Source organism: Azospirillum lipoferum (genome assembly GCF_024170005.1).
Classification (GTDB): domain Bacteria; phylum Pseudomonadota; class Alphaproteobacteria; order Azospirillales; family Azospirillaceae; genus Azospirillum; species Azospirillum lipoferum.
This window is the reverse complement of sequence record NZ_JALJXJ010000024.1, coordinates 1-57,671: the sequence shown is the minus strand read 5'-3', so window position 1 is coordinate 57,671 and position 57,671 is coordinate 1. Positions and strand designations below refer to the sequence as shown.

At 67.7% G+C, this 57,671-nt stretch carries 36 protein-coding genes (1 of these 36 running past the window's edge); 17 read left to right on the top strand and 19 right to left on the bottom strand.

Going from position 1 to position 57,671, the window contains the following annotated elements:
- From J2848_RS33595 to J2848_RS33585, 3 genes are all read right to left on the bottom strand, one after another.
- On the bottom strand, positions 1-343 hold the start of the coding sequence (locus J2848_RS33595) for a glycosyltransferase (protein ID WP_149233363.1). The gene continues 2,060 nt to the left of window position 1, outside the view; 343 of the gene's 2,403 nt are visible here — the first part of the coding sequence; it begins with the start codon at positions 341-343; its stop codon lies off the left edge, out of view.
- Entirely contained in the window at positions 340-2,205 is a 1,866-nt protein-coding gene (asnB, locus tag J2848_RS33590) for an asparagine synthase (glutamine-hydrolyzing) (protein ID WP_149233364.1), read from the bottom strand. Before asnB ends, J2848_RS33595 begins: the two co-directional genes overlap by 4 nt.
- Before the next feature lie 79 nt (positions 2,206-2,284).
- Complete coding sequence (locus tag J2848_RS33585) at positions 2,285-3,097, bottom strand: tetratricopeptide repeat protein (RefSeq protein WP_149233365.1); 813 nt, start codon at positions 3,095-3,097, stop codon at positions 2,285-2,287.
- 556 nt (positions 3,098-3,653) lie between these two features.
- On the opposite strand from J2848_RS33585, the gene J2848_RS33580 reads away from it, so the two are divergent.
- Positions 3,654-5,267: a radical SAM protein gene (locus J2848_RS33580; protein WP_149233366.1), complete on the top strand. Its 1,614-nt coding sequence runs from the start codon at positions 3,654-3,656 to the stop codon at positions 5,265-5,267.
- 60 nt (positions 5,268-5,327) lie between these two features.
- Here the strand turns inward: J2848_RS33580 and J2848_RS33575 are convergent, their stop codons facing one another.
- Entirely contained in the window at positions 5,328-7,091 is a 1,764-nt protein-coding gene (locus J2848_RS33575) for a transglutaminase-like domain-containing protein (protein WP_149233367.1), read from the bottom strand.
- Positions 7,092-7,907: 816 nt separating this feature from the next.
- Between J2848_RS33575 and J2848_RS33570 the strand changes: the two genes are divergently transcribed.
- The 5 genes from J2848_RS33570 to J2848_RS33550 all read left to right on the top strand — a co-directional run bounded on the left by J2848_RS33570 (position 7,908) and on the right by J2848_RS33550 (position 13,352).
- Entirely contained in the window at positions 7,908-9,521 is a 1,614-nt protein-coding gene (locus tag J2848_RS33570) for a glycosyltransferase family 61 protein (protein WP_149233368.1), read from the top strand.
- A gap of 114 nt (positions 9,522-9,635) precedes the next feature.
- The gene (gene rfbH, locus J2848_RS33565) at positions 9,636-10,943 is read left to right on the top strand and encodes a lipopolysaccharide biosynthesis protein RfbH (protein ID WP_149233369.1); all 1,308 of its coding nucleotides are present in this window, start codon (positions 9,636-9,638) and stop codon (positions 10,941-10,943) included.
- Complete coding sequence (rfbF, locus tag J2848_RS33560; protein ID WP_149233370.1) at positions 10,940-11,710, top strand: glucose-1-phosphate cytidylyltransferase; 771 nt, start codon at positions 10,940-10,942, stop codon at positions 11,708-11,710. Before rfbH ends, rfbF begins: the two co-directional genes overlap by 4 nt.
- Entirely contained in the window at positions 11,707-12,807 is a 1,101-nt protein-coding gene (gene rfbG, locus J2848_RS33555; RefSeq protein WP_246194074.1) for a CDP-glucose 4,6-dehydratase, read from the top strand. The genes rfbF and rfbG overlap by 4 nt, the downstream gene beginning before the upstream one ends.
- A complete protein-coding gene (locus tag J2848_RS33550) occupies positions 12,804-13,352 on the top strand; it encodes a dTDP-4-dehydrorhamnose 3,5-epimerase family protein (RefSeq protein ID WP_149233372.1) in 549 nt (182 codons plus the stop codon). The genes rfbG and J2848_RS33550 overlap by 4 nt, the downstream gene beginning before the upstream one ends.
- A gap of 176 nt (positions 13,353-13,528) precedes the next feature.
- On the opposite strand, the gene J2848_RS33545 is transcribed toward J2848_RS33550, so the two are convergent.
- Positions 13,529-14,473, bottom strand: coding sequence for an NAD-dependent epimerase/dehydratase family protein (locus J2848_RS33545; protein WP_149233373.1), 945 nt, complete (start codon positions 14,471-14,473; stop codon positions 13,529-13,531).
- Positions 14,466-15,842 carry a protoporphyrinogen/coproporphyrinogen oxidase gene (locus J2848_RS33540; protein WP_149233374.1) on the bottom strand — a complete coding sequence of 459 codons (1,377 nt, stop codon included), beginning with the start codon at positions 15,840-15,842 and terminating at the stop codon, positions 14,466-14,468. Before J2848_RS33540 ends, J2848_RS33545 begins: the two co-directional genes overlap by 8 nt.
- Positions 15,843-16,097: 255 nt before the next feature.
- Between J2848_RS33540 and J2848_RS33535 the strand changes: the two genes are divergently transcribed.
- Genes J2848_RS33535 through J2848_RS33525 form a run of 3 tightly spaced genes read left to right on the top strand, consistent with a single transcriptional unit; the run spans position 16,098 to position 17,580 of the window.
- Positions 16,098-16,418, top strand: coding sequence for a hypothetical protein (locus J2848_RS33535; RefSeq protein ID WP_149233375.1), 321 nt, complete (start codon positions 16,098-16,100; stop codon positions 16,416-16,418).
- 4 nt (positions 16,419-16,422) lie between these two features.
- On the top strand, positions 16,423-17,295 hold the full coding sequence (locus J2848_RS33530) for a hypothetical protein (protein WP_149233376.1): 873 nt from the start codon (positions 16,423-16,425) through the stop codon (positions 17,293-17,295).
- 24 nt (positions 17,296-17,319) lie between these two features.
- On the top strand, positions 17,320-17,580 hold the full coding sequence (locus J2848_RS33525; protein WP_149233377.1) for a hypothetical protein: 261 nt from the start codon (positions 17,320-17,322) through the stop codon (positions 17,578-17,580).
- 12 nt (positions 17,581-17,592) lie between these two features.
- On the opposite strand, the gene J2848_RS33520 is transcribed toward J2848_RS33525, so the two are convergent.
- Positions 17,593-18,714 (bottom strand): class I SAM-dependent methyltransferase, encoded by a 1,122-nt coding sequence (locus J2848_RS33520; protein ID WP_149233378.1) that lies wholly within the window; start codon positions 18,712-18,714, stop codon positions 17,593-17,595.
- Positions 18,715-19,129: 415 nt separating this feature from the next.
- On the opposite strand from J2848_RS33520, the gene J2848_RS33515 reads away from it, so the two are divergent.
- Positions 19,130-20,689, top strand: a complete 1,560-nt coding sequence (locus J2848_RS33515; protein ID WP_149233379.1) for an asparagine synthetase B family protein — start codon at positions 19,130-19,132, stop codon at positions 20,687-20,689.
- Between the two features lie 140 nt (positions 20,690-20,829).
- On the opposite strand, the gene J2848_RS33510 is transcribed toward J2848_RS33515, so the two are convergent.
- The 5 genes from J2848_RS33510 to J2848_RS33490 form a co-directional block, all read right to left on the bottom strand.
- Entirely contained in the window at positions 20,830-23,472 is a 2,643-nt protein-coding gene (locus J2848_RS33510; RefSeq protein WP_149233380.1) for a glycosyltransferase family 2 protein, read from the bottom strand.
- A 272-nt stretch (positions 23,473-23,744) separates the two neighbouring features.
- Positions 23,745-26,048: a glycosyltransferase family 4 protein gene (locus J2848_RS33505; RefSeq protein ID WP_149233381.1), complete on the bottom strand. Its 2,304-nt coding sequence runs from the start codon at positions 26,046-26,048 to the stop codon at positions 23,745-23,747.
- A 310-nt stretch (positions 26,049-26,358) separates the two neighbouring features.
- Complete coding sequence (locus tag J2848_RS33500; RefSeq protein ID WP_149233382.1) at positions 26,359-28,371, bottom strand: O-linked N-acetylglucosamine transferase, SPINDLY family protein; 2,013 nt, start codon at positions 28,369-28,371, stop codon at positions 26,359-26,361.
- Positions 28,368-29,948, bottom strand: a complete 1,581-nt coding sequence (locus tag J2848_RS33495; protein ID WP_246194075.1) for a tetratricopeptide repeat protein — start codon at positions 29,946-29,948, stop codon at positions 28,368-28,370. The genes J2848_RS33500 and J2848_RS33495 overlap by 4 nt, the downstream gene beginning before the upstream one ends.
- Before the next feature lie 71 nt (positions 29,949-30,019).
- Positions 30,020-30,844, bottom strand: a complete 825-nt coding sequence (locus tag J2848_RS33490) for a class I SAM-dependent methyltransferase (RefSeq protein ID WP_149233383.1) — start codon at positions 30,842-30,844, stop codon at positions 30,020-30,022.
- 200 nt (positions 30,845-31,044) lie between these two features.
- On the opposite strand from J2848_RS33490, the gene J2848_RS33485 reads away from it, so the two are divergent.
- Complete coding sequence (locus J2848_RS33485) at positions 31,045-31,851, top strand: hypothetical protein (RefSeq protein WP_149233384.1); 807 nt, start codon at positions 31,045-31,047, stop codon at positions 31,849-31,851.
- 55 nt (positions 31,852-31,906) lie between these two features.
- Here the strand turns inward: J2848_RS33485 and J2848_RS33480 are convergent, their stop codons facing one another.
- Together J2848_RS33480 and J2848_RS33475 are read right to left on the bottom strand one after the other, a co-directional pair.
- Positions 31,907-33,622 (bottom strand): O-linked N-acetylglucosamine transferase, SPINDLY family protein, encoded by a 1,716-nt coding sequence (locus J2848_RS33480; RefSeq protein WP_149233385.1) that lies wholly within the window; start codon positions 33,620-33,622, stop codon positions 31,907-31,909.
- Positions 33,623-33,630: 8 nt separating this feature from the next.
- The gene (locus J2848_RS33475) at positions 33,631-34,218 is read right to left on the bottom strand and encodes a D-sedoheptulose-7-phosphate isomerase (RefSeq protein ID WP_149233386.1); all 588 of its coding nucleotides are present in this window, start codon (positions 34,216-34,218) and stop codon (positions 33,631-33,633) included.
- Between the two features lie 217 nt (positions 34,219-34,435).
- On the opposite strand from J2848_RS33475, the gene J2848_RS33470 reads away from it, so the two are divergent.
- From J2848_RS33470 to J2848_RS33445, 6 genes are all read left to right on the top strand, one after another.
- A complete protein-coding gene (locus J2848_RS33470; RefSeq protein WP_246194076.1) occupies positions 34,436-34,996 on the top strand; it encodes a hypothetical protein in 561 nt (186 codons plus the stop codon).
- 55 nt (positions 34,997-35,051) lie between these two features.
- Positions 35,052-36,653: a tetratricopeptide repeat-containing glycosyltransferase family protein gene (locus J2848_RS33465; RefSeq protein WP_149233387.1), complete on the top strand. Its 1,602-nt coding sequence runs from the start codon at positions 35,052-35,054 to the stop codon at positions 36,651-36,653.
- Positions 36,654-36,776: 123 nt separating this feature from the next.
- A complete protein-coding gene (locus tag J2848_RS33460; protein WP_149233388.1) occupies positions 36,777-38,117 on the top strand; it encodes a tetratricopeptide repeat protein in 1,341 nt (446 codons plus the stop codon).
- A 150-nt stretch (positions 38,118-38,267) separates the two neighbouring features.
- Entirely contained in the window at positions 38,268-39,506 is a 1,239-nt protein-coding gene (locus J2848_RS33455; RefSeq protein ID WP_149233389.1) for a glycosyltransferase family 2 protein, read from the top strand.
- Between the two features lie 21 nt (positions 39,507-39,527).
- A complete protein-coding gene (locus J2848_RS33450; RefSeq protein ID WP_149233390.1) occupies positions 39,528-42,602 on the top strand; it encodes a glycosyltransferase family protein in 3,075 nt (1,024 codons plus the stop codon).
- A 122-nt stretch (positions 42,603-42,724) separates the two neighbouring features.
- Entirely contained in the window at positions 42,725-45,859 is a 3,135-nt protein-coding gene (locus tag J2848_RS33445) for a M10 family metallopeptidase C-terminal domain-containing protein (protein ID WP_149233391.1), read from the top strand.
- A 32-nt stretch (positions 45,860-45,891) separates the two neighbouring features.
- Here J2848_RS33445 and J2848_RS33440 read toward each other — a convergent pair whose 3' ends face one another.
- The 5 genes from J2848_RS33440 to J2848_RS33420 form a co-directional block, all read right to left on the bottom strand.
- Positions 45,892-48,123 carry a site-2 protease family protein gene (locus J2848_RS33440; protein ID WP_149233392.1) on the bottom strand — a complete coding sequence of 744 codons (2,232 nt, stop codon included), beginning with the start codon at positions 48,121-48,123 and terminating at the stop codon, positions 45,892-45,894.
- A 57-nt stretch (positions 48,124-48,180) separates the two neighbouring features.
- A complete protein-coding gene (locus tag J2848_RS33435; RefSeq protein ID WP_149233393.1) occupies positions 48,181-49,668 on the bottom strand; it encodes an efflux RND transporter periplasmic adaptor subunit in 1,488 nt (495 codons plus the stop codon).
- A complete protein-coding gene (locus J2848_RS33430; RefSeq protein ID WP_246194077.1) occupies positions 49,665-50,525 on the bottom strand; it encodes an efflux RND transporter periplasmic adaptor subunit in 861 nt (286 codons plus the stop codon). The genes J2848_RS33435 and J2848_RS33430 overlap by 4 nt, the downstream gene beginning before the upstream one ends.
- On the bottom strand, positions 50,522-52,615 hold the full coding sequence (locus J2848_RS33425; protein ID WP_246194078.1) for a TolC family protein: 2,094 nt from the start codon (positions 52,613-52,615) through the stop codon (positions 50,522-50,524). Before J2848_RS33425 ends, J2848_RS33430 begins: the two co-directional genes overlap by 4 nt.
- An 86-nt stretch (positions 52,616-52,701) precedes the next feature.
- Positions 52,702-57,671, bottom strand: a 4,970-nt coding sequence (locus J2848_RS33420; protein WP_253568819.1) for a beta strand repeat-containing protein, incomplete at its 5' end; no start/stop codon positions are given.

Here is a 57,671-nt window from a genome sequence, read left to right as displayed (position 1 = left end):
TTGCCGCCGACGGGATGGCGCTCTGCCGGCAGAGGAAAAGCAGTTCGATCCGCTCTCCTTCGGCCAGAAGCGGCGGGAGAGTGTTGCGGTCGGCCCCGTCCCCCCCGGTTGCTTCGGCCCACGGCCCGTCGCCCCAGGCTTCGTCCGTGAGCCAGGGAAAGGAGATGGCGTCGCCGGTTGCCGGATGGGGCGCCGGATGTCCGCCCGGCACGACGCAGGCGCGCAGGTTGGGCAGCCCGCGAAGCTGAGACAGATCCTCGGGATGGCAGAAGGCCACGACGCCGCCCGGTGCGCGGCAACCTGCGGCCTCCACATACAGCAGAAGGCTGATGGACAGGGTCACTGAAGCACCATGGAGGCTTGGGGCCGAATGGAGGCGGCTGTGCCCAACGCGTGCGCGGGATAGCCCGGACGGGCGCGCAGCCAGCTTTCCAGGATGAAGAGCAGCCAGAGCTGGTAGGCGCTGTAGGACTGTTCCTGATGGTCGAGGAAGGCGGCGATCCGCTCCACCGGGATCCAGTCCTGCAGGCGGCTTCCGGCATCCAGCGTGAGCGCCCGGGTGCGGGGCAGCAGCTGGTCCTTCCCCCACAGCGCCATGGGCAGGCCGAAGCCGCGCTTGGGCCGTTCGAGCCAGTCGCGGGGAACGTAGCGGGCGGCGATCTGCTTCAGGACGCGCTTGCCCTGTCCGGCGGCATAGCACTCCTCAGGGCGAAGGCCGCTGGCGAAGCGGGCGACCTCCAGGCCGAGCAGCGGTGCGCGCACCTCCAGGCTGTTCTGCATGCTCATCCGGTCGACCTTCGGCAGGACGGCGCCCGGCATGTAGTGGGCCGCGTCGAGTTCGCGCAGTCGGTGGATCAGCGGCTTCGCGCTGCGGCTGATGGTGGAGCGCAGATGGCGCAGGAGGCTGGCGTTCTCCGGCGGCATCCGGCCCAGCAGGCGCGTCACGTCGCTGTCGGCGTAAACCAGGATCCGGTACGAGTAATAGGCGCTGCCGGGGTCCCAACCCGCCATGCCGGCGGGATCGCGCTCCAGGCGGGCGGCGTCCTCCAGGGTGGAGAAATAGCGGCCGTAACCGCCGAACAGCTCGTCCCCGCCGTCGCCCGACAGGGCGACCGTGACATGTTCGCGGGCGAACTGGGTCAGCAGGAAGGTCGGCAGGCAGGACGTGTCGCCGTTGGGTTCGTCCAGCACCGATCCGACATGTTCGCCGAGCGCCAGCATGTCGGGCGAGATGATGCGGTCGCGATGGTCCGTCCCCAGATGGCGGGCCATGGCCCGCGCGTCCTCATGCTCGGATTCCGGCGTGTCCGCGAAACCGATCGAGAAGGTCATCAGGTTGCGGTTCAGCCGCTTGGTGGCGATGGCCGCCACCAGGGTGGAATCGACGCCGCCCGATAGGAAGGCTCCCAGCGGCACGTCGCTGATCAGCTTGCGCTTGACCGAGCGGACGAGGATCTCCTCCAGTTCGTCGGCCAGCTCGTCGATGCTGCGGACCTTCCCCTGGTAGGGCTCCGCTTCGAAGGCGAAATGGCGGCATACGGTCGCATGCCCGTCCTCGCTCAGACGCAGATAGCAGCCGGGCGGCAGGCGGCGGACGTCGCGGTAGATGGTGCGGGTGCCCGGCACATACTGGAAGCTGAGATAGCCGGCGATGCTTTCCAGATCGATCGCCGCGTCGAACCCCGGCAGCACGGTCAGCGCCTGAAGCTCCGATGCGAAGGCGAACAGACCGTTTCCCTGCCAGTAATAGAGCGGCTTCTCCCCGAACGGGTCGCGGGCGAGCAGCATCGACCGGTTGTCATGGTCGAACAGGGCGAAGGCGTACATCGCATCCATGCGCGACAGCAGCGCCGTGCCGTATTCGCGCAGGCCGTACAGCAGCACCTCGGTGTCGGAGCGGGTCCGGAACCGGTAGCCGCGGGCCTCCAGATCCTCCTTCAGCTCCAGGAAGCTGTAAAGCTCCCCGTTGAAGCAGATGGAATGGCGGCCGTCGGGGGTCTGCATCGGCTGATGCCCGCCCGAAGACGTGTCGATGATGCTGAGGCGGCGGTGCGAGAAGGCGCAGAAATTGGTGTCGTCAACCCAGACGCCGCCGTCGTCCGGGCCGCGATGGATCATGGTGTCTGCCATCGCCTCGGCGATGTTCGCCAATTCCTGTCTGCTGAACCGGCCGCCGAAATTCACCAATCCTGCAATGCCGCACATGATCGACGTTATGCCTCCTAATGACTTGGCCAATGTCCTGGCCGATACCCCGGGACAGTCGGAATCGGGCTTTGCAGGGTCACCGGTGCGGGCGGGCGGCTTGCCGGAGCCGCTCGGACAGAAAGCCGACCAGCCCCTTCAGGCTCTCGATCATCGCCGACTGGGTCCGGAGTTGGATCAGCATCGCCGCGCGTTCCCGCAATCCATTCTCCTCCCCCTCCTTCAGCCGGCCGATCGCCTGCCGGATGTCCCAGCCGGAGGCGGGGGCGTCGGTCGCTGACGATCCTGCGGACAGGGCCGTCTGCTCACTCATACGTTGAATCATGGTGTGACAAGCACTTCCAAGACGCGCCGCCAGCGTGTTTCCGCTTTGGTCAAGCGCAACTTTGAGCCTGCCGAGCCGTTGTGACGCTTCGTCGCGGTTGTTTAAAGCAATGGCCACCTCCACGAGTCCAACCTCGGCCGATAAATCGTTCGGATTAACTCGCAGGACTTCATCGAATGCAAAACCTGCCGCAACGATGTTGCCGCGCGCCATCTCTGCATGAGCCAGCTTTTTTAAAACTTCAGGTCGCCGCTTCGATTCTTTCTCTGCCTTTGAATAAAATTCTATAGCTTTGTCAAAGCGACCACCAGCGACAAAGAAATCACCTGTTTCTTCACAATCTTCGCTGTATGATATTTGTAATATTACCGGGGGGATTTGCTCATCTTTTTTAATTGATGATGAGTGGTCAGAGGATTTTTCTGAATATACGCTCATCACTTCATCCAAAAAAATTGAAACATCGTTCCGGCCAAAGAACATATCCAATTGACGTGAAAGCTTTCTTAATGTTTCTTGATGTGTATCTATTTCAAAGAAGCCTGTTAATCGTACTCCAGAGATCATGTGGGATACAATGCCAAAAGGGCATAGCACCGCGGAACGCGCGTCCTCCCAGGCCCAGCCGTACCTCCTTGAGGGGCCGTTCAAGGATGATGGGGGTTACGGCTGGCATATTTCGCTGCCGGAGTTGAGCGCTTACGGGGCTACGCCGGAAATGCCCCGTTCGTCCGCGTCACTGTTGGAAAACGGCCGTCCCCTGGGGCCGGCGGACCAGCTTCACGACGATATCCGTCAGCAGGGCGGTGGCCGCTACAGCCATTGGGGCGACGGATTGTGGTTCTCCGCCTCCGACAACAGCGACCCCAACACCAACGGCCGGCACTACACGATTATTATCAATCAAGACATCAATTCTGGCGCAGGCAAAGTCGAGGAGCCTGAGGGCGGGCGCCCTTCTTCGGTCGTGCCGTCGCCGGTCGGGTCTGGGGCCCAACCGCAGGTAGGGATACCCTATCCGCTGCCGAAGCCCTTCGCTTCCGACAACGGCTTTGCCTGGCTCGTGAAGCTGCCCCAATTCGAAGCCTGGGGGAAAGGCGGGACAGGATTCAAACTGCAGTTCATGGAGGACGGCCTTCCCCTGGGGCCGGCGGACCAGCTTCACGACGATGTCCGGCAGAAGGGTGGCGGCCGTTACAGCCATTGGGGCGACGGGCTGTGGTTCTCCACCTCCGACAACAGCGATCCCAACAGCAACGGCCGGGACTACACGATTTCCATCGTGGCGGCCGAACAGGCCGTGCCGGCGGCCCCCGTCAAGGAAGGCTACGCCCGCCTGTCGTTCGAGGAGGGGGTTTATACCGTCGACCTGCCGGGGCGGTACGGCAATGCCGGCGGCTTCGCCTGGACCGCCTACATTCCGGATCTCGCCCCCCTGGCATCGGATGGGAAAAGCCGCTACTCGGAGCTTTTCCTGATCGAGGACGGCGTGTACCTGCCGCGGGCGGACATGCTCCACGACGACATCCGCCAGAAAGGCGAGGGCCGCTACAGCCATTGGGGGAACGAGCTGTGGTTCGCCACCAGCGACAACAGCGATCCCAACACCAACGGACGCCACTATCAGATCGGATACAAGATTCACAAAACCCTGGACGACGGGTCGATCATCTACCACGCCGCCCGGGGAGCCTATGTCCTGTATCGCAACGGCAGCCGCTTCGCTTTGCCGCAGTACTGCAACATCGGCCTGACCAACAAATGCAACCTGCGTTGCGAGATCTGCGGCAGCCAGAAGTTCCTCGACAACGAGAAGATTCCCCGCCGGTTCATGGATATCGGGATGTTCCGCAAGGTGGCGGACACCATCCTGCCCTTCATGACCGAGGTGGAGTTGAGCAGCTACGGCGAGCCGTCTCTGCATCCGGACTTCGAGGAGGTGCTGAGGGCGATCCGCGACCACGGCTGCGTGTTCAAGCTTCAGACCAACGCCACCCTGCTGACCGACCGGCTGGTCAATCTTCTGGCCGGCATGGTGGGCACCGTCTGGATGTCCATCGATGCGACCGGCCCGCTGTTCAACGATGTCCGCCGGAACGGGAAATGGGAGAATGTCGAGCGGGGGGTCCGTCGACTGAACGAACTGCGTGATCCTGAAAAACTGAAGCTGTGCGTCAACCCGACGGTCACCCGCCGCACTCTGCCGGCGATGATGGACGTCATGGAGTGGGCCCATGCGAACCAGATCGATTCGGTGAATTTCCGCCAGTACGATCCGATCTCGGATTCATTCGAGGAGCAGCCGAGCCCCGAGGAGTTGGCTCCCCAGATTGCCGCATTGGGTGAATGGGCGGCGGCGCATCCGGACGGCCCCGACATACGGTTCGAGCCGAACTGGATCCGCTTCACCAACAAGGAGGTCGTGGACACCGTCCATTACAAGGCGCGATCCGGCCATGCCAACTATCCGATCCTGTCGGGCAGTTCCGGCGCCCATCCCGTCTATGCCTGCATGGCGCCGCTGCAGTATGTGGACATCGGGCTGGACGGCGAGATCTACGCCTGCTGCCGCACCCAGCGGACGGTTCTCGGCTTTGCCACAAGCCTGGATGCGTTCCTGAACACCTGGTGCGGCAAGCGCTATGAAAGCCTGCGCCGCTCCCTGCGGCATGACAGCCTGAATCCCGTCGTGCTGCCGGAATGTGCAGGCTGCGTCAAAAGCTATGGCGGAAGCTGATACCGGACGTTCCCCGCCGACAGGACTGTCCCCGCTCCGGGCCGTGAAGGCCGGGGCGGGTCAGTCTGGAAGCCTGAATTCCTCGCGGATGCCGCAGACGAATTGTTGCTCGGGAACCGGCGGCGCCGGCGCAACGACGAGATCCGTGGGAAGATCGAGGCGCATTGACGCGGGCGGCCCATAGGCATATGGCCCTGTCACCGCCCGGACTCGCCAGAAGATGTCGGGAACCCCAGACAGGTGTCGCAGCGGCACCGTCAGGCTGGCCTTGTCGACGATGCGCATGTATTGGGGCAGGATCGGCTCGATGAAATGCTCGTCACAGCAGAGCATGACTTCATAGGCGAAGAGCGGATCGCCCTCCCAGCTCAGTTCAACGCTGCCGTCCTGTCCGGGCTCGTCGCCGGGCTGCCGGATCACCGGCGGATGCAGGGTCGGTGCCGGCACCGGCTCGCAGTCGATGGCCCTTTCCGAGCCTTCGACCGTCAGCTCCAGCGTCTCGAATTCGCCGAGAACCTCGATCGTGCTGTCCCCATGGCAAAGCTGGGGAAGCGCCGCGGCCAGGACGGAGCCGATGACCGTCAGCTTTGCCTCGACGGCGAGCGGGCCCAGGAACTGCGGCAGGACGACCTGCAAATCCATGAAGGGTTCGCGCGCGCGGCCTGGAGCGACGGCTTCTCCAAGCGGGACCTCAAAGTGATTGCGGCCGATGAAGTGGCGCTCTTCGATGACCAGCGAGCCGATCTCCTGCCCGGACGCGGACAGCCCGATCCTGAAGGTCTCGGGCCATTCGGAATCCGAGAAGGCGGAGACTTCCAGCATGGCGTCCAGGATCGGGAACGGCACCGCCACCGTCAGGTCGAGCGGGGCGCCCGCCTCCTTCGCCATCCGCCGGATCAGCCGGTAACTGGCCTGCGACGGCGCGTTCAGGGTTTCGCCATTGCAGAAGAAGGGAGGCGCCATGCCGTCCAGATCGGCATGGAAGCTGAGATCGTCGCCGGGCGCCAGGGACAGGGACAGCTCGTGCCACGCCGCTTCCTCGGGAGGCGCCAGGGAGAAGCTCCGGGTCGCGAAGATGGCGTTGTAGTGCTTCCACTGGTGGGACAGCAGCGGGGTGTCGGCATTGTCCAAGGTGGCGACGGGATAGCCATAGCGGCTTTCCTCCAGCCGTTCCCTAGTGATGCTGTTGGCGCCGTCCAGCAGGCCGGTACGCTGATCGCGCGTGAAGGTTACCAGATTCGGATCGAGGATGACCCACCGGCCGTCGATCCGGACCTCCGGCGCGCCATGCCCGTCATAGACGGCGACCCGCGCCTCCAGCCCGCAGGCGTGGGCGATGGTGCAATAGACCGTTGCGAAGTCGTTGCAGTCCCCGCCATAAAGGCACAGGAACGGGATCGGGTCCCGCCGGTGCTTCTGTCCGATGCTCGGCGATCCGCGTACGCCCGAACGGGCGATATACTGCCAGACCGCGAAGGCGGCCTGACGTTGGGACAGCCCGGTCGCGCCGATGCTTTCCAGCAGCTGGCTGCGCGTCCAGGGAGTGGTCCAGCCGCCGGAGCGGAAGCCGGTGATCGTCGCCGTGTGCATAGACGGGTTGCGCAACCGGATAGTGCGCAGGCGGGGTTCCGGCTCGGCGATGGCGATGGGCAGGCCCGGCTCTTCCGCCGTCACCATCCCCATCCAACTGCGGTGGTCGGGAGAAGACGGGGATGACCGCTGTCGGGTTCGCCGCTGATCCCCGCGCAGCAGATGCTGGCGGGCCGGGAGGGTGAGCAGGAAGGCAATCGCCTGGATGATCTGCTGATCGTCCGGGTTGTGCATTCCCCCAGGCTGGAATTCCGCGAAATTATGCTGGATTGCAAGACCTCGCCGGACGACGCCAAGCACGAACGAAGCCGAGGTCTCGTCATTTTCCAGAACCAGATACTGGTAGGTGCGGCCGTTCTGCCTCGGGTCGGAGCCGTCGCTGCTGCTGAACAGCAGGCGCCCGCTCCAATGGGAGTAGCGTCCGCCCCCTTGCTCCCGGATCTCCTGGTGAAGGCAGTGGCGCGGTCCGAGAATCGTTTGGTTTTCAAGCAGTATCAGACGGCTGCGGCGTGGAAAGAGGCTGTCGTCCGAAATCAGGTCAGAGTTCAGTTGAACTTCATATGCCAATCCGGACTCGTGCGAGATGGAAGACGGAATGATGATAGAATTTAACATAATATATTCCTGACAATCTTCCTCCAGGTTTGCTGATCCATTGAAAGGCTTGTCCTTCTTTCAAATAGAAGTTGAATTTTATTGGTCCTCTACGGTGCAGCCGCCTGCGATATTCCATTTGGGCGCCCGCGCGACCTCCTGGAAGTTACAACTCTAATCAAAGCGGTGGTGCCCGTCATCCGACATTGTGCCGTCAGGGGGAGGAAGCTTCGGTTCGTGATGCAAGCGAATCGGTGCCCGAGGCAACGTGTCGCTTTCCTCAATTCCAACTTGGGACAATCTTGAGAGAAGGCATATGAGTTTGGAATTAATCTTGATGATTTAACGCAAAATCGCTATGGTCTTCCTGCCGAAGGCGAAAGTCAGTCTAAGCCATCGATTTTCACATTAATTGAAAAACGAAGGCAGGAATATTTTTTATCGGAGTCATTAGAAATGAGTAAAACCCTTCCGGTTCATGCGACGCCGCTCAATGAACTTGGACTGGAAAATGTGTCAGTAGATGGTTTTTTTTCAAAGTCCGATGAAAATAGACGTTTTGACTTCCTGAAGCCGGAGCCGGTCAGCTTCAAGAACGGTTATTTTCTGGAAGATTACTTTCCGGATAGGGATGCCCCGGCGGCCCAATGGGCCAGAAACGGAAAATCCTATCTCAGTTCAGAGTTGTTTTTCATCCGGCTGAAGAATGTTTTCGTTTTCCCGAACCGCAGCGCGATCATGCTGGCGCCGGGTGTCTTTTTGAAAGAATCTTTGAACAGTGTCTGTTACGGTGACCAGGATAAGAACTTTGATTATCTGGCCCGTTTTCTACCGAATATTACGAAGACTGACGAAGGGTTGGTCTTCGATCCGGAAATCTGCGATCGCGCGGAAGTGATCGAAGATACGGTCATGCTCGTCAACACCGTTCAGGACAATTACGGCCACTGGCATCTCGACAGCCTGCTGTCCGCCTACGGGATCCGCGACTGGATTCTGGAGAAGGACGTCAAGTTCCTGATGCCTACCACCAAGAACGAACCCCGTCGGTACCGCAACCGGGGCTGGATCCATGACAGTCTGGCGGTGCTGGGGATGGGCGGCCGACTGCGTGGTACGCTCGAACCGATCGTCTTCTGCCGCGACCTGATCTATTCGAGCCGGATGTTCACACTCGGCACCAACCAGCCGCCGCCGCTCTTCAACACGATGACGTCGGAGATCGCGCAGCGGGTAGCCCGCGATAACTCAGTTCAAATCCGCCAGCCCGAATACATTTTCCTGATGCGCAAGGGTGGCGGCGCCGGACGTTACATGCTTAACGAAGAAGCTCTCGCCGCCGGTCTGCAGAGTTACGGCTTCGAGTGCCTCGTACCCGATAATTTTGGTTTCGCCGATGAAGTGAAGTTCTTCGGTCAAGCCAAGATCCTGATTTGCCAGACCGGTGCTGCAATCCTGAACGCTGCCTATGCGCCGGAAGGCTGCATCATCTGCGAGATTGGGACGGGTAATGTGCTTTTCTCCGCCTTCGTCCATGTCGCGGGGGTCACGGGGAAGCGCTATGTCATGCACCATGTGCCCGAATTAATCCGAAAGGACCCGACTCGGGAGGTGGAGGCGGCCAATCGCGACCAGTGTTCCTTCGAGGTCCCGCTGGAAAGCTTCCTGCCCTTCGTCGCGCGATTGATGGAACTGACGGGCGTCACTGTCAATCCGGAGACCGCCCTGATCCGTGCCGTAGCCGAGACGAGGCCGGAGATCGAGCAAGGGGTCTGCTATCAGGTTCTCGACGCACCCTTCTCGCCTGATCAGGTCGAGACACTCGCCTACGCCTGCTACATTCCGGAACTCGCGCGTTATGCGGACGGCATCGGAACGGGGCCCCGGTCGCCGCTCCGCCTGCTGGAGAACGGCCGGCCGATCGGCCAGCCGCACAGCTCGCATCATGATATCCGGACCATCGGTGGCGGGCGGTATTCCCACTGGAACAACCACCTCCTCTTCTCGGCCAGCGACAACTCGGATCCGAACATCAACGGCCGGACCTATTCAATTTATTTCGAGCGCTGATCGCTCGTTCCATTCCCAGTCCCCGCCCGGACAGGCGCCTTCTGCCTGCACTGGCGGGGCAGCGCACAAATCACAGCCGCTGTTCGGCTCATTTTTTCAGGCAAGGAATGCCGCATGGATAGACAGGACCTCCTCGACGCTGCGGGACGCTGGTGGGAAGACCAGGCGAAGCCCGCCTTCGTTCCGGGGGAAAGCTATGTGCCCGTCACCGGCAAGGTGGTGGACGCTGACGACCTGCGGCATCTGATCGATGCGTCCCTGGACATGTGGCTGACCGAGGGTCGCTTCGCCGACGGCTTCCGCAAGCGGCTGGCCGAACGTTTCGGGGTGAAGTACGCCAGCCTCACCTGTTCCGGCTCCGCCTCCAACCTGGTGGCGGTGAGCGCCCTCACCTCCCCGTCGCTGGGAGAGCGGCGGCTGGCGCCGGGCAGCGAGGTCATCACCGTGGCGGCCGGTTTCCCCACCACCGTCGCCCCGATCGTCCAGAACGGCTGCGTGCCGGTGTTCGTCGACGTCGATCTGGCCACCGCCAACATCACGCCCGACCGGGTCGAGGCGGCGCTGACCGACAAGACGCGGGCCATCGTCGTCGCCCACACGCTGGGCAACCCGTTTGACGCCGCGGCGCTCGCCGACATCGCCGAACGCCACAACCTGTTCCTGGTGGAGGACTGCTGCGACGCCTTCGGCGCCACCCTGAACGGCAAGGGGGTCGGCACCTTCGGAACGCTGGCCACCCTCAGCTTCTATCCGGCCCACCACATCACCACGGGCGAAGGCGGCGCCGTCTTCAGCAACCGCAAGGCCTACGAGCGGCTGGTGAACTCCTTCCGCGACTGGGGGCGCGACTGCTGGTGCCCACCGGGCCGCGACAACACCTGCGGCCGCCGGTTCGACTGGTCCTTCGACGGGCTGCCGCCGGGCTATGATCACAAATACGTCTACTCCCATCTCGGCTACAACGTGAAGATGACGGACATGCAGGCCGCCATCGGGTTGAGCCAGCTGGACAAGCTGGACGGCTTTGTCGCCCGCCGGCGGGAGAATTTCCGCTTCCTGCGTGACGGCATGATCGCCCTGGGACTCGACCGTTTTTTCGTTCTGCCCGAGGCCATTCCGGGGGCGGAGCCGAGCTGGTTCGGCTTCCTGCTGACGGTGCGCGACGACGTGTCCCTCGACCGCGGCGTCCTGGTCCGCCGGCTGGAGGAGCGCAGGATCGGCACCCGCCTGCTGTTCGGCGGCAACCTGACCTGCCAGCCGGCCTTCCGTGGCGTGGACTACCGCAAGGTCGGCGACCTCACGAACACCGACACCATCATGCGCCGCTCCTTCTGGCTGGGCGTCTGGCCGGGCCTGACCGAACGGCACCTGTCCTATGTGCTCGACACCCTGAAGGGCATCGTTACGGAGGAACTGCGATGAAGGCGGTCATTCTTGCTGGCGGACTTGGATCGCGTCTCAGCGAGGAGACGGACCGCGTTCCCAAGCCGATGGTGCGCATCGGCCGGATGCCGATCCTCTGGCACATCATGAAGATCTACAGCCATCACGGCATCAACGACTTCGTCGTCTGCCTGGGCTACAAGGGCGAGGTCATCAAGCAGTTCTTCCTGGAAATGCGCAGCACCCTGTCGGACTTCACGATCGACATCGGGAACGGTGCCATCAGCTATCACGACAAGTCGCACGACGACTGGCGCGTGACGCTGATCGACACCGGGGATGCGACGATGACGGGCGGCCGCGTCAAGCGCATCGCCCCCTACCTCGACAACGAGACCTTCTGCCTGACCTATGGCGACGGCGTCGCCGATGTCGATGTCCAGAAGGCGATCGCCTTCCACCACGAGCAGAAGCGTTTGGCCACGGTGACGGCGGTGGAGCCGCCGGGCCGTTTCGGCGCGCTTGAACTGACGGATGACCGTGTGGGCAGATTCTCCGAAAAGATCGACAACAAGAACGCCTATGTGAACGGCGGCTTCTTCGTGCTGGAGCCGGCCTGCCTGGACTATATCACGGACGACGCCACTGTCTGGGAACAGGATCCGCTGGAGCGGCTGGCCGCCGCGGAGCAGCTGGCCGCCTATAGGCACAAGGGCTTCTGGAGGCCGATGGACACCATCAACGACAAACGCTTCCTGGAGGATCTCTGGGCGAAGGGCAATGCCCCCTGGAAGGTCTGGCCGTGACCCTGCACGCGCACGATTTCTGGCGGGGCCGGCGGGTCTTTCTGACCGGCCACACCGGGTTCAAGGGAGCCTGGCTGTCGCTGATGCTGCGCCGGCTGGGTGCGGAGGTCACCGGCTATTCCCTGCCGCCCCACACCACCCCCAGCCTGTTCGAACTGGCCGGTGTCGCTGACGGCATGACCTCCATCATCGGCGATATCCTGGACGCCTCCTCCCTTGCGCGCGCCATCGCCGACTGCCAGCCGGAAATCGTCCTGCATCTGGCGGCCCAGCCGATCGTCCGGCTGGCCTACACGGATCCGGCCGGCACCTACGCCACCAACGTCATGGGCACGCTGAACCTGCTGGAAGGGGCGCGCCGGGTTCCCTCGGTGCGGTCCATCGTGGTCGTGACCACCGACAAATGCTACCTGAACCGCGGCTGGGTCTGGGGATACCGCGAGAACGACCCGCTCGGCGGCAACGATCTCTACAGCAGCAGCAAGGCCTGCACAGAGATCCTGACCGCCTCCTTCCGCCATTCCTTCTTCCCGCCCGAACGCCATGGCCAGCATGGCGTCGGCATCGCCACCGCCCGTGCCGGCAACGTGATCGGCGGTGGCGACTGGGCCCCCGACCGGCTGGTTCCCGACGCCATCCGCGCCTTCACCCGTGGCGACACGCTGCGGCTGCGCTATCCCGGCGCGGTCCGTCCCTGGCAGCATGTGCTGGAGCCGCTGGAAGGCTATCTCCGGCTGGCGATGCGGCTGTGGCAGGACGGCGCCGCCCATGCCGATGCCTGGAACTTCGCACCGCTTCCCAGCGGGGAACGCCCGGTGGGCTGGATGGCCGACCGGCTGGCTGCCCTGTGGGGTGATGGCCGGGTGGAGGTCGAGCAGGCGGACCATCCGCACGAGGACACCGTCCTGCGGCTGGATGCGACCAAGGCCCGCGTGTCCCTGGGTTGGGAGCCGCTGTTCGACCTGAACGAGACGCTGGAGCAGACGGTGGCCTGGTATCGGGCACAGGCTGGCGGGGCCGACGCCGGCACCCTCACCCGTGACCAGATCGATGCCTATCTGGCCCGCGGGGCCGACAAGGCGGCGGTGTTCCTATGACGGAGATCATCGGGCTGGATCTTCCCGGCGCCTTCGAGATCCGCCCGCCCGTGCACCGGGACCTGCGGGGGACCTTCCGCAAGATCATGCACCGCCCGACCTTCGAGCGGCATGGGCTGTCCACCGAATTCGCCGAGGAATATTTCACGGAATCGGCGGATCGGGTACTGCGTGGCCTGCATTTCCAACTGCCGCCGCACGATCATGTGAAGCTGGTCTATTGCGTGACGGGCGCTGTGCTGGACGTGGCGGTCGACCTGCGCCGGGATTCTCCCACCTTCGGGCGCCACGTCATGGTGGAGCTGTCAGCGGAACTCGGCAACGGTGTCTATCTGCCGCCGGGATTGGCGCATGGATTCTATGTGCGGCGGGGGCCGGCCATTCTGGTCTACAAGACTAGTACCGTCCATACGGCGTCGGCGGACAGCGGCATCCGCTGGGACAGCGCCGGCATCGACTGGCCCGACACTGCCCCTATTTTGTCCGGACGTGACCTCAATCTCCCAACGCTGGAGTCTTTCGAAAGTCCTTTCCATATCCGCTGACAGACACGTTTGATGTCGTCACGAAGTGTTGCTTGTGCGAAGCCTGATGGATTCTAGAGTGTGATCGGTTCAAACGGAATCGCCTGAAGCGTGAACCACACGGAAAACCAAAAGCTTAGAGTCTGTCTGGCGCTTTAATCGGCACCGGACAGACTCTAAATCTAAGAAAGTATAGTTCACGACAGTTCTGAAGCGTGGATTAAATCTTTAAGGCCGTCCTCAAGAGAGATTTCCGGTGTCCAACCCGGTACAGAATTCCCTCCGCGCCATGGCTGCATCACTTCTCGGGTTCGGTAAGAGCGGGCTCCCCACTCTACGGGAATCGGTTGTGCGATGACTTTCTCAAAGAGGCCTACAATTTCACGCAACGGCAGACAGCGGCCCGATGACACGGTGTAGAAATCTTGCGTGCCACTTTTTCCCCTCAGCAAATGTATCCCAGCGAGGCGAAAGGCTTCGACCACATCTTTGATATGAACAATGTCAAGAAGCTGTTCTCCCGGTGACATGCGCAACGTTTCTCCCTTTTCGGCAGCGTTCCGCAATAAATGAAACAATTTGGGGCGGCTATCTGCAGGCCCGTAGGTGTCATATAATTTAAGTGTCGTTACGGAAAATCCGCGAGCCGAAACATAGTAGGAAATAATAGCTTCAAAAGCCTGTTTGGTCGCGGCATAAAGATTTACAGGATCATATTGATCGCCATTGAAGTGTTGCCACGAAGTTCCGGTGTTTACGAGACGGCGAACGCCTGCGTTGCTCATGGCTTCCATCAATCGAGCACCGAACAATACATTGGAATTTATGAGAATATTAATATCCTGGGGCTTATGATCAGTTATGTATAGAGACGCGAGGTGAAAAACAATATCTGGTCGAACATTTTCAATAATTCTTGCTAATTCCTCACCTTCACTATCCATATGCTGGGTAATGTAAGGGGGGAGGAGATTTGAATTTCTGCCGGAGCGGACCACAGCGTGTACGAGTGCTCCGTGTGCGGCTAAATGGCTGGCAAGATGACGTCCCACAAAGCCGGTAGCTCCTGTCAGAAGAACACATAATTGATTGGATGACGCTAACGTCATAGCATGCCTCTTTTTGGGAATGATTTTACTCATAATCGGTATTGAGCGACGCCGGCGACAGCCCAGCCATCTGAGCGCCGCGCAGGGTGCAGTCGTCGGACCACAGATATTTCCACTGGGCAAAGCGGCCGCCGAGCAGCAGGGGGCCTGACAGGGGGCGTGCACGCTCCCAATCGATCACCGGGTCCAGATCGTCCTCCTCCCGCTCCAGCCCATAGCCGGAGAGCCAGTCGAGGATACTGTCCAGTGCCGCTTCGCGGGCGTGGTCGAACAGCACGTTGGCGTAGGGCTGCGATACTAGCCCAGCCCGGATGCTTTCCCTGTCGGTGCCCGGCGCGATCAGCCCCATCGCCGTTAGTTCCTCCACCACGCGGTCGACCAGCGCCTGGCCCTCCAGAAGCAGCGGCCGGGTCGGGCCGGCATACACCTCGACCTGCAGGCCGCAGGTGCCGGGCGGAGTGACCTCCGGCGACAGGTTGGTGGTCAGGGTGATGCGGGTGGACAGGAACTCCTCGTCATAGACATACAGCCAGCTTTCCGGGCGCGTGGGCGGATGGGGAACCAGGACGTTCACCAGCGACAGGTCGGTCCGCGCCAGCCGCCGTGCCGCCGCACGCACCTCGTCGCCGGCCTGCGGCGTCGCCTCCACGAAGCGGTCGAGCGGAATGGTGCTGACCAGCCGGCTGTAGGGATGGACCGTTCCGTCGGCGGTGGTCACCTCCCGCCGTTCCAGATCGATCCGCTCGACGCGCGCGCCGTAGCGGATGTTCGCCCCCTCCGCCAGATGGGAAAAATAGCTGGCATAGCCGCCCGCCTGGGGATAGCGGATCCTGGTGATGTAATGGGTGTCGTAGGGCAGGGGGCCTTCCGCTCCCCGTTCGATCTGCTCCAGGTCGGGATAGAAGATGCGGCGCCCGATCCAGGACACCGTCATCTCTTCCGGCTCGACCGTCCAGTATTTGCGGGTGTAGGCCGCCGCGAAGACCCGGGTGAATTCGGGGCCGAACGCGCGCTCCAGCCAGTCGCCGTAATGCGCCGGCTCCTTGGCTGGCAGGGCGCGGATCGCCTGGACCGACGACAGGCAGGCTTGCCGCAGACCCGGCTCCATCTGGTAAAGGTGGCTCTGTGCCGGATGGGAGATCCAGTTGCCCCGGTAATGGTTGCTGATCAGGGCCTGGAAGCTGCGCTGCCGCCCGGCGCAGCCGACCTGCTGAAGATGGCGGACATAGGCATGCTTCGTGAAGGATACGTGGGGACCAATGTCCCAGAAGGCGCCGTCCGTCCGTTCGGTCCGCACCAGCCCCAGGGGACGCGTGCTTTCCTCGAGCACCAGACAGCGGTCATGGCCCGCATGGTGGCTGAACGACAGGCCGGTCAAGCCCGCTCCCAGAACGACGATCATGACTGAACCATGCAAGAAGGGTGAGGATGTAGAGGAGAGATCGGGACAGGCCCGCTTCCTGAATGGACTATATCCATTGTCCGGGCGGAAACCAGTAACGTTCTTGCCGCTTCCGATGCCGGAACGGTTTGCCCGACGGGCTTGACAAAAGGGAAAATATACCTATATTGTTCCCTGGGTCAACACCCGCAATGCGCCCACGCCGGTCCTCGCCAGCGTGGGCTTTTTCATGCCCGGATTCCGGAGGTGCCGCCGATGAACCCTGTTGTCATGCTTCCCGATGCCTATGGGCACAAGACCGACATCCTGACGCCGCCCCCCCACCGGCAGGTCCATTCGCTGGCGCCGTCCACCGCCGTCACCATCCCTGTTCCGGCCGGTGCCCGGGCCGTTCTGATGGCGGCGACCACCGATTACTGGGTCCAGTACAATGCGGAGGCCATCCTGCCGACGGCATCGGTCACCGGGGGGCAGGCGCCGGAATTCAACCCGATGGCCCGTTCGGTGGCCGGGGTGGCGACGCTCTCCTTCGTTTCGGAGAAGGCCGGTTTCCTCAGCCTTGGCTTCTATGGGTGACGCAATGAATGGACGATATTCCTACCCTCCCCAGCCCGACCTGAGTGGCCTCGCTCCCGCCGCCCACGGCCATGGGATGGAGGCGGTGGCGGGGCTGACCCCGGCGCTGAACGGCAAGGCGCCGCTGGCCTCCCCCTCCTTCACCGGGGCCGTCGCCCTGGCCTCCGGATCGGCCGCCGATCCGGCCCTCGCCTTCACCGGCGATACCAACACCGGCCTGCTCCGGTCCGGTCCCGACACGCTGGGCTTCGCGACCGGCGGGGTCCAGCGCACCACCCTGGACAGCGGCGGCACCCTGGTGCAGGGCCATACCGCCGGGGTGAGCATCGGTGGAACCGGTGGTTCCTCGCCGGTGGTCCAGGCGCATGGAACATCCTGGTCATCCGGGATCGGTGCCTGCCGCTGGGATGGTGCCAGCGTCTATGGCGCGCAGCTTTCCATCGCCAAAAGCCGCGGGGCCGCCGTCGGAACGCGCGGCGCGGTCCAGAGCGGCGACGAATGCGGCCGGGTGTGGTTCACGGCCGACGACGGCGCCGCGTTCCTTCCGGCCGCCGACCTCCGGTGCTGGGTCGACGGCACGCCGACGGCGGGCAGCGTGCCGGGCATGCTGGCCTTCGGGACCACCCCCGCCACCGGCTCCACACCGGTGGAGCGGTTGCGCATCGGCAATGACGGCACGGTGACGCATCGGTCCAACGCGACCGTCGTCATCGACGCCAACAGCCATCTCGGCCTGCGCAGCTACACGGTGGCGACGCTGCCGAGTGCCGCCGCGGTGGGACGCCTGATCTGTGTCAGCAACGGCACCGGCAACAAGAGGCTGGCGGTCAGCGACGGCACCGGCTGGCGGTGGCCGGACGGCGCCCTGGTTTCTTGATTCGCCCCCGACTTGGAGAGAATGATGCGGACGACGAAACTTCCTTATGAATTCCTGGTTCGTTGGGACCAGCAGGGCAATCTGGCCGGTGCCCACGTCCAGTTCCGCTTCGTCACCACCGATGAATCCGGAACTGTGATTGGCGAATTCGTCGGGCCGGCGGAACCGGTGGCGGCTGCCGGGGCGAACGGCTTTCCCCTGGCCGCCGTCCTGACGCAGGAGCAGATCGCCGCCTTTGCCGGTGCGGCACCGGAACCGGTGGAGGGCGGCGGACAGCCGCTCTGACGCCGGGACAGCCTACCGGACGATCAGGAAGGTTCCGCCCAGGGTGGACAGCAGAGCCGGGTCGATGTCCCGGAAGGGACTGTCGGCTGCGGCACGCAGGCGCGGCAGGAACTCGGCGAAATACTCCTGATCGATGGTGGCTTCCGGCAGGAAATCGACCGTAGCGAAGTCGATCGCGCGGAAAAGGGCCTCCATGACGCTCGCCCGCATCCGGTTGCCATGCTGGTACTTTGCATCCCCACTCAGTTCATCGTAGCCGGCTTGGCTGAGCAGGAGAAATTCCAGCGGGCGCGCGAAATTGCGGTGGTCGCGGAAATCGACCCGATGAACACCGCGCGCGCCCGGCTTCATGCAGCGGGCCAGCGACAGCAGTGCCGGCTTCATCGCATAGAAATGCTCGAACGCGGCGTGGGAGACCGTCAGGTCGGCCAGTTCGCCCCCCATCCCAAGGTCGGCGGCCGTCACATTCTCCAGGGAGAGGGGGACCGGCCGAATCCGCTCGGGATCGAACGCCTGGGCCGTCAGCGAGCGCTCGACCGGCTTCGGATCGACCGGCCAGCCGCGCTTGCGCATCTCCTCGATCAGGACCGGCAGATACTTGTCGTGCCACCCCGCCCGCCAGCTGGCCAGATAGCGGTCCACCACGCAGACCCGTGCGCCCAGGCATGCCATTGCCAGCACGCTACCCATGTCCGGACCAGGGCCGATCTCCAGAACCAGGCGGTCGTGGAAGCCGTTCAGTCCGCCCTGCACATGCGTCGCGTAGAATTCGACGATGCTGAGGGCGTAGTTCACGCGCTCCGAAAAATAAACGGTCTCCGACGGCTCGACCATATAGACGCGCCCGTTGGTGTTCGGGTCGCTGTTGTCGCTCGTGGAGAAATACAGGACGTTGCGCCAATGCGAATAGCGCCCGCTGCCCCGGGTCCGGATTTCGTCATGCGAGGCATGGCCGGGACCGAGCAGGCGGTCATCCTCCCGCAGCGCCAGGATCGAGCGGGTGACGAAACCGACGTCGTCGGTCAGCGGAAAAAGAGTGGGGTCTATCGGAACCGTCCATGCGGCTCCACTTTCCTTCCGGAAAGGCGGAGACAGTATGACGGGAACGGAAGTCTGCTCGTCACCGCCGAACATGGCAGCCCTTAACTCTGATTACCCTGCGCTAGCTATTGGATAGCTCCGCCGGAAAGTCAATGAATTGCCATGACGAAAGGCATGGCTTCCTCTGAGCGCAGTCCATGCATGCGAACGGATGCCCTTCGGCGGCATCTTTGCAAGGCGGGGAAAATGTTCTCGCCTCATACCTATGAAGCACGGGCTGCACGAAGCGATACCATAGCGTGCGGATGCGGCCGGTTGATGAGGCGGGCTCGAATGGCTTGTCGAAGTTGCTTCCGGCGTGCAAATGTTCAATCCGCATTGTCAGGCGATCCGATGACGCCTTGCAAGCCAGTCAGTGCTGTCACCAAGGCCAGGTCCGGACTCCATGAGCTTCATCGCAGGATGCCTCCATGCGTCTCCTTCAGTGGACAAGGCGGCGCGGTTGATCGTGTCCAGGGCCGCGGCCACGGCGGAAGCGCGGGGGCTGTTGCGCTTCGGTTTCGAGGTGGGGCCGCGGATCAGCGTCGCGGTTGCGCAGCCCGATGGACCGGATGAACCGTTCCAGCCCTTCGTTACCGGCGATGGGAGATGCGGGCTCGTGCTGCTCGGTGGCCGTCTGGCGGCGAATATGGGAGAGGCATCCGGCGGCGGCTCGCAGGAGGGCGAGCGGCTGCTGGAGCGGTACCGCACCGGTGGCGAGGCAGCCCTGACCGGGTTGCCGGGCGATCATCTGCTTTGCCTGTGGGATGAAGACCGCGACCTTTGCATTGTGTCGCACGGCTTGGCCGGCACCCGGCCTCTGTTCGTCAGGATGCACGGCACTGACATCGCATTCGCATCCGAGGCCCGGCTGCTGTCCGAAAAGGGCGGCTGCCCGCTGTCCCCCGACGACGCCCTGCAATTCCTGCTCACCGGCATCGCCGTTCCCGGCCTGGACCGGAGCCATCCTGACGACGGCGTGCGGCGCCTCGATCCGGGGATGACCTTGCGCTGCCAGGGTGGGGTTCTGTCCCGCTGGCTGCCCGACACCCCGGCGGGGACGGAGGGTGGAAGTCTCCTGGACCGGCTTGCCGACGTTGTCGGTCCCGGACCGGGCCGCAAGGTCCTGTTGCTGAGCGGCGGACTGCATGCCGGCATCCTGGCGGCGGCGCTGGGCAAGGCCGCCGCGGGAGATGAACCGCCGCCGGTCGCCTGGGCTTTCGGCTTCCCCGGACTGAACGAGTTTCCCCTTGCCGGCGCCATAGCCGATCGGTTCGGCCTGAAGCTGGAAACCTGCGAACTGTCGCCCGAAGCCGTTCTCGATGCGGTGGATGGCCGTCTGGCCGGCCATGGGCTGCCGGTTGACGATCTGCTGCTTTTCCTGCTGTGCGCCGGGATCGGGCAATTGGGCGATGGCCCCGGCCGGGTCCTGGCGGGAATCGGCGGCCGTGCCCTGTTCGGCGAAGCCGGGATTGCGGCGACGCTCGACGCCGGTGCCTGCTCCGGGCTGGTGCGTGGGGCGGACGTCGTCGGAACCCTGCACCGGACCGGCCTGTCGATGCGCGGCTGGGATCCGACGGGCCCGCTGCCGGCTGCGGATGAAAGCACCCGTCTTGCCGGAGGGACGGTTCCGCTGCTGGCCAGTGTGCTGGGGGAACGCGGTTGGGAGCTGGATGTGCCTTTCCTCGGCGGCGGCGAACTGGCCGGCTGGGCGGAAGCGCTGCGTCGCCAAGCCCGCGCCGATGGCATGCCGGTGCGGCGCCGGCTCCTGGCCGAAGTGCCGGCGCCGCTCGCCGATGCGATGGGACAGCGGGAGCCGGGTGCGGAACTGGTGACGCCCGACATCCTGCTCGACGGTCAGCGCGACCGTGTTCTCGACCGTCTGGCCGCCGCCCGTGGCGGCTCGCTCGCCAGCGTTCTCGATCTGGATGCCGCGGAACGGCGGATCACCGCCCATTATGACGGGACATCCGATCCGCTGCTGGTCTGGCGGCTGTTCCTTCTCGCCACCTGGTCCGCTTCGGCGTAAAGCCGAAGCGGACCCGCCTCGGGGCCTTATCCGGCAGGAGCCGGCATCGGCGACGGCCGGCCGATGGAGGTATAGGTAATGCGTCGGAAGGTTGTCTTCCCCACCCCGCGACCTGCTCTCTTCAGGCCCGATCCCATTCTTTACAGGGCGATCCTTGCGAAAGGCACATCCAGCCGGTTGAAAGCCGGGCTGTAGAAGGGGTCGTCGAGCGCCTCCCCCCACGTCGCCAGGATCCTCTTCACGTCGTTCCGATGGGTGTCGAGACCGACTTGGCCGGACAGGTAGCCGCGGGTCTTCGATTCCAGGTGGTACAGGCAGACCGCAGGGTCGTAAACCACCCGCCGGCCGCCATGCCGCACCGCCATGCAATAGACGATGTCATTCCACTCGACCGGCCAGGATGGGTCGAAGCCCTTCACGCTCTCGAAAACGGAGCGCCGGGTCACCATGCAGGCTCCGGTCACGGCAGCGGCGGACCGCAGCACGAGGTTGCGGCCGAGATAGCCACCTTCGTTGCCGGGCATTCCGCGCCCGTCATGCACCGCCCCCTGCTGGTGGCTGGTGACCACGCCGGCATGCTGGATGCTGCCGTCGCCATAGAGCAAGCGTGCTCCCACCACCGCGACTTCGGGCAGTTCCAGCGTCGCCACCGCACGGCCCAGCCATTCGGCGTCGGTGGCGATGGTGTCGTCGTTGAGGAAGACCAGCACGTCGCCGTGGGCCTGCTCCGCGGCCAGGTTGTTCATCATCGCCCAGTTGAAGGGGCCGCGATACGGCATGACGTCGACGCCGCGCTGGGCCTTCATGGCGCCGATCAGGGCGACGCTGTCGGGATCCTCGTTCTGGTGGTCGATCACCAGGATCTGCATCGCCCCTGAATAGGCCGCGCGCGTGCGCAGGAGCGAGTCCAGGCAGTTGCGCAGCAGGATCGGCGCGTTCCTGGTCGGCACGATGACGGTGACCGAAGGCAGGCTGGCCGGGCGGGGCATGATGTCGCAAGGCTCGACCAGCGTCTGGCCGGTCTCGTCGGTCTCGCTGATCACGCGCGTCTGCCGCACCTCCGCTGCCAGTCCACGGCGTCCGGCCCATGCTTCCACCGCCCGCGGGTCGCCGGTCAGCAACCGCGGCAAGCCGCCAGGGCCGCGCAGGTCGGTCGTCTGGTCCAGGCTGTAGAGTACGGACGGTATGTGCCGGATCGCATCCGCCGGCACGCAGTCGCTCAGGCGCAGCATCAGGTCGTGCAACCCTGACGGCGGTGTCCCGTCGGCGATGGCGAAGGCCCGCAGCAGAGCATCCGGCGTCACCAGGACCATCGGACCGGCATAGTCGTAGGACAGCAGCATTGCCGGATCGAAATCGGGCTTGAACACCGGCAGGATCTGCGCCGGCTTGCCGTTGCGGGCATCGGTCAGAACGTCGTGATCGCTGTAGGCGACGGCGCCCGGATCGGCCGATGCCTGTTCCAGGGCGGCTAGAAAGGCGGCTAGGGCATCGGGCCGCAGGGTTCCGGCGCTGCCGACCACCAGATGGGCGGCGGCACCGGCCAGGGCAGGATGGCTGGCCAGCAGGCGTGGCAATGCGGACGGCGACGCGACCACCGCCCGGCCATCGGCCTCCAGCGGGCGGATCAGCGCCCGGGCCTCGCTGCCCAGATTATTTTGGCCGAGTGTGTCGGCAGTGGCCAGCACGGTCAGTATCCAGCGGCCATGCGTCTGCTCGTCCAGCGAGGCGAGCAGACGGCGCAGCGGTGCCGGCTCGACTGCCGTCTCCAGCAGGATCACGTTGACGGCGAGGTCGGCCACCGCGGCGGCCTGCCCGTCCAGCAGGCGATGGCAGGCGAGCAGCCCTTGCGCCTTCAAGGCGCCATAGGCCGACAGCGGCGGGCTGACGGCGCGCAGGACATGCGGGATCTGCTGCTCGATATTGGCGAGCATCTCCTTCATCGACTGGATGGCGGCCAGCACCCGGCCGAGATCGTCGAGAGCCGCCGGCAGGTTCGCCTTGACGTAGATGTCCGAACCGAAAGGCATCTTGGAGTGGGCGTCGCTTAACCGCAGCACCGCTCCCCGGGCGACGAGGTCGGCATGGGCGGCGGGGATGTCGAAGACGAAGCCGTATGTGCCGCTGCCGCCAACGCGTTCGCCCAGACCCGGAATGAAGTGCTCGCAACGCACTGCGCCGATGAAGCGGCCGCCGAGATGCAGTTCCAGCACCACGCGTTCCGAGAAGTCGCTGGCATTGGCGCACCAGCCGGAAACGCTGCCGGTCCCGCTGTGCGACGCCTCCCCGATCAGGCGCCGGGTCGGGGCGAGTTCGAGGGCGGCCAGCCGGCCCTGCACGCCGGAACGTGCCAGCCAATCGGCCACGGCGGCCGGCAAGCCGCCGCGGAAGCCATCGTCACGCAGGATCGTCAGCAGCCAGAAGCGCCAGGAGCGGCTGGTGGCGATCAACTCTCTGGAGTTGTCCGACAGGGGCAGGCGGTCCAGCACCCAGCGCGCCAGGGCATCGTCCGGAGCCGGGGCCAGGGCGACATGCGGCAGCACGGTGTCGCCGGCCAGTCCGGCGACGACGCCGTTGAGAAAATCCTTGCGCAGCAGATAGCTGCCCAGGAACTCGCCCAGCGTGCAGCCGGTGGCGGCCGTGATTTCCTGGACGCTGTTCGGGTGACGGCCGAGGAACAGGCGGTAGCCGTTGAAAGCATCCTCAAGGCCGGTGTGCGCCACGGCATCCGGGCCTTGCGCCGGTGCTGCCTTGTTTCCAGACGGTTTCAGGCCGCTGTCCATTCCCATATCCCTGCTCTGATCCGTCGATCCACCCCCCACTCCGGTGCCGGGCGGCAGGCCGGAGGTGGCGGAACTGTCATCCGGCACCAGCTTGCAGGTACTGCGGGGCGGTTTTCCAGATCCCGTTGACCCTGCTTGCCAGAACCTGGTGGGCACCGTCTGCCATGGCCGGGGAAAACTATCCAAACGGCGCGCCGGTTTTCTGCTCGATTATGATCGAAGTCGCGACATACGGACGCAGGATCGGCTCAGGCCGCCGAAGGCCCGACGCTTCAGATGTTTTGCAGGATCGTGGAGAGGCGACTGGCATAAAGCTCCTGCAGGACGGGGCGGGCGAAGCGGCTGCGGACGAGGGCAGCCCCAGCGGCAGCCCGCCGTTGGGTCTCGCCGCGGTCCTCCCACACCTGCCGCATCGCCTCGGCGGCATCACCGATATCCGGTTCGAACCAGCGGGCTCCCGGAGTGGCGCCGATATATTCGTCGCTGTCCAGATAGCGTTCGCAACCGCCGACCAGGAAGCCGGTTTCGTCGCTCATATAGTCGAGGTTGGCCGAATAGCGGGACGCGATCACCGGCTTGCCCATCATCATCGCCTCCACCATGGTGTAGCCGAAGCCCTCGGCCCGGTGCAGCGAGACATAGGCGTCGCAAGAGCGCATCTCGGCCAGGGAGTCGGCGTAGGACAGCTCGCGGTCGCGCACGAGGATGCGGGGATCGCTTTCGATCAGACGATCAAGCTCCAGCTTGTGGGCGAGGTCGGCGATGCTCCGGCTGGTCTGGCGATAGCGGATGCGCAGAACCAGCCGCACCTCCTTTTCGGCGGGAAAGGCTTTCTGGAAGGCGCGAGCCACCGCCAGCGGATTCTTGCGCGTGTACCAGCTCCGGGCGTCGAAGCAGAAATAGAAGGTGAAGGGCTGCTCCTCCGGCCGCTTCGCCGTGTCGGCCTTCAGAACGCGCTCGTCGACGCAGTTGGGCACGATGTGGATGGGACCGGAAAAATGCTGGCCCAGGGTGTCGGCGCAGAAGGCCGACATGGTCCACACCTCGTCCATCATCTCCAGCGCCAGATGGGCCGAGCGGGGCAGCGCGCTGGTTTCCCACAGGAAGAAGCCGATGTTGTACGCGCCGGCGAAGCGTGCCAGCCCATGGTTGATCATGTCGCCCGGCGCGCCCAGCAGGCCGAAATGGATCAGGTTGATCGGGTAGAGTTCCTCCCCGGCATGGCGGTTTGGCACCGCCATCATCGGCATCGTCACGCCGAAGCCGGCGTCCTGCAGGATATCGCGGGAGAACAGGGCGTTGCGACTGATGCCGGTGCCGCCGTCGAAATAGCCGAACAGATTGACGCCCTTCGCCTGCGGCGTGCGCGGCAGGTGGCGCGCCACCGGCGCGGATTGCCGCTGGCGCAGCGACGACAGGCTCAGGACCTGCGCCCCCGGCACGCCCAGGCGGGTGTAGAAATAGCCAAGCCCGGTCATGACCTGGCCGTCATGATGGATCGGCGCGTCCAGAAGCGCCCTCACCTCCGGGGGCAGGAACAGATCGTCCAGGTTCCAGCGCACCAGCCACAGCGAGATCGCCAGCAGCAGGGGGAACAATGCCCGCTCCTCGCGGAGGTCGAAGGCTGCGGCCAACTCAGGGTCGCGGGCGTGCATCCCGGCATAGAAGTGCGAAATCAGCCCATGACGGTCGATCCGCGCCGACGTATTCAGCTCCTCCACATGGCGGGGGGACAGCGCCTCCTTGGGCAGGCGGGCCTTGCCGAACATCCAGTGGGCAAGGTCGCACAGCGCGTCCTCTCCGCTGCCGAGCCTGTTGTCGACGGCGTCGCCCACACCCGTCCGGTAGGCCGACAGCAGGCGCGAGCGGAAGAAGCCGGTGGCGTCCTCTTCGCCCGAGGCCAGATAAGCCTTCACATCGGCCGGCAGCGGGCACCAGGCATGATCGGCGAGCGTGAAGCGCTCGGCGTGCCGCACCAGGAAGCGGGTCAGGTCGGCAGCACTGCGCAGGTGGAAGTTATGCTGCTCCTGCAGCCGGTAGAGCTGGTGCGCCAGGAAGCCGCCGACCGTCAGCTCGCTCCCTTCGAACCCCTTGGCGGGCCGGAGCAGCCGTGCGTCCTCCCCCCGGTCGCGTCCGCGCTTGGTCTGGTTCGTCGTTTCGGAAAGCGCACTGGCACACAGGGCCTGCCGCTCCGGCGTCATGCCGGACAGGGCCGTGTCGATCACCGCCCGGTGAAGGCCGGTGATGACGGGAGCACCCGGGATCGACATCCTGGTGCCGTGGATCTTGATGTCGACACAGCAGCCGTCGATCGACAGAAGGCCGGCTGGCAGGGGGATGTTGAAGGCGAGGAAACCGTTCCGTCCTGGCAGTCCGCTCAGCGCCTTGTGATGCTCGTTGCAGGCATGGGTGCCGAGAAAGCGTCCGTCGACATAGAGGTCGATCAGGCATTCCTCCGCAGGGTTGCTCTGGTTGTGCAGCCAGCCATAGATTTTGCCGGTGGTGACGAACTCAAGCCGCCCCTGATAGGTGGCGATCGTGCCAATCTCGGCCCTGATCGGGCTGATCGCGTTCATCGGGCACTCCCCAGCGCGGCGGGCGCGTTGGTTCCGGACCTGAGGACAGCCGAAGAGGACGCGTATTTGCTCAACCCTGAAGAAAGGGAAGAGATCGAGGCAATCGGGAAAAGCTTAGATCTCGAAGCAAAAGACGCCATTTGCTCAGCCATACCAACAAAGAGATATCTCTCAAGAGGTACAGTAGCAAAATCAACCCAGCGTGGTTAGGGCTTTTGTGTTATATTGCAGACGTGAAATAAAGTTCGCGTGCGTCCGCATCGAAGTTGCGGGCCGGAGCGGAAGGTTTCCCTTCCCCGGCCCGCTCCTTTCAACCGGCCGGCAGGATGAAGCCCTGTGGCGGCTTGCCGGCCTTGTGCAGCGACCACATGACCTGATAGGCGCGCTCCAGGTTGCGGGTGAAGCGGTGGCTGTCGAACAGCGGCGCCGTCATCCGCCCGTCCTCCAGACGCTTGCGGAAGCCCGCCCGCCGGCCGGGGTCGCCGGCGAGCGCCACCGCCAGTTCCTCGTACTCGGCCAACGACCGCGTGATGGTGTCGGGCAGGCCGGCGGCGTTCAGCAGGCTCGCCGCCACCCTGGACGCGAAGGTCCCGCCCAGGCAGGTGACCACCGGGCACCCCGCCCACAGCGCGTCGCTGGTGGTGGTGTGGCCGGTGTAGGGCAGGGTGTCGAGCGCCAGATCGGCGACGCGATAGCGGGCGATGTGGTCGGCCAGCGGGCGGGGCGGGGCGAAGGCCAGCCGGACGGAGTCGACGCCCTGGGCCTCTGCCGTGGCCTTCAGGTTGGCGGCGGCCCGCGGGTTGGCCTCGAACAGCCACAGGACCGATCCTGGCACGCGCTTCAGGATGCGCATCCACAGGGCGAACATGGTCGGGCTGATCTTGTAGGCGGTGTTGAAGGCGGCGAAGACGACGCCGTCCTCCGGCAGGCCGCAGTCGGCCCGCGATGGCACCCGGCCAGGCACTTCGTCAGGCAGCGGGCGGCGGCGGTCGTTGATCTGGTAGGCGTCGGGCAGGATCGCCAGCCGCTCGGCGTAGAAGGGCTGGTGCTCCGGCGGGGTGACGAAGCGGTCGCCGATCACATAGTCCATGTGCGGACAGCCGATGGTGCCGGGATAGCCCAGGTAGCTGACCTCGACCGGCGCCAGCCGGCGCGACAGCAGATCGAGCCGGGTCTGCTTCGTGTAGCCCTTCAGGTCGATCATGATGTCGACGCCGTCGTCGGCCATGCAGCGGGCGACCGCGTCCAGCGGCACGCTGCGGATGTCGCGGAAGCGGTCGAAGGCCGTCACCAGCCGCTGGCGCATGGCGCTGCCGTCGTCGGGCCCATAGGAATAGGCCAGCACCTCGAACCGCTCGCGGTCGTGCAGCTCGAACAGTTCGGCCGCCAGATAGGCGGTGGCGTGCTCGTGGAAATCGGCCGAGACATAGGCGATGCGCAAGCGGCTGTCGGACCGGCCGTCGGGCCGGCTTTCCGGCCGCGCCGGCATCGGCGGGGAGGAGGGGCGCTTGACCAGCCGGTCGTAGAACAGCCGGGCGGAGCGGTCCTGCTGGGCCGGCGTGGTGTCGATCGACAGGGTGGCCAGCGGGATGACGACGCCGCCGTCGCCGTCGATGGTCTCGGTCACCCGGCTGCACAGCCGGTCGTAGTCGTCCCAGGCGCAAAGCGTCTGCTTGAGGTAGAGGTGGTAGCACAGCGCTTCGGTCTTGGCCGGCGTCAGGGTCACCGCCCGGGCATAGGCGGTCTCAGCCTCGTCCAGGCGGCCCAGTTCGCGCAGGGCGTGGGCATAGCCGAGCATCGCCTCGCCGTTGCCGGGCTCGACGACCAGCGCCCGGGTCAGGGCGCGGAGCGCCTCGGCCATCCGCTGGCCCTCGCGCAGGGCCACGCCGAGATTGGCGGCGGCAAGCGCGTCGACCGGCCGCAGCCGCAGCGCGCGGGCGAAGTCGGTCGCCGCCCCGTTGCGGTCACCCAGCGCCAATCGGGTCGAGCCGCGGTTGACATAGCCTTCCGGCGTGCCGGGCGTCAGCTGGACGCAGCGGTCGTGCGCGGCCAGGGACTCGCCCATGCGTCCCAGCGACTGCAGCACGGTGCCGAGATTGCCGTGGCTGTCGGCCAGATCCGGACGGATCGCGATCGACTGGCGCAGGATGGTCTCCGCCTCCTGCAGGCGGTTCTGCATCATCACCACCGTACCCAGCAGCTGGGTGACCTCACCCTGGCCGGGAACGGCGTTCAGGATCGCCCGGCACAGCTGCTCCGCCTCGGCCGCGCGTCCGGCCCGGAAATGCTCCAGCGCCAGCCGGAGCGCCTCGTTCAGCGTCATCGCCCAGCCTCCCCGGCAAGGGCGCCGTGCCGGGTTCCGGTCTCGGCCGCGACCTCGGCCGTCACCCTCGCCATCACCTCGGCCCAATCGTTGGGGCTCGCCTGGCGGAACAGGCGCATGGTCGGGTACCAGGGGCTGTCGAGCCGGTCGCGCATCCAGCGCCAGTCGGCGAACCATTTCAGCACCACCCAGGTCGGCCGTCCCATGGCGCCGGCCAGATGGCAGACCGAGGTGTCGCAGGTGACGATCAGGTCCATGTTGGCCATCACCGCGGCGGTGTCGAGGAAGGCGTCCGGCCCGGCATCGAAATCCGCCCCCAGTTCGGTCACCGCCACCCGGTCGCGCAGCCGCTCCAGATGGTCCAGGCCCGACACCTTCTGCAGGCTGTAGAGCCGGACGCCGGGCAGCTTGCCCATCGCCTCGAAGCACTCCAGCGGGATCGACTTGCCGGTCTCGTTGCCGTGCCAGTTGATGCCGATGCGCAAGGACGGCCGCTTCCCCCCCTCCAGCCGGTCCAGCCGCTCCGCCCAGCCGGCTTCCAGCTGCGGCTCGGCCCGCAGGTAGGGCACGCCGCCGGGAACGCTGTCCGGCGTGGTGCCCAGCCGGTGCATCAGGCTCATCAGCGAGATGTGGTAGTCGTAGGCCGGCAGCGGCTCACCGAAGGCGAACAGCCCGTCCAGGTCGGGAGCGGCCGACAGCACGCGTTTCAGCGCCGGCTGGCATTCGTAGAGCACCCGCGCGCCCATGCGCTTCAGCACGCCGGCATAGCGGATGTACTGGAAGGAATCGCCCAGCCCCTGCTCGAAATGCACCAGCAGGGTCTTGCCCGCCAGCGGCTGGCCCTGCCACAGGACGCCCGGCATGTTGCGCTTGCGCCAGACCCCCTGCTCCAGCCGGCCCTCATAGGCGACGGTGCCGTCGGCGTAGTCGCCGGCCATCAGCAGGCAGGTGCCGAGATTCTTGCGGTACTCCGGCTTGCCGACGTCGATGGCGAGCGCCCGGCGGTAGTTCAGCGCCGCCTCCGCCAGACGGCCGAGGCTGAGGCTGACGGCACCCAGGTTGTTGTAGTTGACCGCCATGTCCGGTTCGACGACCAGCGCCAGCCGGTAGACGGCGCTCGCCCGCCCGCCGTCGCCGGTGAACATGAACAGGTTGCCCAGCGTCAGCAGCGCGCCCGGATAGCCGGGCTTCAGCCTCACCAGTTCGCGGAAGGCGATCAGCGCATGCTCGAGGTGGCGGCGGTCGAGCAGGATGCCGCCCAGCGCGTTCAGCGCGTCCAGATGGTCGGGCTTGAGCCGCAGCGCCTGCCTCAGCGGCTCAAGCGCCTCGTCCGGCCGGCCGGCGGCGCGCAGGCACAGGCCCAAGGCGCCATGCAGGGTGGCGGCATGCGGCGTCGCGATCTCCGGGCTTTCGTCGATCAGGCGGCGGTAGACGGTGGCCGCCTCGTCGAAGCGGCCGGCCTGGAACAGTGCCGCACCGGTGTTGTAGGCCTGGACGAAGGCCGGCGAGAACTCGGAAATGGCAACCCCCAAAGCTTGACCGCGCAAATGACCGGCGGCGCGGATCGATCGCTGCACGGACCCGCGGCTTCTTAACCCAAGACCCCGGCCGTCAGCAATAAAGGGCTGCCTCTTTCACTTCTTTGATCTTACTCCTGCGGCTTCCGTCCGATCGCCGCCCAGGAAATCTCGTTGACCCAGGCAAGCTGCACGTCTTCCAGCCCGGCGCCCGTCATCAGCGCCTCCACCTCGTCGCGGCGCCAGTAGTTGGCGATCTTCGGCAGCATCTGGTCGAAGACGATGGAGCGCAGATGGGCAAAGTCGAAGCGGCGGATCAGGCGGAAATATTCCAGCCGGTCCAGCCCCAGCCGCAAGGCCAGCCACAGCAGGGCGGTCGGCGGCAGGGACAGCGCATGCACCAGCCCGATCGGCAGGCGGCTGAACAGCGCCTTGCGCAGCGGGTCGGCGAAGCGGACGATCCAGCCGTTGTTCTCGCGGCCATAGACCCAGATCATCACCCGCCCGCCCGGCTTCACCGCGCGCACCATGTTGGCGAGCGCCGTCTCCGGATATGCGAGATGGTGGACGACGCCGATGGAGAAGGCGAGGTCGAAGCGTTCGACCTCGTTCAGCTCATAGGCGCTCTGGCGGCGTACCTCCATCGCCGGATGCGGCGCCAGCGTCGCGCGGGCGGACGCCAGGCTGCGCTCGTCGATGTCGATGGCCAGCCCGCCGGCCGCACCGTAGCTCATCGGCCAGTGGCTGTTGCGTCCCATGCCGCAGCCGACGTCGACGAAGGTCAGGCCGTGCCAGTCCTCCGGCTTGAGAAAGGGCGTCCAGCGGCGGAACTGCTCCTCGTAGATGTCCTTCAGCTCGGCATAGCGGCCCCATTCGTAACCGAAGCGGTCGGCCGACCCGCTGTGCACCGCGGACGCGGTGTCGGGGGCGGGGGAAGAGGGCGGCGCTTCGCTCATCGCGGCGGTCCGGTGTGGTGGCGGGGAAGACGGCGCTATCGGTAGAAGCCGAAGGGCGCGCTTGTCAAGCAAGGGGCAAAGGGGACGCAAATGGGATAAGAACGGCCCCGAGCGGGGGCAGGTGGCGGACAGGCCGGTTCCTCCCGCCGCCGCGGGCGGCTACCATGCGGCCCCTTGCCGCGAGACGAAGCCGCCCTTCCATGCCCGACACGCCGTTCTACAAGCCCGGCATTCCCATCCTGTTCGTCCATATCGGCTACAAGGCCGTTCTGGACATCGCGCTGCGGCAGGCGGTGCTTGCCTCGCCCGACAGCCCGGTGATCCTGCTGACCGACGAGATCCGCGACCTGCCCTTTGCGGTCCATCAGGCCGACGTCCGCCTCTACACCAACTCGCACCCCCGCTTCGGCGCGGTGTACGAGCATCTCTCGGTGAATGGCGAGGGGTACGAGGCGATGTGCTACGGCCGCTGGTTCTTCGCGCATGAGTTCGCCGTCCGCCATGGGCTGGGCCGCTTCTGCGTGTTCGACAGCGACATCATGCTCTACCGTCCGGTGGAGCGCTTCGCCGCCGCCTTCGCCGGCCGCATCGCCGGGAACTGGAGCTGGGCCAACTGCTTCGAGGGGCCGGAGGCGCTCGGCTTCCTGTGCGACCGCTTCGTGGAGATCTTCGCCGACAAGCCGAGGCTGCACGCCCTGGCCGACCGTTTCCGCATCGGCGGCCGGCCCCATGTCAGCGACATGCACCTGCTGATGGAGATCGCCGCCGCCGACTCCCGCTTTCTGGAGCAGGGGCGCCTGATCGACCAGGGGTTCGACCACAACATCCGCGACGCGAACAGCCGCTTCGCCATGCGCGACGGGCTGAAGGACGTCCGTTTCGATGCGGACGGCATCCCGGTCTGCCCCCGCACCGACGGAGGCGACCCGGTGCCCTTCACCTTCCTGCACTTCCAGGGGCCGGCGAAGGAGCGGATGGGCGACTTCGCCTGGCCGGCCGCGGATTGATCGCCCATGGATCGATCGTCCATAAATCGATCGCCCATGGATCGGCGGATATGGATCAGCCGACCGCCCGAAACTGATCCTGCTGATCGCACCAGCGCCGCCACATCAGCCGGTAGGCGGTTTCCAGATTGCGCATGAAGCGCCCCTCGTCGCACAGCGCCGATGCCCGCAGCCGCTCGCGCATGCCCATGCGCAGCCGCATCAGCCGGGTCAGGTCGCCGGCCAGACCGGCGGCGATGGCGGCGTACTGGTCGGGGGTGGTGGCGACCAGTTCGGGCAGGCCGATGGCGGCCATCAGGCTGGCGCCGACACGGGCGGCATGGCGGCTGCCCGCCAGCGTCACCAGCGGTGCCCCCATCCACAGCGTGTCGCAGGTGGTGATGGTGCCGTTGTAGGGATGCGGGTCCAGCGCGATGTCGATGCGGTTGTAGGCAGCCAGATGGCCGGCGGCGTCCTTGATGAAGCCGACGAGGTCGAGCCGCGCCGGGTCGATGCCAGTGGCGGCGAAGCGCGCCCGCATTGCGGCGGCGGTGCCGGGGTCGGACAACGGCCGGTCCTTCAGCAGCAGGCGGGCATCCGGCACCCGCCGCAGCACCCCGGCCCACAGCGCGACGGTGCCGTCGGTGATCTTGGACAGCTTGTTGAAGGACCCGAAGGTGACGGCCCCGGTGGCACCCGCCGGTAGCGGCACCACCGGCGGGGCGGAGGCCGGCGGGCGGAAGCACAGGAAGGGAGGCGGCAGCCGGACCAGCGTTTCCACCGCATGGGCGTCGGTCGGTCCGACCGGGTCGCTGACCGGATCGACGATGCGGTAGCCGACCGATTCCATGCCGGTGCCGTTGGGATAGCCCAGCCATGTCACCTGCACCGGCGCCGGGCGCCTGGCCAGCATGGGCAGCCTGTTCAGTCCGGAATGGCCGGCGAGGTCGACCAGGATGTCGATGCCGTCGGCGCGGATCTGTGCCGCCAGCGCCTCGTCGTTCAGATGGCCTACGGTACGCCAGCCATCGGCCTGCGCCTTGAAGCGGGCGGTGTAGGCGTCGGCATGGCTGTCCGGCAGGATCGAATAGCAGACGATCTCGAAGCGGCTGCGGTCGGCCGCCTCGAACAGGGGCGTCAGGAAATAGGCGCCGAGATGCTCACGGAACTCGACCGACAGGTAGCCGATGCGCAGCCGCCTCTCCGGATCGGGGCGGTTGGCGTGGGGGGCCGCCGGCAACCGCTTGCCATCCTGCATGCCGAACCGGTCATCGAAGCGCCGGTGTTCAGCCAGCAGGCGTTCGCCGGACAGGTCCAGGTAGTTGAGGCACAGCAGCCGCTGGCTGGCGATCAGCGGGTCGGCGGGCGCCAGCCGCTCGGCCTGATCGAAGCACAGGGCCGCCGCCGCGGCTTCGCCGCGCATCTGCCGGGCGACGCCCAGATTGAACCAGAGGCCGGTATCCTGCCGCGGATTGGCGACGGTCGCCCGGCTCCAGAACCGCACCGCCTCGTCCAGCCGGTTGGCGCCATAGGCGCTGCTGCCCAGCCCGACCCAGGGCTTTTCGTACTCCGGCCGCACCGCCAGGGAGGTCCGTAGCGCCGCCGCCGCCTCGTCCGGACGCTTCAGGTCGGACAGGATGACGCCGAGATTGTTCCAGACGTCGGCAGCCGTACCATCCAGCGCCAGCAGGGCGCGGCAAAGCGCCGCAGCCTCCTCCAGCCGCCCGGCGCCGAAGGCTTCCAGCGCACGGCGCTTCAGCCCGTCCGGGGCATCCTGGGTGGGCGGGGTCATCGGCGGGTTCAGGCGAGCCGGGCTTCGACCTGCTCGCACAGGTAATGGTAGAGGCAGATGTGGACCTGCTGGATCAGCGGGGTGGAGCGCGACGGCACGTCGAGCAGGACGTCGCTCATGCCCGCCAGCTTGCCGCCGCCCTCGCCGGTCATGGCGATGGTGGTCATGCCCAGCCGCTTGGCCACCTCGAAGGCGGCGATCACGTTGCGCGAATTGCCGCTGGTGGAGATGCCCAGCAGGACGCCGCCCGGCTCGCCATAGGCCTCGGTCTGGCGGGCGAAGACGCTGTCGTAGGAATAGTCGTTGCTCCAGGCGGTCAGCACCGCCGCGTTGGAGCTGAGGCAGATCGCCTTCAGCCCGCGGCGTTCCTTCAGGAAGCGGCCGACCAGCTCGCCGGTGATGTGCTGGGCGTCCGACGCCGAGCCGCCGTTGCCGCAGACCAGCAGAGCCTTGTTGGCGCCCAGCGCCGTGGCGACCGCATCCACCGCCGCCTCGACCCGCGCCGGATCCAGGCTGTCCATGGTATGCCGCAGGACGTCGATGGCGGCGGTGAGGCAGCCGTGCAGCGAGGAGCCGGAAGTGGTCTGGGAATCCATGGGCGGAATACCTTGTGCGTGACCGATGGTGCGCAGCGGCAGGAACGGGACGAGGTGGAAGGCCCTCCACGTACCGTGCGCAGCGCGCCAGTGCATCCTATGGATCACAGGGGCCTGTCAACTGCAAGCAACGCAATGACGGCTTTCCCGGGCCGCCCGGAACGCTTATTTTCACTCCCATGCCCCGGCGGCGGGGCGAGGATGCCAAGGGTGGCCTATGACGACGCGGACGGTCCGGCTGGGCCCCCTCAGCGTGAAGATGTACTGCGCGATCGGCATGATCGCCGTGTCCTGGGCGCAGCTGGAAGACATGGTTTCGCTGTGCATCTCTCGCCTTCTCGGCACCGATCATACCGAATTCCTGCCGATCGCCTCCAACATGCAGATCAAGGCGCGCTTCGACGCGCTGAAGGCCATCGCCGGTCTGCGCCTGCCCGCCGACGAGGCCAAGGCCCTGATCGCCCGCTGCGACGAGGCGCTGGAACTGGGGCGGGAGCGCAACAAGATCCTGCACGGATCCTGGATCCAGGGCGAGACCGACGATGTCGCCATCCGCCTGAACTACCGCGCCCACGGCCGCATCTCCACCGACGCTCCCGTCATCTCGGCCCGCGAGATCGCCGAGACCAGCGACCGCATCACCATGCTGACCGAAGGCTTCGCCCAGACCCTGCAACGCCTCGGCCTGTTCGATCCCAAGAACCCGATGCGCAGCCCGGCGCGCGATCCCGGCAGGACGCCGGAGCCCCCTCTCGCCCCCCTCGCTCCCCTCGATTGATGCCGGCGGCGGCTCCCGCGTTTCTTTCGTTCCAGCCGGTTTTCCCAGACGGACCATGCCTTCCATCCACGACATCCTGACCCGGGCCGTCGCCCTTCACAATGGCGGGCAGCCGGAGCGCGCGGCGCTGCTCTACCGCGACATCCTGGCGGTGGAGCCGGCCCAGCCGCAGGCCCTGCATCTGCTGGGGTTGCAGATGCGCCGCGCCGGTCACGAAAGGCAGGGGGCTGCGCTGATGGCGCGGTCGCTTCGGCTGGCGCCCATGCTTGCGCCCGCCCTCTTCAACCAGGGGCGCACCTTGCAGGATCTGGGGCGGCTGGACGAGGCGGCCGCGCATTTCCGCCGCAAGATGGAGTTGGACCCGGACTGCGGCCTCACGTTGATCCGCCTGGGGAACGAGGCGCTCGCCCGCGGCCGGCTGCTTGATGCCGGGCGGCTTCTGCGCCGTGCCGCCGTGCTGGACCCCGGCGGCGAGTTCGCATCCCGCCTGCGCCGGTCGCTGGAGCGCATCTCCACCGCCCGCGCAATCGGCCGTGATGCCGCCGACCCGTCGCTGCCGCCGGGACTGGTCGTGCGCGGCCCCTTCCGCGACAACAGCGGCTATGCCCACAAGGTCCGCCAGTTCGTCCGCCATCTGGTCGATGCCGGGGTGCGGGTCCGGCTGGTCGACCTGAACCATGACGATGTCGACAATCTGCCCGACGACCAGATCGATCCGCTGCTGCGCACGCTCGACCGGCCGGTGCGGGCCAAGGCGGTGCTGAGCTTCACCACGCCGCTGCTGGTCGAGGCCATTCCGGGTCTGAAGACGATCAATTACACCGTGTTCGAGGCGCTCGACATTCCGCCCCTGTGGGCGGCGCACAGCCGGTGCCACGACCATGTCGTCGTCGCCACCGACTCCTCCCGCCGGGCATGGCTGCATGCCGGCCACCCCGCCGACCGCATTCACATCTGTCCGGAGGGGGTGGAGCCGCTGGAGCCCGGCCGGGTGGCGCCCGCCGCCATCCTGGACGGAACGGGGCGCCGGCTGGCCGATTACCGGGTGCGCATCCTCAACGTCTCCGACCTCAACAGCCGTAAGAACCTGGAAGGGCTGCTGCGGGTGTGGCTGCGCACGACGCGGGCGGAAGACGATGCCGCCCTGCTGCTGAAGGCCGGCAAGGGTGACGGGGCGTCCGGCAGCATCCGCGACCTTCTGGTCCGGCTGACGGCGGAAACCGGCCGGACGATGGGCCAGGCGGCACCTCTCTTCCTGATCGAGGGCAAGCTGTCGGACACCGACATGATGTCGCTCCATGCCGCCGCCACCCATTACTGGAGCATGTCGCATGGCGAGGGCTGGGACCTGCCGATGGCGCAGGCCGGCGCCATGGGGCTGACCCTGCTGGCCCCCGACCACAGCGCCTACCGCGCCTATCTGAACGGCCGGGTGGCTCACATGATTCCCAGCCACGTCACCCCCGCCCTGGACGGTTATCGCGGCCGTGAGTGGTGGACTCCCGATGAGGAAGCCGCCACCCGGCTGCTGCGCGCGGTCATCGACGATCCCGACGGCACCCGCCGCACCGCCCGCGACCATCTGCTGGAGCAATTCGGCTGGCGCTGCGCCGCCCGCCGGCTGATCGGGCTGCTGCGCGATCTGGACGCCCTGTGATCTGGACGCCCTGTGATCTTGAGGTCCTGTAATCGGGCCGGCGTCGCGGGGTGCTTGCATCGTCCGAAGGGGCAGGGCAAAGAGCCCCCTTCGAGACAGACTCTCACACAGGCGGGTTGGCGCATGGATCAGCAGAAGTTCCGGCAGGTGATCGGCGGCATCGCCGCCGCTTGCGCCCTCGACCATGCCGCCCTCGACCGCGAGCTTTGCGCCATCGAGGTTGCCGGCGACCGCCAGCGTCTCTACGACGTCATGGCGCTGCTGATTTCCCGCATCGGCGACGGGGCGGAGAAGGAACGGCTGGCCGATGCGCTGATCGGCTGCCGGCCCGACGACGAGGCCCTGTATCTCGCCCTGGCGAACCGGCTGGCCTATGCCGGCATGGGGGTCCTCGAACGCGATCCGGCGATCCCGCGGCAGGGCATCGCCATCCTCGGCCGAGCGCTGGAACTTGCGGCGCCATCCCCCCTGCGGCCGCAGATCCACGCCAACCTGTCCTTCCTGTTCAACGAGGCCGGCCGCCCCGATCTGGCGGAGGTCCATGGCCGCGCCGCTGCCGGCTGCAAGAACGCCATCTTCCATCTCTGGCTCGGCGAGGCCCTGTTCCGGCAGGGGAAATATGCCGGCGACGGGCTTTGCGTCGTCGACCTGTCTTCCCTGTCCTTCCGCCGGGCCGCCCAGACCCTGGCCAGGGCAGACGCCGCCCCGCCCTTTCCCCCGCCCTTTGCCCCGGACAGGCGGCATGTGGTGCTGGTGTCGGTGGACGGCACCTATTTCAAGCGCTACGCCGCGGCGCAGATTTTGAACCTCCACGTGCTCGGTTCGGCGGTCGCCGTCCACTACCACATCATCAACGGCGACCCGGAGGTCGCCCGGCTGATCGAGCGGCTGCGGGGCATCGTCGGCGCCATGCCCGTCACCTTCTCGCACGAGAGTTGGGCGCTGCGGGGGGAGGCCATCGACAAGCCCTATTACGCGTCCTCCCGCTTCCTCATCGCGGCCGAGGTGATGCTGCTGCACAAGGCCGACGTCATCGTGTGCGATGCCGACGTGCTGTTCCGCGAGAAGCCGGAGGAGATCGTCAGGCTCGCCGGCGATGCCGACGTCGCCCACACCGACTATCGCGGCGAGCCGCTGTGCAGCCGCTACAACGCCTCCTTCGTCTATTTCCGCCACAGCCGCAGCGGCTACCTGACGCTGCTGATGATGGCGGACTTCCTGCGGACCAACTTCGACCGCTGCTACATCTGGATGATCGATCAGGTCGCCCTGTTCGCCTGCGTCGAACGCGCCGCCCAGCTGCTGGGAAGCGAGATGGCGCACGCGGCATGGCCCGACAGCGTCCTGCCGCCGCGCGCCGGCGATACGCTTCCGCTCGTCCTGACCGGCGCGCTCGCCGGGAAGCACGGCAACAGCCCCTACAGCGCGAAGCGGGACGAAATCCTTCGGACCTATGGTTTGTGAGGGCCGGCGGCGGTCCGTGGCAATGGCCCGTCGGCCCGTCTTCTGCCGTGCATCACGATTGCGGGTGCGGTAAGTAAGCGGCCGCCCCCTTCGCGTCCGAACGGCACACCCAAACGGCCGACTCAGCCGGATCGCCCCAACGGAGCCTTCATGCCGACCCTCGAAGAAGCCTTCCGCATCGCCGTCGAGCACCATCATGCCGGGCGGCTGGCCGAGGCCGAGGCCACCTATGAGAGCATCCTTGCGGCGGTGCCCGACCAGCCGGAGGCGATGTCCAACCTGGGCTACGCCCAGCAGATGCAGGGCAAGCTGGCGGCGGCGGCGGCCACCTACCGCAAGGTGCTGACCAAATGGCCCGACCGTCTGCAGCCCCATATCCGGCTGGGCGAGATGATGCAATGGACCGGCCGCTGGGGGACGGCGGTGGATTGTTACGAAACCGCGCTGTCGCTGGCGCCGAAGGACGAGGGACTGGCGGCACAGTTCGACAATGCCGTGTCGCTCGCCGCCCGCCATCAGGCCCTGCGCGAGCCGCTGCGCCGCGGCGGAAGGCTGGACCTGCGCGACGTCACCTTCATGGTGCCCTGCCGGATCGAATCTCCCGATCGCAAGCGCAACCTGCGCATCCTGGTCACCTATCTGCGGCGCCATCTCGACACCAACATCCTGGTCTGCGAGGACAATCCCGAGCGCCAGGACGTACCCGGCATCATGGCCGAGCTGGGGCTGTCCCCTGCCGAATACGGCTACATCCACCTGACCGGCAACGACAGTCCCTACACGCACAAGGCCAAGCAGATCAACGTCATGGCGGCGGCGGCAACCACGCCGGTCCTGGTCGTGCAGGACACCGACGTGCTGGTGGAGCCGACCCAGTATGTGCTGGCCCAACAGGCCGTGCATGGCGGCGCGGCGCTCGCCTGCCCGTTCAACGGACTGTTCTTCGACATCGGCCCCGACTTCGTTCCCGGGGTGGAGCGCACCCTGGCGGTGAACCAGATCGACCTGTTCGATCCGCGTAACGAGATGCTCTACAAGAACTCCTACGGCGGTTCGGTCTTTTTCGCCCGCCGGGTGTTCGACCGGCTCGGCGGCTTCAACGAGGCGTTCGTGTCCTGGGGCTGGGAGGATTTCGAGATTTTCCGCCGCCTGGAGATCCTGGGCGAGCGGGTGGAGCGCACGCTGGGGCCGCTTCTCCATCTCAGCCATGCACGATCGACCAATTCGGTCATCGAGAATCCCTGGTACGCCCACAACACCGCCGAATACGAGCGCATCGTCTCGATGGCGCCGGATCGGATCCGTGCGGAGATCGCCGCCGGCGGTTTCCGCCGCCCGCTGGTCGGCGCGCGCACCGTCCCCGGCTGGGTGGAGCCGCCGGCCCCCTGATCCCGCTTCCGAGGCTCCCGCATGCCGCCGCACACGCAAACCCCTTCCACCCTTCCACAGACGGGAGCCGACGCTCCCCGCACGCTGTTCTGCTGTCTGGCCACACCCGACTATTACCGCCGGCCGCTGTTCTCGGAGCGGGAGGTGTTCTGCGGCCCCGACTGTCCGACGGTGGAGACGGGCGACGGCTTCGCCTCGCTCAACACCCCGGCCGGCGAGTTCGATCTGCCGTCCATCGTCGCCCGTCTGCCGGCGCACCAGCGTCCGGAGCTGATCGTCGTCAAGGCCGACGCCACCCGGCGCAACCTCGCCCGCGGGCTGGACCGGCTGCCGGGCACCAAGGTGCTGCTGGTCGGCGACACTCACCATTTCGCGGCTCCCCTGCGCACGCTGCTGGCCTATGGCGCGATGGAGGGCTTCGACGCGGTGGTGCTCGACCACACCCGCCAGCATGCCCATGCCTTCCTGGAGGCGGGGTTCGACTGCGTCTATTGGATTCCGGCGGTCGACTATGCGCTGCGCCGGCGCGACATTCCCGCGTCCCCCGACCGTCCCCTCACCTTCGTCGGACAGGTCGGCGCCTTCCACCCCTGGCGGCGCCATGTGCTGGACCGGCTGGTGGCGGCCGGGCTGCCGCTGACCGCGATGCGGGCGCCGCCGGAAACGGCGGCCGACCTCTATGCCGCCTCGCAGGTCACGCTGAACGTCTCGCTGAACGGCGACCTCAACCTGCGCGTCTTCGAGGCGCTGGGTGCCGGCGGCTTCCTGCTGACCGACGCGCTGTCGGAAGAGGCCGGGCTGGAGCGCTGCTTCACCCCCGGCCGCCATCTCGCGACATACCGCTCGCCGGACGAGCTGGTGGAACTGGCGCGCCATTACCTCGACCACCCGGCCGAGGCGATGGCGATCCGCCGGGCCGGTCAGGCGCATCTGCTGGAATTCCATAGCCCGCAGGTCAAGTGCGCCCAGTTCTTCGCTGCGGTGTTCGACGACCGCGTCGATCCGGCGCTGGAGGTTCGCGGGGAGCGGCGCGGGCTGTCGGCCCTGCCCGCGCAGGGTGTCCGCTTCCGCCGCCGCCTCGCCGCCTACGAGGCGCTGCAGCGGCTTCAGCTGACCGCGTCGCGGCTGACCGTCCATGCGACCGGAGAGGATGGCTTCGCCGCCGACCTGCGCCTCATGGCCCGCGACCTGCCGCGGGTGGTGTTCGCCGCGCCGGCCGTTGCGCCGGCCGTTGCGCCGGATGAGGCGGCCGATCCCGTTCCGCTGCCGCTGCCGCCGCCTCCTGACCGGGTGCGGGCGGAGGCGGTGACGCTGCTGCCCTGGCCCGATACGGCCGAGACCGACCGCCGGATGGCCGGGCTCCCCGGCGCCTCCGTCCTCTGTCCGACCGTCTCTGCGCGCGACCATGCCGCGGCATCCGCCCATCTGGCCGGCTGGGGCTTCGTGCCCGCCGAACCTGGTTCCAGCGGCCCCGGTTCCAGCGGAGTGGGCGGCATTCTGTTCCAGTGCGCCGATGCCGTCCGTTATGCCGTCCGCTCGCTGTCCGATCCGGAACTGGCGGCGGGGCTGGCGCCGGAGCTGCGGCGTGCCCGCCTCGCGGCGCTGGAGCCGATGCTGCGCACTGCCGACCAGATGATCGGCGCCGCCCGGCTGGCTGCCCGTTTCGGCGAGACCGCCTTGGCGGAGCGGTTCCTGCTGCGCGCCGTCGGGCTGGACCGCCAGCGGCCGGACGCGCTCGCCGGGTTGGCCCGCCTGTGCGCGGCGGGCGGACGACCGCTGGAGGCGTCGATCTATCTGGGCGAGGCCCAACGCGCCGCCCGTCTCGCCGATGCCCCGGATCCCGCTCCGGACCTCGACGCCGCCGCGCTTGCCGCCGGCCATCCGGGGCTGGAGCGTTACCACGCGCTGTTCCGGCAGGCGGCCGCCCCCTCGATCGGGCGGCCGCGCCGCATCCTGGTGGTCACCAACCTGTTCCCGCCGCAGGAGTTCGGCGGCTATGGCCGCAAGCTGTGGGAATTCTCGGCCGAGCTGATCCGCCGCGGCCATGCGGTGAAGGTGCTGACCGCCGACGTTCCCGAACTGACCCGCCCGGGCATGGCCGGGACCGAGGACATCGAGACGCAGGTCGACCGTTCGCTGGCCCTCTATGGGTATTGGAAGGACGGTCGCGCCTTCGCCCACGAAGACCCGGCGCACTGCGTCGCGCTGATCCGCGCCAACATCCACCGCGTGCTGGAGACCGCCCGCCACTTCCGCGCCGACGCCTGTCTGGTCGGCAACCTCGACCTGCTGGGAACCGAGTTCCTCGACCCGCTGACCCGGCAGATGGGCGTGCCGGTGCTGCATTGCCTGGGAAACCAGCATCCCGGCTACACGCCGGAGGCGGCACCCCGCTCCCCCCTCTACCGCGCCGGGCCGGCCAGCGGCTGGGTGGCGGAGCGGCTGGCCGCCGGCGGCTATGGTCTCCCTGCCACAGTGATTTACCCCGGGGCCCGCGTCGACTACTTCCACCGCGCGGTGATGCCCGCGACCGACCGGCTGCGCATTGCCTTCGCCAGCCTGCTCGTCAACTACAAGGGGCCGCAGACGCTGGTCAACGCCCTGGGAATCCTGCACCGCGAGGACATCGACTTCGACTGCACCTTCGCCGGAGAGGCGCCGGACGCCGACCTCGCCGCCCGCTGCCGCGACTTCGTGGAGCGCCAGGGCATGGCCGGCAAGGTGCGCTTCACCGGTTTCCTGGACCGCCGTGGCCTGTCCGACCTGTTCGCCCGCTGCAACGTGCTGGTCTTCCCCAGTGTCTTCCAGGAACCCTTCGGCATCTCGCAGGTGGAGGCGATGGCCGCCGGCCTGACCGTGATCGGCAGCGGCACCGGCGGCAGCGGCGAGGTGCTGCGCGACGGCGTCGACGGCCTGCTGTTCAAGGCGGAAGACCATGTGGCGCTCGCCGATCGCCTGCGCAGCCTGGTCAAGGATCGCGCCGCCTGGTTGCGCATGGCGATGTCCGGCCGTGACCGCGCCCGCGACTTCACCGTCGCCCGCTCCGTCGACCGCATCGAGGCGGTGTTCGATGAGCTGGCCGCGCAAAGGGGATAAGAGCGCCTCAGTCGTTATGATCCGTGAGAAAAAGCGTCCGGGCTCCCCTCCCCTTTCGATCGGGAAATGAAAGGCTGTAGAGTGGCGGAGCCGCAGTCCGCGGCGTGGATTCCCTCGCGGCCATGACGACCACCCTCTCCGACCTGTTCGACGTTTCGGTCGGCCCGCTGCCGGCCTGTTCCTGCCTGCTGTGCAATGCCGCCGGCTGGGCCGCCGGCTGGGCCGCCGGCTGGAGTGCCGCCCCCATTGCGGCAAATCTGGACCCGCAGGGCTCTCTGTCCCAGGGGGCTGCCACCGCCACCGTCTCGGCCCTGCTGGCGACGGGGACGCCGCGCTGGGGCAGCGGCGGGGTCGGCAGCGGGGCGACGGTCACCTACAGCTTCATGGAGCAGGCGCCGTCCTACGCCTCTACTTCGGACTCAACCGGCTTCGCGCCGCTGTCCAGCGCCCAGCGCGACGCGGTGCGCCAAGCCTTCGCCGCCTGGAGCGCCGTCGCCAACATCTTCTTCGTCGAAACCTCCGACAGCGCCAACAGCGGGCAGGGCGGGTCGATCCGCGTCGGCACCAACCGGCAAAGCTCCAGCGCCGCCTACGCCTATTATCCGACCGGCTCGCTCTATGACACCGGCGGCGACATCTATCTCGCCAACAACACCAGCACCAACAGCAGCCCGACGCTTGGCAGCTACGGCTACCTGACCATCCTGCACGAGATCGGGCATGCCATCGGGCTGAAGCATCCCGGCAACTACAACGCCACCGGCGGCGGGGGCGAACCGCCCTACCTGTCCTCGACCGAGGACAATTACCGCTACACGGTCATGTCCTACAACCGGCACCCCAGCCTGGGCCTGAACGGGCTGGCGACGGGACCGGCGCTGTACGACATCGCGGCGGCCCAATATCTGTACGGCGCCAACACCAGCACCCGCATCGGCGACGACCGCTATGCCTTCGCCAGCAACACGGTCGCGGTCAGCCAGTCGATCTGGGATGCCGCCGGCACCGACACCATCGACGCCGGCGGGCAGGCCTCGGCCGTCACCATCGACCTGACGCCCGGCGCCTTCAGCTCCATCGGCCCCAACGGCTCGGGCGGGCTGGCGGTGGGCAACGTGTCGATCGCCACCGGGGTCACCATCGAGAACGCCATCGGCGGCAGCGGCAACGACATCCTGATCGGCAACACCGCCAACAATCTGCTGACCGGCGGGGCGGGCGACGACACGCTGACCGGCGGAGCCGGCGACGACACGCTGCAGGGCAACGGCGGAACCGACACCGCGGTCTACAACGGCAGCCGTGCCTCCTACACCGTCACCGTCACGTCCGATGGCGCCATCATATCCGGCGGCGGCGAGGGCACCGACACGTTGACCGACGTCGAATACGCCCTGTTCGCCGACACCCGCATCAGCCTGCTGCCCCCGGCAGTCGCCGCCAGGGCCGGCCGGGTTTCCATCGGCTCCTCCCTCAGCCTCGCCAGCCTGATCACGGCGACCGATCCGGCCGGCGGCCTCGTCACCCAGTATGAGCTGGTCGACAACACCGACGGTGCCGGTTCCATCATGGTCGGCGGGACGGCCCAGGCCACCGGCGCCGTGGTGCCGCTGACCGCAGCGGCTTTCGCCGGCGTCACCTTCGCCGCCTCCACTCTGCCTAGCATCGACGAACTGTCGGTGCGCGCCTACAACGGCGTGGCGTGGAGCCGCTGGATCGGCTTCACCATCGCCTCGCGCCCGGCCAACCGGCCGCCGGTCGTCCAGGGCGACAAGACCCTGACCGCCCAGGAAGGCGGGCCGGCCATCGCGCTTGGCATCGACCGGCCGAGCGACCCTGATGAAGGCGACAGCATGACGGTGACGCTGGCCCGGCTGCCGGCCTCCGGCACGCTCCGGCTGGCCAGCGGCGCCGCCGTCACCGGCGGGATGACGCTCGGCACCGCCGATCTGGCCGGCTTGACCTATCAGGCGCCAGCCGGCACCCCGGCGTCGCCGGGCTCCTTCGCCTACACCGTCACCGACAGCCAGGGAGCCGTCAGCGGCCAGACCGTGACCCTGCGGGTGACCACGCTGGCCGAGACGATGGCCGGCTTCGACCCGCTGGCCTATCTCGCCTCCAACCCCGATCTGGCAGCAAGCTTCGGCACCGACGCGGCGGCAGCGCGCGAGCATTACCTGCGCGCCGGCCGGGCGGAGGGGCGAGCGACCCGCTCCTTCGACCCGCTTTCCTACCTCGCCGCCAATCCCGATCTGGTGGCGGTCTTCGGCATCGACGTTGCGGCGGCGAGCCGGCATTATCTGGCCCTGGGCCGGCGGGAGGGCCGGTCGGCCGGCAGCTTCGATCCGCTGGCTTATCTCGCCGCCAACCCCGACCTCGCCGCCGTCTTCGGCACCGACACGACGGCCGCCACCCGTCATTACCTGTCCAGCGGCCAGCGGGAAGGGCGCAGCACCCGGTTCGACGGCTACGGCTATCTGGTGTCGAATCCGGATCTGGCGGCCGCCTTCGGGCTGGATCCGGCGGCGGCGGCCCGCCATTACGTGACCTCCGGCCGGCGGGAGGGGCGCAGCACCAGCTTCGACAGCCTGGCCTACCTTGCCGCCAACCCCGACCTTGCCGCCGCCTTCGGCACCGACACCGCCCGGGCGGCCGGCCATTATCTGTCCAGCGGCCGGCAGGAGGGGCGCAGCACCAGCTTCGACGCGCTCTCCTATCTGGCGGCCAACCGCGACCTCGCCGCCTCCATCGGCAACGATCCCGTGCGGGCGGAGGAGCATTACATCCGCTACGGCCGGCTGGAGAACCGCAGCACCAGCTTCAGCGCCCACGACTATCTGCTGGCCAACCCGGACCTGCTGAGCGTCTTCTCGGGCAACGAGCAGCAGGTGAAGCTCTATGTCGTGCTCTACGGCAACACGCCGCGGCGCGACGCCGCCGGCTTCGACGCGCTGAGCTATCTGGCGGCCAACCCGGATCTGGCGGCAACCTTCGGCACCGACACCGCCGCCGCCACCGCCCATTACCAGTCCACCGGGCAGGCGGACGGGCGCCCGACCAGGTTCAACGCGCTTGCCTATCTGGCGGCCAATCCCGACCTTCAGCGCGCCTTCGGCAGCGACCAGCAGCAGGCGCTGGTCCACTTCATCCAGTATGGCCGCAACGAGCCGCGTCCCAACCCGATCGGCTATGTCCGCCCGCAATCGGCCGGCCTCGCCGCGGCGGGGGACGGACTGCTGGCGGTGGGAATGGGGTAGGCAGCCGCCCGCCGCAATCCGGAAAAGGCCGATCAGAATCCCGTCTCGCGGATCAGCACCGATGCGGCCATGCGCCAGAAGCGTTCGGCGAAGCTGCGGGCTTCGCCCGACACGCGGACGATGCCGCGGGTGACGCGTTCCGGCCCCTCCTGCGCACTGCCGGCCGTGGCCGGCTCGACGTCCAGGGTGATGCGGTAGACCGCCTCCACCGGGGCGAGCGCGCTGCGGCCGGCGTTCCCATGCGGCTGCTGGCCCGGCGGGGGGCCTGCCTGCCCCTCCACCGCCACCGGCCCGCCATTGACCGAGGCGAGCGCCGGCACGTCCAGAACCGACACGGCGACCGGATCGACCGCGCGCACCTTCGCCGCGCGCCGGGGGGCCAGCGGGTCGTCGGGATGGAACTGCGCTCCGGCCCCCGGACTCAGCCGGTCGAAATCGCCCTCGCCGACATAGCCGACCAGTTCGCCGCTGCCCGGCGCCACCACCATCGCCAGCGGCAGCTTCGGCCCGATCCAGCGCCCGGGGGTCAGGGCGTCCTCCATGTCACGCACGATGCCGGACAGGGGGGCCCGCACCACCAGCCGCTCGCGGCTGTCGAGCAGCCCCTGCCGCTCGGCCAGGGTGGCGGCCAGATCCTCCTCCATCGCCCGCACGCGGTCGAGCTGCTCGCGGCTGGCGGTCAGGCGGGCGATCTGTTCCTGCATCCAGTCGATGCGCAACTCCGACTGCCGCAGCTTGCCCTCCAGGTCGGGGGCGGTCAGGCGGAACAGCGGCTCGCCCTCCACCACGCTCTGGCCGCGGGCGACCAGCGTCTCCTCCAGCCGGGCGGGGAGGGGGGCATAGACGGTGGCGAAGCCGGACGCCCGCCAGACCACCGGCACCGACACGGTGGAGGTCACCGGCAGCAGCGTCAGCCCGACCGCCGCCGCCAGCCCGGCCAGGGTCAGCCCGCTGCGCAGGTTGGGACGGAAGCGGTCGCGCAACGACCACCAGGCCTTGGCCTCGTTCAGGAAGGGGCGGGCGACGAACCAGCCGATCTCGATGGCGAACAACAGGATCCCCAGAACCTTGATGGCGACGTGGTAGACCAGCAGCGCGATGCCGAGGAACAACGTCAGCCGGTAGACCCAGGTGACGTAGGAATAGACCAGCAGGATGCGGCGCCGTGTTGCCGGCATCTCCTCCGGCGGGGCCACGCCCAGGCCGAACAGCCATTCCCGCAGCTTCCAGCGCGCCATGGCGAAGGCGCGCTCCTGCAGGTTGGGCACGTCCAGCGCGTCGGAGAGCAGGTAATAGCCGTCGAAGCGCATGAAGGGGCTGAGGTTGATCGCCAGCGTGGTGATCCAGCTGACCGTCGCCAGGAAATAGGCGGCGCTGCGCAGTGGGCCGTCGGGCAGAAAGCTCCAGGCCAGCGTGGCGAAGACCGCGATCATCAGTTCGGTCAGCATGCCGGCGGCCCCCACCGCCAGCCGCTGCCGGCGCGACACCAGCCTCCAGGCGTCGGTGGTGTCGGTGTAGAGCACCGGCCACATCACCAGGAAGGCCACCCCCATGGTCGGCACCCGGCAGCCGAAGCGCTTGGCGGTGTAGGCATGGCCCAGCTCGTGGCAGATCTTGGTGCCCAGCAGCGTGACGCCGTAGAGCGCCAGCCCTTCGGGGGAGAAGAAATGCTGGAAGGTGTGCAGGAAGGCGTCCCACTGCCGCGCCACCAGCAGCCCGGCCAGGGCGGCGGTCAGCAGGACCACGGCCAGCCAAACCCGGCTGTAGAGCGGCGCCACCAGCCTCGCCGTCGCCGACAGGAAGCGGTCCGGCCGCACCAGCGGGATGCGGAAGAACAGGTAGTTGTGGACCAGCCACCAGAACCAGCCGGTCTTCCGCGCCGCCGCCTGACGCGCCAGAAAGGCGGTGTCGACGGTGACGGTCAGGTTGTTGGCCGCCAGGAACTGGTAGAAGCCCATGACGTCCTCGACCGCCGGCTCGAACAGGCTGTCGTCGGCCACCGCGGCGGCGATGGCGCGCGGGTTGGCATGGTGCCAGTGGGCGATCAGCGCGAAGGCCTCCGGCCCGATGCGGAAATAGCGGTTGCGTACCGGATCGTGGATGGTCCAGCCCGGCGCCCCGTCCTGTCCCGCCGGCGCCGGCAGCAGGGCCAGATCGTCGCGCAACCCCGGCAGCCGCAGGGATGCCAGCGGATCGGCCGGGGGGGTGTCGACGGCGCGGAGGCCGGCAGGAGGACCAGCGGAGGGAGTGAGGGCGATGGACACGGGAGTCCTCAGATTTGCCTTGGGAATTTGCCTTGGGAGCTGCCTTGGAGCAGTGCCTCAAATCCCCAGCGACTGGCGCAGCAGGGCCAGTGGGCGGCGGAACAGGTAGAGCGCCAGCGGCACGCGGTCGCCCAGGATCTTGGCGGTGCCGCGCAGGCCGATGCGGGGCGGGGTTTCCCCCAAACTCCGACCTGACTCCAGCGCCGCCTTGACGCGGTAGGACAGCACGCCGGCGGCCGACAGGCCGGCCTCGTAGCTGGCGTGGGTCAGCCGCGCCTGCAGGGGGTGGAGCGGATCGACGTTCAGGAACAGCTCCACCGGGGAGCCCGGTTCCAGCACCAGGGCGTCGCCGACCGGTACCATGATGTCGATCTCCGGCGCCTGCGGATCGGCCAGCGTCAGCACGCGCTCGCCCACCGACACCGGCTTGCCCAGCCAGTCGTTGACATCGGTGAAGACGGCGATGCCGGCGCGCTCGGCCTTCACCGTCACCCGGTCCAGCAGGTCGCGGGCAAGCGCCATCTCGGCGCGGCGCAGCTCCACCTGGGCGCGGAGCTGGGCAACGCGCGCCTTGGTCTGCGGATCGGCGAAGGCGGCCTGCGAGGCGGTCAGCAGCTCCGCCTCCGCCTGGGTCAGGCCCTTGCGCGCCACCTCGAAACGGCTGCGCAGGACGGTGGACTCGAAGCTGAACAAGGGCTGGCCGGCTGCCACCGCCTGGTTCGGCTGGACATGGAAGCGTTCGATCACGCCGTCCAGCGGAGCGGCGACGATCACCGGGTTGCGGGTCTGGATCTCGGCCGGTGCCAGGGTCGACATCGGCACCGGAATGGCAAGCGCCCCGGCGACGGCCAGCAGCATCAGCAGCGGCAGCAGGGCGCGCCGCAGGCCATGCCGTTTCGCCCGTTTGCCCGACAGCGCCCACCAGGCATGGCCGTAGCCTTCGGTCAGATGGCTCAGCAGAAGGATTTCGCCGTCGGTCCAGGGCTCGTCACGGCCGAGCCACAGGCCGGCCAGCGGCGGGACGGTCTTGTCCCGGCTTTCCGGCGCGGCGGCGGGCACCGTCTCGCGGGGGGGCTCACGTGGGGTTTCCGGCTTGCGCAGCGGGCACCACAGCACCTGCGCCGGCCCCCATTCGCCCCAGGCGCTGCGCACGGAGGCGGGCAGGGTGGCCGGATCGACGACATGGACGCTGTTGGCGTGCTCGCCCGTGGCGACGGCGCGCACCGCCTCCTCCAGCCATTGGGCGAAGGGGGCGTTCGGCTCCAGCACCGCGATGTTGGACACCGCCTCCAGCGTCGCCCGTCCCCGCTCCCCCACCGTCAGGAAGGCCGCCTGCCGGTAGGCGATCAGCCGGCGGGTCTGGTTGACGATGTGATAGCGCAGCTCCGGCGCCGTCGCCTGCCGCCAGGCCTGCCGCTGCAACTCCAGCAGCATCAGCAGACCGTTGACCGGCTGCGCGCCCCCCTGGGGGGCTCCCACCTGTGGTCCTCCCCCTTGCGGCGGAGCTGTCTGCTGGGGCGGGGTCTGGGCCATGGCGGCGCTCATGGCTTCGCGGCTCCGGGCCTGGCGTTGCCTCCCTGGTTTCCGGCCTGGTTTCCAGCCTGGTTTCCGGCAGGCAGCGACGACACTGTCGGTTCGGGGAAGATGGCGGTGCCGCTCATGCCGGCGATCATGCCGGTATGAGGCCCATCCCCGGTCAGCTTGGCGGTGACTTTCACCGACTGGCTGGCCGGATCGACCTTGGCGCCGGGCAGCACCACCTCGCCGGGCAGGGTGGCGCCGGTCTCGTCGACGCGCAGGTCGAAACGCTGCCCCGGCTTCAGCCACACCAGCCAGGAGGAGGGGACGATCAGTTCCACCTTCAGGTCGCGGTCGGAGAGGATCTCCAGCAGCGGCGCGCCGGCGGCGACCGACTCATGCTCCTGGATGCGGCGTTCGACCACCCGGCCGTCGAAGGGCGCCTTGATGTCGCAGCGCCGGGCCTGCACCTCCGCCTTGCGGACGTCGGCGCGGGCGACCTGGGCCTTGGCCTCGGCCAGCTGGACCTCGGCCTCGCCGATGGAGCGCAGGCTGTTCAGGCGCCGGTTGACCCGCGCCGTGACTTCGGCCGCGTTCAGCTGGGCGCGGGCACCGTCAAGCTCCGCCTGATAGCTGGAGCAGTCGAAGGCGACCAGCAGGTCGCCGGCCTTGAAGCTCTGGCCGGCATCGACGCTCATGCGGGCGATGCGGCCGGGAATTTCGGAAGAGAGGACGGCGTGCCGCCGGGCCTCGATCAGGGCGCGGACCTGCCCCTGCGAGGCGTCCTGGGCCGCGGCCGGGGTGGAGGCGAGGCCCCCACCCAGCAGCGCGATCAGGAGAGCGGCGCCGGCTGCAACGCCGGGCCGAGCACCGGAACGGATCACAGCGCCGCGAGCCGGCCGGTGGCCCGGCTGTCGGACTGCTGCGTGCCGGACTGCTGCGTGCCGGGTTGCTGTTCCTGGGCCGAAAGGGTGCGAACGGTGCATTCCCGCTGACTATCCTTCACACGATTGCAGAACCGCTCGGCCGCGGTGCGGTCGGCGAAGCCGCCTGCACGCAGTTGGACGATGGTCTTGCCGTCCTGGCTGCGCCGGGTGGTGACATACAGGGCGCCGACCCCGCTGCTCTCCGTTCCCAGGCGTTTGGCGAGCATACCCCATTCCTGCTCGGCAAGCCTGTGGCTTGCGTAAGCCCCGAGATCCGCCTGGATGACGGGAGAGAAGGATGCCGTCGCAACCGGAGCGGCGGCCGGAGCCGCAGTTTGCGCAGCAGGCGCGCTGACCGCCGCCGGCACCGGGGCCGCCTGCCTGACCGGTTCCTGCCTAGCCGGTTCCTGCTTGGGAGCTTCCGGCTTCGCCGCTTCGGTTTTGGTATCCTTGGGCGTGTTTTTGGGAGCGTCGATGGCGGCGGTCTTGGGCGCGGCCATCAGATCCTTCACCCGCAGCACGCTGTTGGCGCGCTCCTGCCAGGAGGACAGCCCCCGGCCCACCGCCTGGGTCAGGGTGGGCAGATCGTCGGCGGCCATCGTCTCGGGCAACGGGTCGACGCCGGCCGATACCATCACGCGGGCATAAGCGTTGTGCAGGTCGGCCAGCACCAGATCGCGGCGCAGGTCGGACAGCAGCGCCGTCACCTCCGACTGGATCACCCCCAGCTCGCCCCCCTGTCCGGCCTCGCCGACATTGGCGTATTGCGAGCGGATGCGGGTGTCGAGGTCGGCCTGCTCGGCGGTCAGGGCGAATTCCTGCTTCAGTTCGCGGAACTGCAGCACGGCCACATGCACCTGGCTCAGCACCGCCATGCTCAGCGCCTGACGGCGGAAGGCGACCAGCTCCTCCTGCGCCTCGGCGTAGGACTTGGTGGCGGGGGCGGAGATCAGGTTGATCAGGTTCCAGCTGATCCGCGCGCCGTAATCGGCCCAGCGCTGGTTCAGCAGGAAGCTGTTGCTGTCGTAGCGCAGGGCGGCGTTGACGTCGATGCCCGGCAGCAGCTTCAGCAGCGACCGCCAGGTCTCGTCGGCGGAGATGCGCTGGTTGTAACTCTCCTCCAGCAGTTCCGGCCGGTTCAGCAGGGCGTAGGTCTCCAGCGCCTCGGCGCCAACATCCAGTTTGGGCGGCGACTGCATGACGCTGGCCGCCGGCATCTCGATCTCGAACGGCTCGCCCGGCGGCAGGCCCATCAGCGCGCCCAGCTGCGACTTCGCCGCCACCAGCTCGCGGCGCAGCGACTGCAGCTGGCGCAGCGTCTCGACCAGGGTGCGGGTGTAGTTCAGCGCCTGCAGCGGCGCCTGGACGCGCAGCGCCTCCAGCGTGCGGGCGTCGCGGCGCGCGCCCTCGACCCGCTTCTCCAGCGGCGCCAGACGCTTCAGCAGCCGCTCGGCGGCGACGGCGCGCCAATAGGCGGTGCGCACGTCCTGCATGATGCCCTGGACGACGCGGCGGCGGCGTTCGTCGGCGATCAGCACCAGATTGGCATTCTGCCGCGCCCGCAGATAGCTGACGCCGAAATCCAGCACGTTCCAGGTGAAGGCGAGGTCGCCGGTGCGGCGGTGCTTGTCGGTGGCGGTGGTGCTCTCGCCCGTCCGCCGGCCGGTGGCGAGGTTCAGGCTCTCCGACCCGGCGTCGTTGTTGCGCCCGACATAGCCGGCCGCCGCCACCACGCGCGGCAGCATGTCGTAGCGCGACAGCTCCAGCTGGTCGGTGGCGACCGCCATCTCCATCAGCTTCACGCGTTCGTCGAGGTTGTACTTGATGGCGCGCGCCATCGCCTCATCCATCGAGACCGCCTTGGTCAGCGGCTCCTGCGGGGTCAGCACGACGCCCAGATCCTTGCGCACCCGCGCCAGATTCTCCTCGGCCGTCAGCGGCTCGGGTTTGACCGCACAGCCCGCGGCCAGCAGGGATGCCGTCAGGACGGCGACGGGAACCACCGAAGAAAGCAAGCGGCGGCGGAGGTGAGCGGTCGAAGTCTTCATGGTGGGAGCAATTCCGTTCGGCGGAAATGGATTGGACGGGGAAGCGACGCTGGAGAGAAGGAGGGAGGGGAGGGGCCGGGCCGCCGTCAGGCGGCCCAGCTGTCGGGCAGGACGTGGCTGGCGAGGGCCGCCAGCAGGTCGGCGGCGCCGGCCGGACCGCCATGGGCACGGGCGACCTGACGGGCGAAGCCGGGGGAGGCCGGCATGATCTCGGCACGGTTGTCCGCCCCGCCTTCCGCCGGCCGGCCGCTGCCATCCGCCGGAGTGCCGCCGCCATCCTGGGGAGCGCCCTGGTTCTGGGGCTGGCCCTGCTGCTCGCCCTGGCCCTGACCCTGCTGGCCCTGACCCTGTTGGCCTTGACCTTGGCCCTGGTTTCCCGGCTGTCCGGCCGTCGGGCCGCGGCCCTGTCCGGTGCCGGGGCCGGTGCCCCGCTCCTGGCCCTGACCTTGGCCCTGAAGCTGGCCCTGACCATTGTTCTGGCCGGTGCCCTGCGTGCCGGTCTGGCCGGGAGTGCCCTGGCCGTTGGTGCCCGTATTGGAGCCCGTGTTGGTTCCGATCCCCGTACCGGTGCCTCCGGGCGTGCCGCCGGTGCCCAGGCCGGTGCCACCACCCAAACCGCTGCCACCAAGGCTGCCGCCCAGACCGCTACCAAGGCCGCCACCCAGCCCACCGCCGAGGCCGCTTCCCCCCAGTCCGCTGCCGGAACTGGAGGAGGAGCTGCCGCCGATGCTGTTCAGCGTCACCGAGCGGCCGGCATCCGTGCTGGACGAGCTGCCGCTGACGCTGTTCAGCGTCACCGAGCGGCCGGCGTCCGTGCTGGACGAGCTGCCGCTGACGCTGTTCAGCGTCACCGAGCGGCCGGCATCCGTGCTGGACGAGCTGCCGGGGGTGCCGCCGCTGCCGGTGCCGCCGCTGCCCGGCAGGCTCGGCCCGGAACCGCTGGTGCCGCCCAACACGCTGCTGGAGGACGAGCTGTTGGAGGACGGGCCGTTCGACGAGGAGCCGGTCACGGAGCTGCCGGACAGTGACGGGCCGTTGCCGCTGCTGGTGACCGGCGTGCTCGTCGTCGGGGTGTTGGTCGTGTTGGTCGTGCTGGTGGTGGTGGTCGTGACGCGGGCCACGGCGACCGTCACCGTCGCCGCCGCCGAGCTGTTGCCGACGAGGTCGCGGGCCTGGATGCTGATCGACCGGCTGGTCGCCGTGCCGGCGAAGCTCGGATCGTCGGCGCTCGACCGCAGCCCGATCGCCCGCACCGCCGCCTGATAGTCGGCGGCCGAGGCCACGCCGGTCAGCACGATGCTGGTGCCGTCGCGGGTCGCGGTGATGCCGGCCGGCAGGTTGCCGATCACCAGCTCGTCGCCGCTGCGGGCGTCGGTCAGGGTGACCGTCACCCGGTTCAGCGCACTGGCGTCCGACAGCGACACCGCGGATCCCAGCGTCGCCGTGCCGCCGGCGCTCAGCGTCGGAGCAGAACCGGCGGACACTGTCGGGGCCTGGGTGTCGACCGTCAGGCTCAGCGTTCCCGACCGGCCGATGTTGCCGGCGCGGTCGGTGGCGGTGGTGACCACGCTGTGGCTGCCGTCGGCCAGCGGGGTGGGGACGGCGAAGCTCCAGCGGCCGTCGCTGCCGGTCGTGGCCGTGCCCAGGGTGACGCCGTCGACGATGACGGTGACAGTGCTGTTCGGATCGGCGGTGCCGGTCAGGGTCGGACGGGGGGTGGAGATGACGTTGGCCGTGTTGTCGACGCCGGAGATGACCGGAGTCGACAGCACCGGCGCCGCGGTGTCGATGGTCAGCGTCAGCGCCGCCGAGCTGCCGCTGCTGTTGCCGGCCGGGTCGGTCGCCCGGCTGGTGACGGCATGGCTGCCGTCGGTCAGCGGGGTGGTGGGTGTGAAGCTCCAGCGGCCATCGGCGCCGGCGATGGTGGTGCCGACCGCCACGCCGTCGATCAGGACGGTGACGGTGGAGCCGGCCTCCGCCGTGCCGCCGACCGTCGGGCGGTTGATGCTGGTCACCCCGTCGGTGGCGGAGACGCCGGTGTCCTGTCCGGCCGCCAGCACCGGGGCCGAAGGGGTGTCCGGGGCGATGGTGTCGACCAGGACGTTCTGCAGGCCCGGCAGGCCGGTCAGCGTCGCGGGCAGCGGGATGCGGGCCTTGTCGGTGATGCTGCCGCCGTTCAGGTTCAGGCCGGTGACGGCGATGCCGTCGGTGTCGCTGTCGCCCGCCTGCACCACATAGTCGAAGCGCAGGACGGTCCCGCTGCTGGCCGACGGGGTGTAGACCGCCTGACGGGTCTGGCCGCCGATGTCCAGCGTGATCGTCGGCGTGCCGTTGACGATCACCACCTCGCTGGTCTGGATGTAGAAGCTCAGCGTCTTGCCGACGCCATAGGACCCGTCGGTGGGCACGACGATGCTGCGGATCGACGGCGCCGTGGTGTCGATGACGATGTCCTTGTTCAGCCCCAGCGACCGTACATCGCCCGGCGTCGTCAGGGTCAGGACGCCGGTGTTGCCGGCGATGTCCGTGATCGAGCCGCTCAGCGCCGACGCGCCGACGGCGTCCAGGTCGGCGGAGGTGTCGCCGGCCTGCACCGTGTAGGTGAAGGTCAGCGTGTTGGTGCCCGAGCCGCTGCTGTAGCTGGCGGTGCGGCCGGTGTTCAGCGCCAGCGTCGGCGTGCCGCTGACGGCCACCGCCTCGCTGAAGACCACCTGGATCGTGACGGTGTCGCCGGTGGTGTAGGTGCCGTTGTCGGTGCTGGCGGTGACGTTGGTGACGGTGGGGGCGACGCTGTCGATGCGCACGCCGGCCATGCTGGCGATGTTGTTCAGCGTGCGGATGGCGCTGTTGCCGATCAGGTCGGCGATGCTGCCGCCGGTGATCGAGCCGCCGATGCCGATGCCGTCGGCATCGAGCAGGTTGCTGCCGACGGTGTAGCGGAAGGTCAGCGCGGTACCGCCCGATCCCGCCAGATAGGTCGCCTGCACCACCGTGCCGTTGTCCAGCGTGATCGCCAGCGCCGGCGTGCCGGTGACGGTCACCGCCTCGTTGAAGGTGACGGTGATGTCCATGGTCTCGCCGGCCCGGTAGGTGCCGTTCACCGCCGAGACGGCGCTGACCGTCGGGGCCGCGGTGTCGATGACGATCGCCTTGCTGGCGCCCAGCGAGTTGGCCGCCCCCGGCGAAGCCAGCGTCAGGATGGCGTCCAGGCTGGTGGAGCTGTCGGCGATGCTGCCGCCGTTCAGCGTCAGCGCGCTGGTGGAGGCGTAGTCGAGGTCGGTCGAGTTGTCGCCGTCCTGCACCGTGTAGGTGAAGGTCAGCGTCGTCGTCCCCGACCCGCCGCTGTAGGTGGCGCTGCGGCCGGTGATGCCCAGCGCCAGCGTCGGCGTGCCGGTGACCGTCACCGCCCGGTTGAAGGTGACGGTGATGGTGACGGTGCTGCCGGCCTTGTAGGTGCCGTCGGCGGTGGTGGCGGTGACCGACGAGACGGTCGGGTTGACGATGGCGTTCAGCACCAGGTCGTTGCCGGTGCCGCCGACATAGTCGACCGTGTAGAGGTCGCCGTTGCTGGTCAGGGTGGCGCCCTGCGCCAGCCCGGACAGCGTGTTGGACACCGACCCGGCGCCGGTCTGGTTGATGACCGTATAGCTGGTGTTGGTGGCGGCGAAGCCGTTGACCCGGGTCACGGTGACCGCGCTGGACCCGCTGGCCAGCGTGACGCCGCCGCTGACGATCACCTGATCGTAGTTGGTGCCGGGCGAGCCGGTGCCGGCGATCTCCACCGCCAGGGTGCCGCTCATCGACAGGTTGCCGTTGACGGTCAGCGTGCCGATGCCGTTGTTGGTCCCGGCGACGCCGGGGGCCAGCGTGGCGCCGGAGGCCACCGTCAGCGTGTTGGACGAACTGCTGGCGAAGAGGCTGCCGGTGCCGCCCAGCGTGGCGCCGGAAGCCACCGTCACCCCGCTGGTGCCGCCCAGCGCCCCCGTCACCAGCAGCGTGCCCGCCGACACGGTGGTGCTGCCGCTGTAGGTGCTGCTGCCCGACAGGGTCAGCGTGCCGGACCCGGTCTTGGTCAGGCCGTCGTTGCCGCTGATGACGCCCGACAGCGTCACCGCGACCCCGGTATTGACCGTGGCGCCGTTGACCCCGGTATCGAAGGCGTTGTCGATCGTGCCCGCCCCGGTCACGGTCAGCGTGCCGCCGTTCAGCGTCACGGTGCCGCTGCCCAGGTTGGCGTCGCCGGCCACGCTCAGCGTGCCGCCGCCCCGCACCGTCGTGGTGCCGCTGAAGCCGCCGCTGTTGCTCCCCGACAGCGTCAGGGTGCCGCTGCCGTCGAGGCTCAGCCCGCCGCTGCCGGTGATGGTGCCGGAGAAGGTGGTGGAGCTGTTGTCGGTCCCGGTGGTCAGGGTGTTGGCGCCCAGCGCCGCCGTCCCGGCACCGGCGAGCGAGCCGATGGTCTCGTCGCTCGACAGGGTCAGGGTGGTGCCGGTGCCGACCGTCACCGCGCTGCTGTCGCCGATCGCCGAACCGCCCGAAACGGTCAGCCCGCCGCCCGACAGGGTGGTGGCGCCGGAGTAGCTGCTGTTGCCCGACAGGGTCAGGGTGCCGGAACCGGTCTTGGTCAGGCCGCCGGTGCCGCCGATGGCGCCGGAGAAGCTGGCGCTGCCGCTGGACAGGTCGACGGTCAGGGTGTAGCTGCCCAGCGCCACCGAACCGGACCCGGTGAGCGAGCCGATGGTTTCGGCCGCCCCCAGCGCCAGGGTGGCGCCGGTGTCGACCGTGACGGCGCTGCTGTCGGCGATGGCCGAGCCGCCCGACACCGTCAGGGTGCCGGCGCTGACGGTGGTGGTGCCGGTGTAGCTGTTGGCGCCCGACAGGGTCAGGGTGCCGCTGCCGCCCTTGGTCAGCCCGCCGGTGCCGGACAGCACGCCGGAGAAGGTCGTGCTGGTGGCGCCGCCGGTGGTCAGGGTGTAGCTGCCCAGCGTGACCGAGCCGGCGCCGCTCAGCGAGCCGATGGTCTCGGCCGCCCCCAGCGCCAGGGTGGCGCCGGTGTCGA

What these genes read in the sequence shown, in the direction of transcription:
- J2848_RS33525 (WP_149233377.1), top strand. Translation starts at nt 17,320, where the DNA reads ATGCGGACGACGAAACTTCCTTATGAATTCCTGGTTCGTTGGGACCAG.
- J2848_RS33445 (WP_149233391.1), top strand. Translation starts at nt 42,725, where the DNA reads ATGACGACCACCCTCTCCGACCTGTTCGACGTTTCGGTCGGCCCGCTG.
- J2848_RS33500 (WP_149233382.1), bottom strand. Translation starts at nt 28,371, where the DNA reads ATGACGCTGAACGAGGCGCTCCGGCTGGCGCTGGAGCATTTCCGGGCC.
- J2848_RS33455 (WP_149233389.1), top strand. Translation starts at nt 38,268, where the DNA reads ATGCCGACCCTCGAAGAAGCCTTCCGCATCGCCGTCGAGCACCATCAT.
- J2848_RS33425 (WP_246194078.1), bottom strand. Translation starts at nt 52,615, where the DNA reads ATGAAGACTTCGACCGCTCACCTCCGCCGCCGCTTGCTTTCTTCGGTG.
- J2848_RS33480 (WP_149233385.1), bottom strand. Translation starts at nt 33,622, where the DNA reads ATGACCCCGCCCACCCAGGATGCCCCGGACGGGCTGAAGCGCCGTGCG.
- asnB (WP_149233364.1), bottom strand. Translation starts at nt 2,205, where the DNA reads ATGTGCGGCATTGCAGGATTGGTGAATTTCGGCGGCCGGTTCAGCAGA.
- J2848_RS33540 (WP_149233374.1), bottom strand. Translation starts at nt 15,842, where the DNA reads ATGATCGTCGTTCTGGGAGCGGGCTTGACCGGCCTGTCGTTCAGCCAC.
- J2848_RS33485 (WP_149233384.1), top strand. Translation starts at nt 31,045, where the DNA reads ATGCCCGACACGCCGTTCTACAAGCCCGGCATTCCCATCCTGTTCGTC.
- J2848_RS33475 (WP_149233386.1), bottom strand. Translation starts at nt 34,218, where the DNA reads ATGGATTCCCAGACCACTTCCGGCTCCTCGCTGCACGGCTGCCTCACC.
- J2848_RS33585 (WP_149233365.1), bottom strand. Translation starts at nt 3,097, where the DNA reads ATGATCTCTGGAGTACGATTAACAGGCTTCTTTGAAATAGATACACAT.
- J2848_RS33570 (WP_149233368.1), top strand. Translation starts at nt 7,908, where the DNA reads ATGAGTAAAACCCTTCCGGTTCATGCGACGCCGCTCAATGAACTTGGA.
- J2848_RS33465 (WP_149233387.1), top strand. Translation starts at nt 35,052, where the DNA reads ATGCCTTCCATCCACGACATCCTGACCCGGGCCGTCGCCCTTCACAAT.
- J2848_RS33575 (WP_149233367.1), bottom strand. Translation starts at nt 7,091, where the DNA reads ATGCACAACCCGGACGATCAGCAGATCATCCAGGCGATTGCCTTCCTG.
- J2848_RS33460 (WP_149233388.1), top strand. Translation starts at nt 36,777, where the DNA reads ATGGATCAGCAGAAGTTCCGGCAGGTGATCGGCGGCATCGCCGCCGCT.
- J2848_RS33435 (WP_149233393.1), bottom strand. Translation starts at nt 49,668, where the DNA reads ATGAGCGCCGCCATGGCCCAGACCCCGCCCCAGCAGACAGCTCCGCCG.
- J2848_RS33535 (WP_149233375.1), top strand. Translation starts at nt 16,098, where the DNA reads ATGAACCCTGTTGTCATGCTTCCCGATGCCTATGGGCACAAGACCGAC.
- J2848_RS33490 (WP_149233383.1), bottom strand. Translation starts at nt 30,844, where the DNA reads ATGAGCGAAGCGCCGCCCTCTTCCCCCGCCCCCGACACCGCGTCCGCG.
- J2848_RS33450 (WP_149233390.1), top strand. Translation starts at nt 39,528, where the DNA reads ATGCCGCCGCACACGCAAACCCCTTCCACCCTTCCACAGACGGGAGCC.
- J2848_RS33470 (WP_246194076.1), top strand. Translation starts at nt 34,436, where the DNA reads ATGACGACGCGGACGGTCCGGCTGGGCCCCCTCAGCGTGAAGATGTAC.
- J2848_RS33545 (WP_149233373.1), bottom strand. Translation starts at nt 14,473, where the DNA reads ATGAGTAAAATCATTCCCAAAAAGAGGCATGCTATGACGTTAGCGTCA.
- J2848_RS33550 (WP_149233372.1), top strand. Translation starts at nt 12,804, where the DNA reads ATGACGGAGATCATCGGGCTGGATCTTCCCGGCGCCTTCGAGATCCGC.
- J2848_RS33510 (WP_149233380.1), bottom strand. Translation starts at nt 23,472, where the DNA reads ATGGACAGCGGCCTGAAACCGTCTGGAAACAAGGCAGCACCGGCGCAA.
- J2848_RS33580 (WP_149233366.1), top strand. Translation starts at nt 3,654, where the DNA reads ATGGAGGACGGCCTTCCCCTGGGGCCGGCGGACCAGCTTCACGACGAT.
- rfbH (WP_149233369.1), top strand. Translation starts at nt 9,636, where the DNA reads ATGGATAGACAGGACCTCCTCGACGCTGCGGGACGCTGGTGGGAAGAC.
- J2848_RS33530 (WP_149233376.1), top strand. Translation starts at nt 16,423, where the DNA reads ATGAATGGACGATATTCCTACCCTCCCCAGCCCGACCTGAGTGGCCTC.
- J2848_RS33505 (WP_149233381.1), bottom strand. Translation starts at nt 26,048, where the DNA reads ATGAACGCGATCAGCCCGATCAGGGCCGAGATTGGCACGATCGCCACC.
- J2848_RS33520 (WP_149233378.1), bottom strand. Translation starts at nt 18,714, where the DNA reads ATGTTCGGCGGTGACGAGCAGACTTCCGTTCCCGTCATACTGTCTCCG.
- rfbF (WP_149233370.1), top strand. Translation starts at nt 10,940, where the DNA reads ATGAAGGCGGTCATTCTTGCTGGCGGACTTGGATCGCGTCTCAGCGAG.